General features: G+C 65.2%; 43 protein-coding genes and 2 pseudogenes (1 of these 45 running past the window's edge). 13 read left to right on the top strand and 32 right to left on the bottom strand.

The window, feature by feature from the left end:
• Positions 1 to 135: 135 nt before the first annotated feature.
• A complete protein-coding gene (locus AB0T83_RS12885) occupies positions 136 to 513 on the bottom strand; it encodes a hypothetical protein (RefSeq protein WP_366193545.1) in 378 nt (125 codons plus the stop codon).
• 515 nt (positions 514 to 1,028) lie between these two features.
• Between AB0T83_RS12885 and AB0T83_RS12880 the strand changes: the two genes are divergently transcribed.
• Both AB0T83_RS12880 and AB0T83_RS12875 read left to right on the top strand, forming a co-directional pair.
• On the top strand, positions 1,029 to 2,747 hold the full coding sequence (locus AB0T83_RS12880; RefSeq protein WP_366193544.1) for a winged helix-turn-helix domain-containing protein: 1,719 nt from the start codon (positions 1,029 to 1,031) through the stop codon (positions 2,745 to 2,747).
• Between the two features lie 64 nt (positions 2,748 to 2,811).
• Entirely contained in the window at positions 2,812 to 3,561 is a 750-nt protein-coding gene (locus AB0T83_RS12875) for an aspartate/glutamate racemase family protein (RefSeq protein WP_366193543.1), read from the top strand.
• On the opposite strand, the gene AB0T83_RS12870 is transcribed toward AB0T83_RS12875, so the two are convergent.
• From AB0T83_RS12870 to uraD, 11 genes are read right to left on the bottom strand one after another with little or no spacing between them, the layout of a single operon-like run.
• The gene (locus AB0T83_RS12870; RefSeq protein ID WP_366193542.1) at positions 3,558 to 4,301 is read right to left on the bottom strand and encodes an aspartate/glutamate racemase family protein; all 744 of its coding nucleotides are present in this window, start codon (positions 4,299 to 4,301) and stop codon (positions 3,558 to 3,560) included. The two genes, AB0T83_RS12875 and AB0T83_RS12870, sit on opposite strands and share 4 nt — an antisense overlap.
• 10 nt (positions 4,302 to 4,311) lie before the next feature.
• A complete protein-coding gene (locus tag AB0T83_RS12865; RefSeq protein ID WP_366193541.1) occupies positions 4,312 to 5,190 on the bottom strand; it encodes a polysaccharide deacetylase family protein in 879 nt (292 codons plus the stop codon).
• Positions 5,187 to 6,704 carry an amidohydrolase family protein gene (locus AB0T83_RS12860; RefSeq protein WP_366193540.1) on the bottom strand — a complete coding sequence of 506 codons (1,518 nt, stop codon included), beginning with the start codon at positions 6,702 to 6,704 and terminating at the stop codon, positions 5,187 to 5,189. Before AB0T83_RS12860 ends, AB0T83_RS12865 begins: the two co-directional genes overlap by 4 nt.
• Before the next feature lies 1 nt (position 6,705).
• On the bottom strand, positions 6,706 to 8,013 hold the full coding sequence (locus tag AB0T83_RS12855; RefSeq protein WP_366193539.1) for a TRAP transporter large permease: 1,308 nt from the start codon (positions 8,011 to 8,013) through the stop codon (positions 6,706 to 6,708).
• Entirely contained in the window at positions 8,010 to 8,615 is a 606-nt protein-coding gene (locus AB0T83_RS12850) for a TRAP transporter small permease subunit (protein WP_366193538.1), read from the bottom strand. The genes AB0T83_RS12855 and AB0T83_RS12850 overlap by 4 nt, the downstream gene beginning before the upstream one ends.
• Before the next feature lie 21 nt (positions 8,616 to 8,636).
• The gene (locus tag AB0T83_RS12845; RefSeq protein ID WP_366193537.1) at positions 8,637 to 9,674 is read right to left on the bottom strand and encodes a TRAP transporter substrate-binding protein; all 1,038 of its coding nucleotides are present in this window, start codon (positions 9,672 to 9,674) and stop codon (positions 8,637 to 8,639) included.
• Positions 9,675 to 9,707: 33 nt separating this feature from the next.
• Positions 9,708 to 10,448: an aspartate/glutamate racemase family protein gene (locus AB0T83_RS12840; protein WP_366193536.1), complete on the bottom strand. Its 741-nt coding sequence runs from the start codon at positions 10,446 to 10,448 to the stop codon at positions 9,708 to 9,710.
• Between the two features lie 3 nt (positions 10,449 to 10,451).
• Complete coding sequence (locus AB0T83_RS12835; protein WP_366193535.1) at positions 10,452 to 11,732, bottom strand: TRAP transporter large permease; 1,281 nt, start codon at positions 11,730 to 11,732, stop codon at positions 10,452 to 10,454.
• Positions 11,729 to 12,250: a TRAP transporter small permease gene (locus AB0T83_RS12830; protein ID WP_366193534.1), complete on the bottom strand. Its 522-nt coding sequence runs from the start codon at positions 12,248 to 12,250 to the stop codon at positions 11,729 to 11,731. The genes AB0T83_RS12835 and AB0T83_RS12830 overlap by 4 nt, the downstream gene beginning before the upstream one ends.
• Before the next feature lie 22 nt (positions 12,251 to 12,272).
• Positions 12,273 to 13,244, bottom strand: a complete 972-nt coding sequence (locus AB0T83_RS12825) for a TRAP transporter substrate-binding protein (protein ID WP_366193533.1) — start codon at positions 13,242 to 13,244, stop codon at positions 12,273 to 12,275.
• Complete coding sequence (gene uraD / locus AB0T83_RS12820) at positions 13,241 to 13,825, bottom strand: 2-oxo-4-hydroxy-4-carboxy-5-ureidoimidazoline decarboxylase (protein WP_366193532.1); 585 nt, start codon at positions 13,823 to 13,825, stop codon at positions 13,241 to 13,243. Before uraD ends, AB0T83_RS12825 begins: the two co-directional genes overlap by 4 nt.
• A 109-nt stretch (positions 13,826 to 13,934) precedes the next feature.
• On the opposite strand from uraD, the gene AB0T83_RS12815 reads away from it, so the two are divergent.
• Positions 13,935 to 14,882 (top strand): LysR family transcriptional regulator, encoded by a 948-nt coding sequence (locus AB0T83_RS12815; protein ID WP_366193531.1) that lies wholly within the window; start codon positions 13,935 to 13,937, stop codon positions 14,880 to 14,882.
• Positions 14,883 to 15,054: 172 nt separating this feature from the next.
• On the top strand, positions 15,055 to 15,951 hold the full coding sequence (locus AB0T83_RS12810; protein ID WP_366193530.1) for an ArdC family protein: 897 nt from the start codon (positions 15,055 to 15,057) through the stop codon (positions 15,949 to 15,951).
• Positions 15,952 to 16,004: 53 nt separating this feature from the next.
• Here AB0T83_RS12810 and AB0T83_RS12805 read toward each other — a convergent pair.
• From AB0T83_RS12805 to AB0T83_RS12780, 6 genes and pseudogenes are all read right to left on the bottom strand, one after another.
• Positions 16,005 to 16,436 (bottom strand): annotated as a pseudogene (locus AB0T83_RS12805) (ABC transporter substrate-binding protein); the annotation flags it as partial.
• Positions 16,437 to 16,764: 328 nt separating this feature from the next.
• Positions 16,765 to 17,097: an L-rhamnose mutarotase gene (locus AB0T83_RS12800; RefSeq protein ID WP_366193529.1), complete on the bottom strand. Its 333-nt coding sequence runs from the start codon at positions 17,095 to 17,097 to the stop codon at positions 16,765 to 16,767.
• Positions 17,098 to 17,114: 17 nt separating this feature from the next.
• Positions 17,115 to 17,948 (bottom strand): amidohydrolase family protein, encoded by an 834-nt coding sequence (locus AB0T83_RS12795; protein ID WP_366193528.1) that lies wholly within the window; start codon positions 17,946 to 17,948, stop codon positions 17,115 to 17,117.
• Positions 17,945 to 18,892: an aldo/keto reductase gene (locus AB0T83_RS12790; RefSeq protein ID WP_366193527.1), complete on the bottom strand. Its 948-nt coding sequence runs from the start codon at positions 18,890 to 18,892 to the stop codon at positions 17,945 to 17,947. The genes AB0T83_RS12795 and AB0T83_RS12790 overlap by 4 nt, the downstream gene beginning before the upstream one ends.
• 11 nt (positions 18,893 to 18,903) lie before the next feature.
• Entirely contained in the window at positions 18,904 to 20,103 is a 1,200-nt protein-coding gene (locus AB0T83_RS12785; protein WP_366193526.1) for a UxaA family hydrolase, read from the bottom strand.
• Positions 20,100 to 20,414 (bottom strand): UxaA family hydrolase, encoded by a 315-nt coding sequence (locus AB0T83_RS12780; protein WP_366193525.1) that lies wholly within the window; start codon positions 20,412 to 20,414, stop codon positions 20,100 to 20,102. The genes AB0T83_RS12785 and AB0T83_RS12780 overlap by 4 nt, the downstream gene beginning before the upstream one ends.
• A 138-nt stretch (positions 20,415 to 20,552) precedes the next feature.
• Between AB0T83_RS12780 and AB0T83_RS12775 the strand changes: the two genes are divergently transcribed.
• The 7 genes from AB0T83_RS12775 to AB0T83_RS12745 all read left to right on the top strand — a co-directional run bounded on the left by AB0T83_RS12775 (position 20,553) and on the right by AB0T83_RS12745 (position 26,771).
• Complete coding sequence (locus AB0T83_RS12775; protein ID WP_366193524.1) at positions 20,553 to 21,317, top strand: ATP-binding cassette domain-containing protein; 765 nt, start codon at positions 20,553 to 20,555, stop codon at positions 21,315 to 21,317.
• A 1-nt stretch (position 21,318) separates the two neighbouring features.
• Positions 21,319 to 22,308: an ABC transporter permease gene (locus AB0T83_RS12770; RefSeq protein WP_366193523.1), complete on the top strand. Its 990-nt coding sequence runs from the start codon at positions 21,319 to 21,321 to the stop codon at positions 22,306 to 22,308.
• A gap of 60 nt (positions 22,309 to 22,368) precedes the next feature.
• On the top strand, positions 22,369 to 23,280 hold the full coding sequence (locus AB0T83_RS12765; protein ID WP_366193522.1) for a sugar ABC transporter substrate-binding protein: 912 nt from the start codon (positions 22,369 to 22,371) through the stop codon (positions 23,278 to 23,280).
• A gap of 57 nt (positions 23,281 to 23,337) precedes the next feature.
• Positions 23,338 to 24,366, top strand: coding sequence for a zinc-binding alcohol dehydrogenase family protein (locus AB0T83_RS12760; RefSeq protein ID WP_366193521.1), 1,029 nt, complete (start codon positions 23,338 to 23,340; stop codon positions 24,364 to 24,366).
• Positions 24,366 to 25,142 carry an SDR family NAD(P)-dependent oxidoreductase gene (locus tag AB0T83_RS12755; protein WP_366193520.1) on the top strand — a complete coding sequence of 259 codons (777 nt, stop codon included), beginning with the start codon at positions 24,366 to 24,368 and terminating at the stop codon, positions 25,140 to 25,142. Before AB0T83_RS12760 ends, AB0T83_RS12755 begins: the two co-directional genes overlap by 1 nt.
• Positions 25,143 to 25,145: 3 nt before the next feature.
• Positions 25,146 to 25,811: an RraA family protein gene (locus AB0T83_RS12750; protein WP_366193519.1), complete on the top strand. Its 666-nt coding sequence runs from the start codon at positions 25,146 to 25,148 to the stop codon at positions 25,809 to 25,811.
• Positions 25,812 to 25,877: 66 nt separating this feature from the next.
• A complete protein-coding gene (locus AB0T83_RS12745) occupies positions 25,878 to 26,771 on the top strand; it encodes a GntR family transcriptional regulator (protein WP_366193518.1) in 894 nt (297 codons plus the stop codon).
• A gap of 12 nt (positions 26,772 to 26,783) precedes the next feature.
• Here AB0T83_RS12745 and AB0T83_RS12740 read toward each other — a convergent pair whose 3' ends face one another.
• The 5 genes from AB0T83_RS12740 to AB0T83_RS12720 form a co-directional block, all read right to left on the bottom strand.
• Complete coding sequence (locus tag AB0T83_RS12740) at positions 26,784 to 27,161, bottom strand: SUMF1/EgtB/PvdO family nonheme iron enzyme (RefSeq protein ID WP_366193517.1); 378 nt, start codon at positions 27,159 to 27,161, stop codon at positions 26,784 to 26,786.
• A gap of 360 nt (positions 27,162 to 27,521) precedes the next feature.
• Entirely contained in the window at positions 27,522 to 28,526 is a 1,005-nt protein-coding gene (locus AB0T83_RS12735; protein WP_366193516.1) for an ABC transporter permease, read from the bottom strand.
• Positions 28,527 to 28,532: 6 nt separating this feature from the next.
• Positions 28,533 to 29,537 carry an ABC transporter permease gene (locus tag AB0T83_RS12730; RefSeq protein WP_366193515.1) on the bottom strand — a complete coding sequence of 335 codons (1,005 nt, stop codon included), beginning with the start codon at positions 29,535 to 29,537 and terminating at the stop codon, positions 28,533 to 28,535.
• Positions 29,534 to 31,069 carry a sugar ABC transporter ATP-binding protein gene (locus tag AB0T83_RS12725; RefSeq protein WP_366193514.1) on the bottom strand — a complete coding sequence of 512 codons (1,536 nt, stop codon included), beginning with the start codon at positions 31,067 to 31,069 and terminating at the stop codon, positions 29,534 to 29,536. Before AB0T83_RS12725 ends, AB0T83_RS12730 begins: the two co-directional genes overlap by 4 nt.
• Positions 31,070 to 31,129: 60 nt before the next feature.
• The gene (locus tag AB0T83_RS12720; RefSeq protein WP_366193512.1) at positions 31,130 to 32,104 is read right to left on the bottom strand and encodes an ABC transporter substrate-binding protein; all 975 of its coding nucleotides are present in this window, start codon (positions 32,102 to 32,104) and stop codon (positions 31,130 to 31,132) included.
• 255 nt (positions 32,105 to 32,359) lie between these two features.
• On the opposite strand from AB0T83_RS12720, the gene AB0T83_RS12715 reads away from it, so the two are divergent.
• Positions 32,360 to 33,376, top strand: coding sequence for a LacI family DNA-binding transcriptional regulator (locus AB0T83_RS12715; protein WP_366193511.1), 1,017 nt, complete (start codon positions 32,360 to 32,362; stop codon positions 33,374 to 33,376).
• 206 nt (positions 33,377 to 33,582) lie between these two features.
• Positions 33,583 to 33,831, top strand: coding sequence for an integrase core domain-containing protein (locus AB0T83_RS12710; RefSeq protein WP_366193510.1), 249 nt, complete (start codon positions 33,583 to 33,585; stop codon positions 33,829 to 33,831).
• 222 nt (positions 33,832 to 34,053) lie between these two features.
• Here AB0T83_RS12710 and AB0T83_RS12705 read toward each other — a convergent pair.
• The 9 genes and pseudogenes from AB0T83_RS12705 to AB0T83_RS12665 form a co-directional block, all read right to left on the bottom strand.
• A pseudogene (locus AB0T83_RS12705) lies at positions 34,054 to 34,767 on the bottom strand (Tn3 family transposase); the annotation flags it as partial.
• A gap of 66 nt (positions 34,768 to 34,833) precedes the next feature.
• On the bottom strand, positions 34,834 to 35,484 hold the full coding sequence (otnC, locus tag AB0T83_RS12700; protein WP_366193508.1) for a 3-oxo-tetronate 4-phosphate decarboxylase: 651 nt from the start codon (positions 35,482 to 35,484) through the stop codon (positions 34,834 to 34,836).
• A complete protein-coding gene (gene otnK, locus AB0T83_RS12695) occupies positions 35,481 to 36,752 on the bottom strand; it encodes a 3-oxo-tetronate kinase (RefSeq protein ID WP_366193507.1) in 1,272 nt (423 codons plus the stop codon). The genes otnC and otnK overlap by 4 nt, the downstream gene beginning before the upstream one ends.
• Positions 36,749 to 37,462: an alpha/beta fold hydrolase gene (locus AB0T83_RS12690; protein WP_366193506.1), complete on the bottom strand. Its 714-nt coding sequence runs from the start codon at positions 37,460 to 37,462 to the stop codon at positions 36,749 to 36,751. Before AB0T83_RS12690 ends, otnK begins: the two co-directional genes overlap by 4 nt.
• Complete coding sequence (locus tag AB0T83_RS12685; protein ID WP_366193505.1) at positions 37,452 to 38,252, bottom strand: HpcH/HpaI aldolase family protein; 801 nt, start codon at positions 38,250 to 38,252, stop codon at positions 37,452 to 37,454. Before AB0T83_RS12685 ends, AB0T83_RS12690 begins: the two co-directional genes overlap by 11 nt.
• Positions 38,252 to 39,379, bottom strand: coding sequence for a cupin domain-containing protein (locus AB0T83_RS12680; RefSeq protein WP_366193504.1), 1,128 nt, complete (start codon positions 39,377 to 39,379; stop codon positions 38,252 to 38,254). The genes AB0T83_RS12685 and AB0T83_RS12680 overlap by 1 nt, the downstream gene beginning before the upstream one ends.
• Before the next feature lie 22 nt (positions 39,380 to 39,401).
• Entirely contained in the window at positions 39,402 to 40,457 is a 1,056-nt protein-coding gene (locus tag AB0T83_RS12675) for an ABC transporter ATP-binding protein (protein ID WP_366193502.1), read from the bottom strand.
• 12 nt (positions 40,458 to 40,469) lie between these two features.
• Entirely contained in the window at positions 40,470 to 41,285 is an 816-nt protein-coding gene (locus AB0T83_RS12670; RefSeq protein WP_366193501.1) for a carbohydrate ABC transporter permease, read from the bottom strand.
• Positions 41,282 to 41,317 carry the 3' portion of a carbohydrate ABC transporter permease gene (locus AB0T83_RS12665; RefSeq protein WP_366193500.1) on the bottom strand. The gene runs 849 nt beyond the window's last position, so 36 of the gene's 885 nt are visible here — the last part of the coding sequence; the start codon falls outside the window, past its right edge — the gene reads right to left on this strand; it ends in the stop codon at positions 41,282 to 41,284. The genes AB0T83_RS12670 and AB0T83_RS12665 overlap by 4 nt, the downstream gene beginning before the upstream one ends.

The following is a 41,317-nucleotide window of genomic DNA, read 5'->3' as shown; positions in this document are numbered from 1 at the left end:
TCACCCCGCTGCAACACGCCAAGGCGCGCGGCTTTGGCGAAATGGTGGACCGGCTGGAGCAGGACAACTGATCCGCAGGGATGGCGCTTCGGCCATCCCTGCGGACCGGGGAGGCTTGGCCCATTGCGTCGGCGCCTATTCAGCCGGCACGACGGCGGACAGTTTCTCGGCCGCGTCCTGCACCTCTACAAGCGCGCCGGTTCGCGTGATGCGAAAGGCAACATCGGGCCGGTTGGGGACCGTGAAGGTCACGACGTCCCCGTCCCTCAGCCCGAGGCGGAGCCGTGCGGGAAGGTCGTCGTCGGTCCCGTCGACAAATGTCGCCACCACGTCAAGATGCGCGTTCATGTCGATATAGTAGGCCACCAGATCGACGCCGCCCTGGTGGATCGACGCCGCCTGCGCGGCCTTTTCCAGCCGGATGGACTCCGCTGCCGCAGGCAAGGCGACGCAGCACGCAAGCGCCAGACCGGCGATTTTCGGAAGCTGGGTCTGAAGGATTTCGGGTGTCATGGTGTTTCTCCTGTCATAGCGTTTCGGAAATGGTCCGGGACGGCGGCAAGGCCGACACGGGCCGAGGCGCGTTCAACGCGATGTACAAACGCATGGGGCGGACGCACCGGAACGGCCGGATTGTCCTGACGGCACACCTGTGAGGAGGCCTGCGAAGGCAGGGAAACCTGTCTGCGATTTCGGCAACGGGCGCTTCCGCAGTATACTGCCTGGGAACCGCAACGGTCCGCGCCATCGCAATGATTGCCAGCGCCTTCATCAATGCCTCCTCACCGTTGGGTGCCGTCTTTCGACCCTGGGCAGGAAGGCAGGGCATCGTCCTGAAACCGGAGCCGAAAATTGTTGAAAATTCCTGATCCGGGCTTTCAATTCCACAAGGACATCCGCCTTTTCAGCGGGTTACGCAGGATTTGCCGCTTGGGCCGCCCGGTTGTGAAATTCCGGGGCGCCGCGCATGCTTGCAGGGCGGCGCAGGGTTCTCTCGGCGCGCGGGCTGAATATCGAAGCGTGCTCCGATGACATCGAAAACCGGAAATGTGGGTCTTGGCGATATGCGGTTCGATCCGGACCGCCGGGTGATTCTCGGGCGGGACGGGCAAACGGTTGCGCTGCGCCCGCAATCGCTGGACGTGTTGTCGGTTCTGGTGGCCCATGCGGGCGAACTGGTGTCGAAAGACGACCTCATCGCGGCGGTCTGGAAAGATCTCAACGTGACCGACGACAGCCTGGCGCAATGCATCTCGGATGTCCGGCGGGCGATTGGCGATGACCGCAGGGCCATCCTGCAGACCGTGCCGAAGAAAGGCTACCGGCTGGTCGCGAGCGCCGAAAGGACCGTGTCGGGCGCGCCTGCCCGGCCCTTGGGGCGTCTCATGATCGGCGCGCTGGCGGCCATCGCAATCCTGGTTCTGGGCATCTGGCAGTTCAGACCCGCACCGATCCAATCATCGCCGCTGTTCCAGACGCTGGTTGCGCCGCAGGTCACCCGCACCGAGCCGTCGATCGCCGTGCTGCCGTTCGAAAGCATCGAAGACAGCGCCCGCTGGACGCGGCTGGGCCGGGGACTGGCGGCGGATATTGCCAGTGAACTTGCGCTGAACGAATGGCTATACGTCACGGTTCCAGAGTCGCTGATGAACGTGGCCTTCGGGGCGATCCCCGACGGACCCACGCTGGATATCCAGTTTGCCCTGTGGGGAACGATCCAGGCGCAGGGCGATGAAATTCGCATCTCGGCCCATCTGACCGACACCGCAACCCGCGAGATCCGCTGGTCCGAAAGCTGGACAGCCCCCCAGGAAGACATCTTTGCCGTGCAGGACCGCATCGTCGCCCGGATTGGCGCCAGCCTTGCCAGCGCCTATTCCGGGGCGATTGCCCAGGCCGGTCTCAGGCAGGCGCGGCGCAAGCTCACCACCAACCTCGATGCCTACGAGCATTACCTGATCGGCTTCGAACAATTGCACCGGTTCAAGCTGGAGGAGCTTCCCGATACGATCGCGCATCTTGCAAAGGCCGTCGAATTTGATCCGGAGTTTTCCGGGGCGCTGGTGACACTCTCCGTGGCGCAGATCATCCAGTCGGATCACGCCGAGGGAGAGGAAGCCCGGCGTCTGTTCGATGCCAGCCAGGAGGCCGCCTATCGCGCCTATGCCATCGACCCGAACAATCCCAATGTGCTGTGGAACCTCGCGCGGGCCTATGCGCTGGACGGTCAGCTGGAGATCGCGGCGGCGACCTTGCGGCGTGCAGTCCGGACCGCGCCGAACAATGCCGACGTTCTGATCATCTCGGCGGGCTACAGCAGCCTTGCCGGGATCGCCGGGGACGAGGCCCTGTCCTGGGCCAGACGCGCACTCGACCTCAACCCGTTGGCACCGGCTTGGTGGTACACCGATCTGGGTACTGCCGCTTTTGGGGCGGGTGATTACCAACTGGCGCTGGACAGCATGAGGCGCGCACCCTCTGGAAGCAACTCGCGGTGGCTGATCACCGCGTTGGCCAATGTGTATCTGGGCAACCTGCCCGAGGCGCAACGCGCAGCCGCCAGGTTCCGGGAACTGGCCCCGCACCTGTCCATCGAGCAATTCCTGGGCGGGTCCGAGGCCGAACGCCCCGATTTTCGCGACAGCTTTGCCGCCGCGCGGACGCTGGGCCTGCCGATCACGCGGGATGACCTCCTTGTCGCCAACGGCTCTGCCAGCGCGGCGGCAGGAGACGGGCATGGACAATGACGGGATTCCAAACCCCGGCGGAACCCTTTAGGGTCGGGACAAAACTCCGGGAACCGAACCTGACATGCGCCTGCTCTTTCTCAATCCGAACACCAGTACATCCATGGCCGAAACAATGGCGGCCGAGGCGCGCCGGATCGCGGCGCCGGGAACGCAGATCGACGTGCATTCTGCCGGGTTCGGGTCCAGCTATATCTCGACGCGCAGCGAGGCGGCGGTGGCGGGGCACGCGCTGTTGTCCTCCATCGCGGCGCATTACGATGGCCATGACGCCATCATCGTCGGTGCCTTCATCATCCCGGCGGTCAGCCAGGCCGCCAAGGAATTTGCGCCAGTCCCGCTGATCGCCACCGGCGAAGCGGGCCTTGCAACCGCCCAGCTTCTGGGACCACGCTTTTCGATCCTGTCGATCGGGGCGCCCGCCCGCAAGATGACCTTCGAACTGGTCGAGGCGCTTGGCCAGTTGCCCCGGTTGGCCAGCATCCGGGACATGGGCGTGAGCGGCACGGACCTGGTCGATCGGCAGCAGGCCGCCGATGACACGGCGGTGGCCCTGGCCCTAGACGCCATCGAGACCGATCTTGCCGATGTTATCGTTCTGGGCGCCGGGTCGATGGAGGGCATGGCCGACCGCATCCGCGACCGGATCCCGGTGCCGGTGGTCTCGCCGGTGGCAAGTGCCGTGATCATGGCCGAAGGTCTGGTCCGCATGGGACACCGGAAACCCACGGCGGGGGCTTTTGCCGGTCCAGAGGGCATCGCGATGACCGGGCTGGATCCCGCCCTGTCGTCCTTTTTCAGCCGCCGGGATTAACCGCCGCGAAGCCGCGCAGTCAGGGCGGCCCCGACGCCACGGGCTGCATCCGACCGCACCGGACCGAAGGTCCCGGTCGCGGGCGTGCGCCAGCCACAGGTCAGGGCCGTTTCCAGCATGGAGATGGCATAGGGCACCGGCGGGACGACCGGCACCGGAAGATGCGGGGCAACCCTGGCGGCGATGCCCGAGAAGGCCGCGCCGCCCAGGATCAGAACATCCGCATCCTCGGTCTCGACCGCCTGCATCCCGGCGGCGATCACCGCCGCATCCGCGCCTTCGGGGTCGGCGGCAAGATCGGTGCCGCTGAGCGGCAGGCGCTGGATCGACACCACATCGGAGCGCGCGCCCAGATCGTGCAGGATCTCTTCGTTCATCCCGCGTGCGCGCGACCCGATGCCGATCAGCCCGATCCGCCGCCCGAACAGGCGCGCGGCGCTGAACCCCGCCTCGGGCAGCCCCACGACCGGCACCGGCAGCAGCTCTTTCACCGGTTCGGCTAGGCCCGGACAGAAGGCGCCCACGACGACCGCATCGACGTCGCCGGCCGCATCGGCCACCAGATCGAGCAGCGCATGGGCGGCCAGCGCGGCCTCGGCGCGGGTGGCGATATAAGAGACGCCGAAGGTGGCGTTGCCGCCAATGATCTCGGTCCCGGTACGGCAGGTGGTGCGCGCTTCTTCGACCATCAGGGCGGTCATTTCGGCGGACATGTTGGGATTGGCGATCAGGATGCGCATGCGGTGCCCTCTAGACGAATTTGTCGGGATCGGCATGAACTGCCGCTGCGATGTCTGCCGCAGGGGCCACCCAGACCCGGTCGCGCAGGCCGTGCAGATGGGTCAGCACCCGGCGCAATTGCCGGATCCGGAACGGCTGCCCGATGATGTTGCCGTGCAGCGCCAGGCCGAAGACCAGCGGCGCGGGGCCGGGCTGGTCCAGCATCTCGTCGATCTGGTCGATCGCCATATCGGCGAACTCCGCCGCGCTGGCCTGCCGCCCGATGATCGCGGTGCTGTCGTTGATTTCCTGCGAATAGGGCAGCGCCAGCAGCCGGCCGCTGCGGGTTGTCAGCCAGATCGGTTGGTCGTCACAGCAGAAATCCAGCAGGTAGCGATAGCCGTCCTCTTGCAGCAAGTCCGGGGTAATCCGCGTTTCCGCCAGCCAGGGCGACAGCCAGCCCTGGGGTCGCTGGCCGCTGGCCTCGGCGATGCGCGCCGTCACCTCTGCGATCACCACCGCTTCTTCCTCGGCACTGCAGTCCGCCAGGCTTTCGGAATTGCTGCGCCCATGCGCGGCGATCTCGTGCCCGTCGGCCACCATGCGGGCCACCAGATCGGGCGCCGCGTCACAGACCCGGGAGTTGAGCAGGATCGTCGCCGGGGTCGCGGTCTCGCGGAACAGATCCAGCAGCCGCCAGGCGCCGACCCGCGTGCCGTAGTCGCGCCACGAGGTGTTCAGGACATCCGGTTGCGGCATGCCCGGCACCAGATCTTCCACCAGCCCCTCGCCATAGCTGTATTGCTCGACATTCAGGGCCAGATAGACGGCCAGCCGCCGGCCGCCGGGCCAGGTTGCCGCGGGACGGCTGGAGATTGCGGTGTAGCTGTATCGGGGTGTGAAACTCATGGGTGTGTGCCCTTTTCAAGCCATCGGGTGAACCCCACATCGGTGCGGCTCGCGCGCAGGTACATGTCGCGGTAATGCGGCTCCAGCCGGGCGGCGGCGGCCCGCGCGGTTTCCAGGGCCGGGGCATGTTCGCGGGCCAGTTCCCGCGCCTGCGCGAAGAGCTCGGCCTCGTCGATGCCGCGGACCTTGCCGTCTTCCATGACCACGCGCCCGGCCACGATGGTGCGCCGAACCGAACCGCCATCCTCGCAATAGACAAGCTGGCGGGCGAGATCGTTCAGGGGTGTGAAATTGATCTGTGACAGGTCCAGCATGGCAATGTCAGCGGCGTATCCCGGCATGATCCGCCCGATCGTCTGCTGACGCCGCATCGCCCGTGCTCCGCCCAGGAAGGCACAATCCAGAATTTCCTGCGCGGTGGGCCAGCGCCGATAGTCGGGGTCGGTGATGTTATGGACCAGCCCCGCCGTCTTGATCGCGCCCCAAAGGTTGATGCCGTCGTCGGCCAGCGCCTCGTCGGTGCCCAGACAGATGGGGATATTCCGGTCGCTGAGCGCACGGAACGGCATGATGCCGCTGCCCAGCCGCAGGTTGCAGACAGGGTTGTGCGCGATGCAGGCACCGGCATCCGCGATCAGGTCCATGTCGGGTTCATCCAGCCAGATGCCGTGGATCAGGTTCACCCGCTCGTCCAGCATGCCAAGATCGTGGATGTAGCGCACGAGGGATTTGCCCAGAACCTCCTGCCCGAACACCCGCTGCACGCGGGTCTCCAGCATGTGCACATAGAAGGGCACATCCCATTCCCGGCTCAGTTGCGAAAGCGCGGCCATATAATCCTGCGTCACGCGGTGCGGCGCCGAGCAGGAGACGGCGGCCCCCAGCCTGCCATCCTTGGCCCCCGACCAGCGGGTCAGAAGGTGGCGGTAGAGGTCCAGAAGCTCGGCCCCGGTCTGGCGCGGGGCGGCCTCCATCCGGGCCTTTTCCCCGGCCGGGAGCAGATCGGCAAGGAAAGGATACTTGGCGTATTCCACCACATTCGGCTGATCCAGCGCCACCGTCGCCCGCATCCCCGAAGCGGCATAGGCGCCCATCAGCGCGTCGATGGCGTCGGGGTCCGGCCCCGGCACGAAGAACGCGTCATCCTGCACCGAGGTGATGCCCCGCTTGAGCATCTCGACCGCCCCCAGCAGCGTGCGCACCCGCACCAGTTCGGGCGGCGGCGGCACATCGCTCAGGGGCGGCACCTCGTAGAGCATGAAGATTTCCAGCGGCAGGCTGTCGAGCATGCCCTTCATCAGGTTGGCGGGCGAATGGAAATGCGCGTTGATCAGACCGGGCATGGCCAACTGTCCGGCGCCGTCGATCACGGGCACCCCCTCGGGCGCCACCAGATCGGGCCCGACTGCGGAAATCATGCCGCGTTCGATCAGGATGTCGGCACAATCCAGATCCCTGCGGGTTTCGTCGAAGGTCAGGACGCGGGCCCCACGGATGAACAGGTTACCGGTCATCTCAGTCCGCCATCAGCTTGGGCAGCCAGGTGATCAGCGGCGGCCAGGTTGTCATAAGTACGACCAGCCCGAGGATCGCCAAGAAGAAGGGCAGCACGCCACGGATCACGTCGGTCAGTTGCCCCGCCTTGCGGACCCCCTGCACCACGTAAAGGTTCATGCCCACGGGCGGCGTCAGCAGCGCCAGTTCGCACATGATCACCACGAACACCCCGAACCACAGCGGATCGAAGCCAAGGGCGATGACGATGGGAAACAGGATCGGCACCGTGGTGATCATCATCGCCAGCGCGTCCAGAAAGCACCCCAGGACCAGGTAGAACACCACGAGGCAGGCGATCAGCAGCATCGGCGGCACGTCCAGCCCGCCGACGAAGCCGGAAATCAGCGCCGGGATGCCCAGCAGACCAAGCGTGAAATTCAGGAAGAAGGCCGCGGTGAGAACCAGCAGGATCATCGCGGTAATGCGGACCGTCGCGAACAGGCTGGCGTGCAGCATCTTGCGGTTGAAGGTGCGGTTCATCATCGACAGCCCCAGCGCGGCAACCACACCGACCGCCGCCGCCTCGGTGGGCGTCGCCCAGCCGGCGTAGATCGAGGCGATGATGATGGTGAAGATGACCACCGGCGCCACCAGATCCTTCAGGCGCGCGATCCGGCCGCTGCGGTCGGGGTCGGGACGCGCGCCGCTGCCGGCCAATTCGGGCCAGATCAGCGCGGCCACTGCGATGGTCAGCATGAACATCAGCGCCAGCAGCAGCCCCGGCACCATGCCGGCGATGAACAGCGCGCCAATGGATGTTTCGGTGATCGCGCCATAAATGATCAGGTTGATCGACGGTGGGATCAGGATGCCCAGCGTCGCACCCGAAGCGATGGATCCGGCCACCCATTTCTCGTCATAGCCCTGCGCGCGAAAGGTCGGGAAGGCCACGGTGCCGATGGTCGCCGCCGTCGCGACCGACGAGCCGGAAATGGCGGCAAACATGGCCGAGGACGCGATATTGGTGTGCAGCAGCCCGCCGGGCAGCCAGCTCAGCCAATCAGCAAGCGACCGGTACATGCGCCGGGCCACATCGCTGTGGACCAGGATCTCGCCCATCAGGATATACAGCGGGATCGCGGTCAGGATGAAACTGTTCTGCTCGGCCCACATCATGTTGCCCAGCGGGGCGAACATCGACGGCCCGAAGCCCGCGAGAATGCCGATCAGGGCGGTCAGCATCATGACGCTGGCCACATGCAGACCGGTCAGAAGGAAGGCCAGCATGCAGGCAAATCCAACGGCGATTGTGACGATGTCGATCATTGGGAAGCCTCCCCGGTGCTGTCGGCCAGCGCCTCGTCGATTTCCTCGTCAAGGGACGGCGGTCGCAGCGCGGCCTCCAGCCCGGCAAGATCGCCCTGGCGCCAGAGCTGTACCGCGCGCAGCAGCACCAGACCGGAACACAGGGCAAACACCCCGAACCCCGCCAGCCACAGCGTTTGCGGGATCCACAGCGGTGTCTGCAGCGGCGAATTGGCGATCGACCCATAGGTCAGCGTCTCGCCCAGGGCCCGCCAGGCGTTCCACAGCAGGAACAGCGCGAGGCCGAACAGCACCGCCGCTGCTGCCAGATGCAGGATACAGCGGGCCCGCAGGGGAAGTCTCGACAGGGCGAAATCCACCCGCGTATGGGCCCGGTGCAGGGCCGCGTAGCCAAAGCCCAGGCTCGCGGTCAGGGCCAGCATGTAGCCGCCCAGTTCATCAACTCCCTGGAAGGAATGGTTGAACAGCTTGCGCGCCACGATCTCGGCCGCAGTAAGGAGCGCCTGAAGCACCAGAAGATAGCCCGCCGCCAGGGCTGCGCCGTCCACCAGACGGCCGGCAAGGCCATAGGACGGTTCGGTTTCGGGGACGGATCCGGTCATGTCAGACGCTCCTTGCTTGGCTTACTCGGGAATGGTCACGCCGCGCGCCGCGCCGACGGTCTCGTTCCAGACCGCCGTGCAGCCGGGATAGCTGGCTTCGCAGCGGGCCGCCCAATCGGGCAGGACCACTTCGACCGACGCCTGCTGGACCTTCGCGATATCGGCCTCGGACACATCGACCAGCGCCAGCGAGAATTTCTCGTGATCGGCGCAGGTGTCCTGCCCGGTGTTGCAGGCCAGCGCGTCGCCGTTCAGGGCGACAGCCGTGGCCCATTGCGACTCTTCGATGGCCTTGAAGGCGGTGGCAACGCCGTCCTGCTGCGCCGGGCTCAGCCCGTTCCACCAGTCCAGGCTGGCCACATAGCCCTGCACCGAGCCGGAGACCGACAGCGGCAGCTGGTGCGTGGTCACTTCAGGCCATTTGCCGGTATTGCCCGAGGTCGGCGAGGTCACGCCGCAGCTGGCCACCTTGCGTTGCAGGGCCGGGTAGACTTCCGGGAACGACAGGGTCACCGGCGTCGCGCCGAGGCTTTCCAGCAGCGCCGACATCGACGGCGTGAAGCTGCGCACCTTGAGACCGTTCAGATCATCCAGGCTGGTGATCTCTTCGTTGCAGTAGAACACCTGCGGGCCGAACGGCCAGAGCGCCAGAACCTTGGCGCCGAACTTGTCCTGCAGACGCGCGTCAAAGGCCTCGCGGTAGGCGTCCACCGCGACGCGCAGGCTGTCCATGTCGGTCGAAACGCCGATCAGGTCCAGCCCTTCGAGGAAGGCGTCATCGCGTGAGGCGGTGCCGATCTGGATGGTGGTCACGTCGAAGGTGCCCGCCCGGGCCAGGCGCAGGCCATCGGCGGTGCTCAGGCCAAGGGCCTTGTATTCGTTGACGCTCACATCGATGTCGAGCGCCTCGTCGGCGGCCAGCGCGTCAAGCCCGGCCATTTCGTTGGGGTACTGCTTGGCCGTGGGCAGGAACTGGCTGAGAAACCGCAATTGTTCGGCGGCAACCGGGGCGGCGGCAACCGCCAGCAGTGCGGACAGGATCAGGGGTTTGGGGTTCATCAGGGGATCTCCGGGTTGGATGGGTTGGGTGGATCAGCTGCGGGCGATCTGACGCCGAAGCGCGTCGGACAGCCCGGTCGAGGGTTTTTCGGGAGGCCGGCGAAAACTGCCCGCCGAGGCGCCTTTGGGGCAGAGCCGCGCCAGGGTTACCGCCTGAAGGACAGCCGTTTGCACCGGGTCCAGCAGTACCGCGGGCACCTCGTCGCGCAGCGTTGCGGCCATTCCGGCCAGCGGCGCGCCCGACAGGATCACCACATCGGCCCCGGCCGCGACGGCGCGCCCGCATTGCGCGATCAGGGGGGCGCGAAGGTCAGCGTCGATCCGGTCGATGGCCCCCAAGGGCACATCCGGGGTGAAGACCCCGGCATAGCGCGCGGTCAGTTGGGCCTGCCGCACCTGTTCGTCGTACCAGGGCGCAAGGTTCGGCGTGAAGGTGACAAAGGCAAAGCGCTGGCCCAGCATGCAGGCGCTGAGCATCGCGGCCTCGGTCATGCCGGTCACCGGCAGGTCGAACAGCTCGCGGGCGGCCAGCAGGCCGGGATCGCCAAAGGCGGCTATGGTCAGGGCATCGACGCCGGACTGATGGCGGGCGATGGTCTCCAGCACGCCTGCGCCGGCAATCTGCGCCTCGGCCCGCGACGAGATATAGGGAAAGCCGGTCTCGGCGGTGGTGGCGATCAGCTCGACATCCGGGGGCAGAACCTGCCGCGCGGTCTTGGACAGGCGCTCGGTCAGCGCCTGGGTGGTGTTGGGATTGATCAGCAGCAGCCGCATGGATCAGTAGCCCATCGCATGGGGCAGCGTCGTGACGATGCCGGGAAAGATCATGCACAGCAGCAGCAGAACATACATGGCCACGATGAACGGCCAGCTTTCGCGCACCAATGTGCCCATCTCGACCTTGGTGATGCCGCAAACCACGAAGAGGATAACGCCCACTGGCGGGGTCAGCATGCCGATCACCAGGTTCAGCACGAAGACGAAACCGAAGTGCAGCGGATCGATGCCGTATTGCAGGGCAATCGGGTGAAACAGCGGCACCAGCATGATGTAGGCGGCATTCGATTCCAGGAACATGCCGACCACCAGCAGCATCAGCGCGATCAGGCACATGAAGACAAACGGGCTGTCGGTCAGGCCCTGCAGCAGCGCGGCCAGTTTGAACGGCAGCATGTCGATGGTGAACAGGAAGGTGACGGTCGAGGCGAAGGCGATCATGGCGCCGACCACGGCGGTGGTTTTGGCAGCGGTCAGAAGCACCTCGGGCAGATCGCGGATCTTGAGTTGCTTGGTGACGAAGAACCCCAGCAGCAGCGCATAGCAGCAGCCGATGGCCGCGCCCTCGGTCGGGGTAAAGGCGCCGAAAACGATGCCGCCGATCACCCCCACCGGCATCATGAAGATGATCAGGTTCCGGCGCATCTGGTGCAGGATGTTGGACAGGGTAACCCGCTGCCCGGAAATCGGATAGTCGCGCCACCAGGAAATCAGCCAGCACAGGCCCATCAGGGTCAGGAACAGCAACAGGCCCGGCAGCACGCCCGCCATGAACATGCCGCCCACCGAAACGCTGGACCCGGCCATGAAGGCATAGACGATCATCGCGCCGGAGGGCGGGATGATCGGGCCAAGGTTGGCCGCCGCCGCCACGATCCCCGACGAGAAGCCAAGCCCGTATTGCTTCTTCAGCGAGGGCACGAGCGTCGAGGACAGCGCCGAGGCATCGGCCACCGCCGCGCCCGAGACCGAGGCCAGCCCCGCCCCGGCGATGATGGCGACCTGCGCCAGCCCGCCCCGGACCCGCCCGATGAAGGCGTTGGCCAGATCGACAAGGCGATCCATGATCCCGGCCTTCAGCATCAGCTCGCCGGTCACCATGAACAGCGGGATCGACATCAGCGGAAAGGAATTGACCGAGTTCATCAGGCGCGTCGACAGGATGCTCAGATCGAAGCCCGCCACCATCAGCCCCGCCAGGGCCGAGACGCCCAGCGAGAACGCCAGCGGCATGCCAAGCAGGGCGAGGCAGAGAAACAGCAGGATGACAAAAAGGCTCATGACGGCAGCTCCGGGTGCGTTTGCGGATCCGGTGGGGTGGCGATGGCATGGCCGACCGGCCAGATCGCCAGGACAATCAGGTGACAGGCGGTGTGCAGCGCGCCGAAGATCACCGGGAAGAAGAAGACGCTGGAGGTCATGTTCAGCGACCCGAGCCGCTCCGACCAGGTGGTCGCCGCGACGCGGATTGTGGCGACGAACACCACCAGAAGCATGGCCGCGGCCAGCAGTGCCATCACGCGCGCCAGCCCTTTGCGTACCCGTGGCGGCAGCCGTCTGGTGATCAGGTCGATGCCCACATGGGCACCGTCGCGAAGGCCCAGCGGGATCGCCAGGAACACCGTGGCGACGAAGGTCAGACGCGACACCTCGTCGGCCCAGTCGATGGAGTCGTTGAACACATAGCGCATGATCACCTGCGCCGAGACGATGCTGACCATCACCGCCATGCAAGCGATCACCACGAGGCGCGCACCTGTATCGATGCGCGCCAGGGCCGAGAGAGCGATCCGTTCCATGGCATTCCCTCTCGATTGCATTTTATTGGCCTGCGAGCAGTTCGGCCACGTCCGGCGACAGCGAAGCCTTGGCTTCGGCGGCGACAGGCGCGGTGGTTTCGCGCAGGGCTGCTGCGAATTCCGGTGAGACTTCGGTGTAGACCATGCCGTCGGCGATCAGCTTGTCGAGCGCTGCCGCGTCCTGTTCCGCCGCCAGCGTGCGCTGGAAGTCGATGGCCTTGTCCATTGCCGCCAGCACGGCTTCCTGATGCTCGGGGCTGAGGCTTTCAAACCGTTTCTTGTTGGCCACCACCGAGATGAAGTCGAAGAAGTGGTTGGTGTTGGACACATGCTTCTGCACTTCGGCATAGCCGGCCACATCGATGATCGAGAACGGGTTTTCCTGCCCGTCGATGACGCCCTGTTCCAGCGCGGAGTACAGCTCGTTCACGTCCATCGCGACAGGATTCGCCCCCAGCGCGCGGAAGGTGGCCAGGTGGGTCTCGTTGGGCTGCAGGCGGATCTTCAGGCCGTCGATGTCGGCAATCCCGGTGATCGGGCGCACGTTGTTGGTCAACTGGCGAAAGCCCAGCTCCATATAGCCCAGCGACAGCATGGATTCGTCGGCCAGCTTCTCGTCAAGCTTGTCGCCCAGCGGTCCGTCGACGACGGCAAAGGCTTCGGCCCGGTCCGCGAACTGGAACGGCATGGAAACCGCCGCCAGGTCCGGCACGGTGCGGCTTAGGTAGGCCGAGCCGACCCAGACGATCTCGACCGCGCCCAGTTTCACGGCCTGCACGTTTTCCGCCGCACCGCCCAGCTGGCGGGCGGGAAACAGATCAACTTCGATCTCGCCGTTGGACAGCGCTTCGACTTCATCCTTGAAGACCTGCATGGCCTGGCTCGACGAATGCTCGGTCGCGAAGTTGCCCGCGACGCGGATCTTTTCGGCATGGGCCGCGACCGCGCTCAGCGCGATGACGGACCCGGCAAGAAGGGGGAGGAAGGGTTTCATGTGTCGTTCTCCATGGTTTTCTCTGTGACTTGGGCAGGTTTCGGTGACAGGCTGACAGGTCCGTCGGGCGTCCCGATGGCCTTGGCGATGCGCGCGCGGATCACCTCGGCGATCTGCGTCAGGTTTTCGGCGTGTTCCGCAGGCGGTTCCGCCTGCAGTCGCCGTTCGAAAGTTTCGAACAGATTGTCCAGGTCCGGAACATTGACCAGGGCCACGATGCAGGGATGCCCGAAGCGTTGGGCATAGGATGCATTCAGGCCGTCAAGCCGGGCCAGATCATCGGCCGCCAGCCGATCAAGGCCCAGGCGGCCCTGCTCCGATGTCGAGGCGTCCGTCATGGTTCCGTCGCGCGCCTCGCGACCGGCAAGGCAGGGATGGCGGCGAAACAATGCGGCCTGCTGTTCGGGCGGCAGCGACAGGATCGTGCCGACAAGGGCCGCCTCCAGATCCGAAACCGTCGCGAACGGGCGCTGCCGCTGGGCAACAGATACCAGTTCCGGCGAGTTCTCGATCAGCGGTTCGAGAAGGCGCGCGGCCTCTTCGGCACTGGCGGCGTTGATCTGATCGAGGCTGAACATCATGCAAGGCATCCGCAGGTTTCGGGCTGTCTGCAGAAAGCATGGCGCAGTCCTTCGTTGCCATCTATGATATTTTCGGGCATGTAACGTTCTAATAATTAGGATGCTGATGATGGCGCTTCACCTGGTCCCCCGCGGAATGCTCTATGTCGAGGCCGTCGCCGAGGCCGGCTCGATCCAGGCGGCGTCCCGCGAAATCGGCATCGCGGCTTCGGCCATCGACCGCCAGATCGTGCTTCTGGAACAGCGTCTCGGCGTTCAGCTTTTCGAACGCCAGCGCAGCGGCATGTCGCTCAGTCCGGCGGGCGAACAGTTTCTGGCGCTGACCCGCCGCTGGCGATCTGACGAACGGCAGATCTGGTCCAGTATCAAGCAGATGCAGGGTCTTGAGCTTGGCCACGTCCGGCTGCTGGCGATGGACAGCATGGCCAACGGGGTGATCCCGCGACTGATCGGCAAGCTGTTCGAAAACTACCCCCGCGTGCAGCTTGATATCGAGTTCACGACACCGGACAGCGTCACCGATCACCTGACCAAGGGCGAGGTCGACATCGCCCTGGCCTTCAACATCAAGCCGCATCGCGATCTGCACATCATGTGGACGACGGATCTGCCGCTGGGTTGTCTCGCTGCCCCCGATCATCCGGTCGCCCAGAAGCCCGAAATCCGTCTTTCCGAGGCGATCCGGCACCCGGTGGCAATGCAAAGCCGCTCGCTGGCGATTCGCAGATTGCTGGAATCCAAGCATGGCTGGATCTTCTCCGAACTGCGCCCCCCGGTTGCGACAAACTCGCTTCAGCTGGTCAAGCATCTGGCGGTTTCGGGGTCGCATGTCGCCATCACATCGGAACTGGACGCCGCCCCCGAATTGATCGACGGGAGCCTTGTGTTCGTGCCGGTGATGGACCGCAATGTCATGGCCCAGACCGCAAGTGTCGTCATCAGCACCCGGCGCAGCCTGTCACAGATTGGCCGCAAGGTCGGGGAACTGGTCTGCGACGAGTTGGAACAGATGCTCGCGGACGTCCGGCGTACCGACACCCAACCGCCCCCTGCGTGACGGCACGGGACCCACGGCGGATTCTTCCGAAATCGGCGTTGGCGGAACGCATCAGGAATTCCGGTCGCATCGTCCTGTGCGAAGAAACCGATCAGGCCAGGGAGCAGGGCAATAGCCTCTCTCCGTTTTCCCCAAATCAGGATTTGACCCATGAGATTTGAAAGGACCCATCATGAAGGAAGATGTCTATGACCGCATAACCAACCGTATCGTCGAAAGCCTGGAGGCCGGTGTCAGGCCCTGGCTGAAACCCTGGAACGCCGCGCATGCCGCGGGCAAGATCACCCGGCCCTTGCGCCACAACGGCCAGCCCTATTCCGGGATCAACGTGTTCATGCTGTGGAGGAAGGCCGAAGCTGCCGGATATTCCGCGCCAATCTGGATGACCTTCCGCCAGGCCCGCGAGCTGGGCGGACATGTCCGCAAGGGCGAGAAAGGTGCCCTGGTCGTCTATGCCAACAAGATTACCAAAACCGAAGCGGACAACGAAACCGGCGAAGACTCGACACGCACGATCCCCTTCATGAAGGGGTACACCGTGTTCAGCGTCGAGCAGATCGACGCGCTGCCCGCGCATTGCTACGCCAAGGCCGCAGAGCCGGTGCTGGACCCGGGGGCGCACCTGGAGCCCGTGGAAGCCTTCCGTGCTGCGACTGGAGCGGATGTGTCCCATGGCGGCAATCAGGCGTTCTACATGCCCTCCCAGGACCGGGCACAGATGCCCCCGTTCGAGTTCTTCCGTGATCCGGAAAGCTACTATGCCACGCTACTGCACGAGACCGTGCATTGGACCAAGCACATGTCCCGCCTTGAGCGTGACTTTGGCCGCAAACGCTGGGGCAATGAGGGCTATGCCATGGAAGAGCTTGTCGCGGCGTTCCTCTCCGCCGATCTCGGGATCACCCCGGACATGGGTCGGATGTCCCGGCCTCCTTCCGCCCTGGTGGTGATGTTGCCGATCTGCCAGTCGCTTTCGACCATCATCGCGGCCTGTCCCCGTGCAAATTCCTTCACGTTGGTCGGATTGGCGAGGTCCATGATCTGCGCGGCCCCGCTGCCTGCCTGGTAGAGGTCAAGGATCGCGGACAACCCGCCGATGCTCGCCTCGGACGCGAATTCGCTTCAGCTTTCGTCCTCGCTGACATAGCGCCCGCCGTTCGACAGCATCAACGGGAAGATCAACATGATCTCCGGCGAAGAGGTGAACCCGTAGTTGCCAATTTCGGGGTCGTTCAGTTCCCTGACAAGAGACTGGAATTCATCGAACGTCAGCGTCGGATCGGGCACATCCACGCCCTGCGCCTCGAACACCTTGTGTTTGATGTAGAAGACGTAGGGAGCAATTCCGTAGCTCAGCCCGTAGACCTCTCCGTCCAGAAACAGCCCTTCATGCGCCGCCGGATAGAAATCAGCGACGTCGACGTCAGGCGAGCCCTCGATGTGCGGTGTGATGTCGAGCGGCAGATCGTTCTGCGAATTGTTCGCCAACTGGAGGTGGCGCAGCGAAACGGAGTCGGGCGCGGTGCCGGTTGCAAACTGCGTGGTCAGCTTGTCCCGGTACGAGCCTCAGGGTGCGGTCTCGACGGAGATTGGGATGTCCGAGTGCTTCTCGGTGACGAGCGCAGCCAGTTCATTCCAGATCTCGGCCTCGTCCGGGTTGGAGGTCCAGATGCCCCACCTCAGCTCTACTGCGCCGGCACTGCCGGCGGCGCTAGGTTCCATCGCGTACGCAGCGACAGACATGCCGATCGACCATCTGGGTGGGGGTCGAGATCGACGAGGCCAAGCTGGGCGACCCCGCCCCGGTCAGCGAGATGGGCTGCCCCCGCCTGCGCCGCCCGGACGGGGCCGTCGCGAACTGGTGAGCGGTGCCGGTGCGGGCTCACTCTAGGTAGAACACCTGCTCCATCCCGGCCCACCACTCGCCCTCGGCTCGGGTCTCCAGCGCGCGCTGCATCGGCCCGCAGACGGCCCACCATTCCTGGGTGACCTCGTCTTCGGCGATGGCGGCCATGTCCGCCTCGAAATCGGTGCCGACATAGTCCCAGTAGCCAAACATCAGGTTCTCGGGCTCGCGCAGGAAAATCGAGTAATTGGTGATGTTCGATGCCTTGAGCCGCCCCAGAACGCCGGGCCAGACGGCGGCGTGCAATTCCTTGTATCGCGGAATGTCGGCCGGGTTGATGCCGATGACGAAACCCATGCGCTGTGCCATGTGCAGTCCCTTGCCTGTCAGTTGATGCCGTAGAACCGGGCAGCCGTGCCGCCGCGAACCTCGGCCTGCTCGGGCGCGGGCAGATCCGCGATCAGCCAATCGGCCGTCTGCGCCCATGTGGCGTAGTCGCTGGCAAGTGTGACCACCGGCCAGTCGCTGCCGAACATCACCCGGCCCGCGCCGAAGGCGTCCAGCACATGCGCCGCGAAGGGGGCGAGGTCCCCGGTGGTCCAGCCCGGCCCCGCCTCGGTGACTACGCCCGACAGCTTGCACCAGACATTGTCCCGCGTGGCCAGCCTGCCGATCCCGTCCGCCCAGTCCGCATCCGGCGCAACGCCGCCGCCCATCACGGGCTTGGCGATGTGGTCGATCACGATGGGCAGGCCGGGATACCGACCCGCGAGCTTGTCGATCACCGGCAGGTGCCGGGGCTGGATCAGGGCATCGAACCGCAGGCCCGCCGCCTCCATGTGCGCGAGAGTGGGGGCAGCCGCGTCCTGCAATATCCAGTCTGTCGCCTCGATGTTCTGGAGCATCGGCCGCAGCCCCTTCAGCCCCGGATCGGCGCGCAGCCGGTCGATGGTCGCGACGGCATCCAGCGCGGTCAGGTCGACCCATCCCACCACCCCGGCGACAAATTCGTTCCGCGCGGCGAGGTCCAGCAGGAACTCGGTCTCTGCCACCGTGTCCGTCGCCTGCACCAGGATCGTCCGGTTGATCCCAGCCGCCGCCAGCAACGGCGCCAGGTCACCCGGGCCGAAGTCGCGAAAGATCAGCGCAACGCTTTCGTTCGGCCAAGGATAGTCGCCGCGCGACAGGGTCCAGAAATGCTGATGCGCGTCGATCCTCACGCCGCGCCCTCCAGGTCGGACCAGAGCGCACCGGGCAGCTCCTCGCCGAACTGCGCCACGTTGCGCTGCAGCGAACTGACCTTGCCGGTTCCGATCAGGGTCGAGACCACCAGCGGGTGCCGGTCGGGAAACTGCAAGGCGGCGCTGGCCAGCGGCGTGCCATGGGCGGCGCAGATCGCCTCCAGCCGCGCGGTGTGGGCGAGGATGTCCTGCGGAGCGGGCGCATAGTTGTAATGCGCGCCCTCCACCGGACCGGTGGCAAGGATGCCGGAGTTGAAAACGCCGCCGATGACGAAGCGCACGCCATGCGCCTCGGCCATCGGAAACAACCGCACGCTGGCCGAACGGTCCAGCAGCGTGTAGCGCCCGGCCAGAAGGATCAGGTCGACGGGACTCCGGCCGACGAGCTCTTCGCAGATTTCCACCGTGTTCACGCCAAGGCCCACCGCACCGACGGCGCCCGAGGATTTCAGCTCTTCCAGCGCCCGGACCCCGCTGTCCAGAAGCTGGCCGCGATGCTCGGCCGTATCGGTGCCCGCGCCCGGGTCGCCGATGTCGTGGACATAGAGGATGTCGATCCGGTTGAGGCCAAGCCGCTGATAGCTGTCCTCCACCGACCGCATGATCCCGTCATAGGTAAAGTCGAAGCGCTGGCGGAACGGCAACGCGCTGTGAAAGCCGTTGATCTCCGCCGGCGGGTCCGCGTCCGGGGTAAGGATGCGGCCCACCTTGGTCGACAGAAGCCAGCCCTCCCGTCCGCGCAGGAACCGGCCCAGCCGATGCTCGGCCATGCCGTGGCCATAGTGCGGCGCGGTGTCGAAATAGCGGATGCCGGCGTCCCAGGCGGCCTCCAGCACGGCTTCGGCTTCGGCCTCGCTGACCGGACGGTAGAGGCCGCCCAACCCGCCAGTGCCGAAGGACAGTCGGTGTTCGGGTCTCAGCATCGCGGCTCTCCTCAGACGTGGCAGCCCGGCTCGGGGCCGCTGGCTGTCTTGTAGGTCAAAACGAATTCGGTGTGGCCCAGCTCCTCGGACCGGGTCCGCCCCCCCTGTCCCAGCGCCACGATCTTGTCATGGATTTCGTCGCCCACCTCGTCCAGCGTCGCCTCGCCGCGCAGGATGCGCCCGGCGTTCACATCCATGTCGGCAGCCATGCGGTCGTAGGTCTCGGGGTTGGCGCAGACCTTGACCACAGGAGAGATCGCCGACCCCACCACGGAACCGCGCCCTGTTACGAAGATCACCGCATGGGCGCCGCAGGCGATCAACTCGATGATCTCGGCGGTGTCGTTGATGTTTGGAAAGCCGAATTTCGGCGCGCCCTCCGGCACCACGTCCAGCAGGTAGAGCCCGCCCCCCGGGGCCTGTTGCGCGGGTTTGATGATCCCGCAGATCGGGCTGGAGCCGGACTTGACATAGGCGCCCAGCGACTTTTCCTCGATGGTGGACAGCCCGCCCAGGGCATTGCCGTTCGAGAAAGACCCGTAACCCATCTGCGCATAGTAACGGGCGGCCTTCTCGACCGTGGCGACGATGTCGGGCCGCAGGGCGGGGTCGCTCACCCGGTCCGCCATGATGTGCTCGCAGCCGATCAACTCCCCGGTTTCCTCGAAGATGCAGGTCGCCCCCTCGGTGACGAAGCGATCGAAGGCGCGGCCTGCCGCCGGGTTGCCCGTCAGGCCGGACGTGGCGTCCGAGCCGCCACATATCGTCCCGATCACCAGCTCGGAAGCGTCCATCGCCACACGCGGCGCCTCCGGCAGTGCGTCCACCTGGTCCGCGACCCAGGTTCGGCCTGCCTCGATGGCGGCGGCAGTGCCGCCGGTGGACTGGATGGTGACGAGGTTCACTGGGCGACCCGAGGCGCGCACCGCCTCGGCCAGCTCCTGCTTGCGGAAATTCTCGCAGCCCAGCGACACGAGTTGCACCGCCCCGACATTCGGGTGGGTGCACAGGGCCTCCATCATCTCCTGGCCGTAGTCCGAGGGAAAGCAGCCGGAAAAGCCGATCACCTGCACGTCGCTTTCGTCGAAGGGCCGGGCGATCCTGGAGCAGACGTGGTGGGCGCATTCCACCAGGTAGGCGACCAGAACGACATTGCGGATGCCCTTGCGCCCGTCGGCGCGGGGCCAGCCGGTCAAGGTGGCGGCGGTCATGCGTTTGTCCCCTCAATATCCTCGATCACAGTGTAGCGGCTGGCCAGGTTGTGCAGGTGCACATGCTCGCCCGGGGCGATGTCGCGGGAGGCTCGGCCGATCGGCGCGCCGTATTTGGTGACATCCTCGCCTTCCGCGATCGCGGTCAGGGCCAGCTTGTGGCCAAGGCCCAGGTCCCTGGGCGCCACCAGCCGGGTGCCGCCGACCTTGATGGACTCGCCTTCGGTGATCGCGCGGATCGCAACCACCACGTTGTCCGCAGGGTGCAGGTGCAACAGCCCCCCTGCCACCATGCCGGTCTGGTCGCTCATGACCCTTTCCTCCAAATGTCCCCGGATACTGTGTTAAATGCATAAAAAACTATTGACAAGACGCTGATTGGTTCTTTATCGATTTAAGACAGTTATTGCCGGTGGAAGCCGGTTACCTTGCGGTTCGGGAGAGCAGGCATGACGACACATCCGGTTCTCGAGGCCCGCGGCATATCCAAACACTACGGCGGCATCGTCGCGCTCGACAACGTCGACCTGACCCTGCACGAGGGCGAGGTGCTGGCGGTGGTCGGCGACAACGGCGCCGGCAAGTCCACGCTGATCAAGGCCCTGACCGGCGCGATCCCCCGGACCAGCGGCACCATCCGTTTCGACGGGCAGGAGGCGCAGATCGACAGCCCCACCGACGCCAAGGCGGCCGGGATCGAGACGGTCTACCAGGACCTGGCACTGGTCAACGAGATCCCGATCACCCAAAACGTCTTTCTGGGGCGCGAGATTGTCCGCGACGACTGGCTGGGCCGGATCTTCGGCGTGCTGGATTTCAAGCGCATGGACCGCGAGATCCGCGATCTCTTTGCCAAGCTCGACATCCGCATCACCGACATCTACCGCGACGCCCAGGCCTTTTCCGGCGGCCAGCGGCAGGCGGTGGCTCTTTCCAAGACAGTGATGTTCGGCAAGCGGGTGGCCATTCTGGACGAGCCCACCGCCGCGCTCGGTGTGCGCGAAAGCCAGATGGCGATGGACCTTGTCCGCTCGCTCAAGGACCACGGCCTGTCGGTCATCATGATAACCCACAACATGCAGCACGTGCTGAACTACTGCGACAGGGTCATGGTCCTTCGGCTGGGCCGGCTGACGGCCGTGCGCCGCGTCGACGAAGTGGACGGCGACCGGCTGGTCGGCCTCATCACCGGCACCATCGAAGGGGACGCGTAGGATGGCTGACGCCCAGAACAGCTCGACCGCGGTGTCCAACCCGGGCTCCACCTCGCGCAGCCTCGACCGGCTGATGCACGAATTCATGCAGATCTGGCAGGTGCTGGCGGCGCTGGCGCTGATCTACCTCGTCTTCTTCGTCCTCTCCCCGCCCTTCCGCAGCCTCGACACGCTGTTGTCGATCTTCGGACAGGCCTCGATCCTCGCGGTGCTGGCCTGCGGGACGACCGTGGTGCTGATCTCGGGGGGGCTCGACCTGTCAGTGGGGTCGATCTTTGCGGTGGTCGGCGTCTGCGTCGGCATCCTCCTGGCCGAGATGGAACTGCCGGTCTGGCTGGCCGTCCTTGCCGGGCTGGGCATCGGCGCAGCGCTGGGGGCGCTGAACGGGATCGTGCAAGTGGCGACCGGCGTGCCCGCCTTCATCGTCACCTTGGGCGGGCTGACCGCTTACAAGGGGCTGGCCGAGATTCTCGCCAGCGGGCGGGACCTGTCGCGCTTTCCCGATGCATTTCAGGCGCTCGGCTCCGGCTACGTCGTGCCCATGGGCATCATGTTCACCGCCGCCCTGCTGACGGGCCTGTTCCTGACCCGCACCCGGCTCGGCATCCGGGCCTTCGCCATCGGCGGCAATCAGGAGGTCGCGCGGCTCGCTGGCGTGCCGGTCAAGCGCAGCCGCGTCTATTACTACATGCTCGGCGGTCTGCTGGCCGCGCTCGCGGCGATCATGGAAGTGGCCAAGCTGAACTTCGCAATGCCGGCCCGCGGGCAGAGTTACGAGCTTTTTGCCATCGCTGCGGTTGTCATCGGCGGCACCAGCCTCTTTGGCGGGCGCGGTGGCGTCGGCAAGACGCTGATCGGCATGCTCATCATGCAGACCATAACCGTGGGCCTGTCCTACCTCGGCGTCGGCACGTCCTACCAGCGCATCGCCATCGGCATCATCATCATCGCCGCCGTCTATTGGGACGTCTGGCGCAGATCCACGCGGTAGACCGCCGCGACGGAAGGCCCCCGCAAGACGGGGCGCAACCACCCAGGGAGGAGACCCGACATGACACTGACCAACCTCAAGAGCGCGCTGGCTGCCGGCGCGCTGACGCTGGCCTCCGGCACGGCCGTGATCGCGCAGGACCTGCGCATCGCCTACACCGGCTATTCCACCGACAACACGTTCTGGATCGGCGTCGCCGATGCCGCCGCCGCCGAGGCCGAGGCCCAGGGCGTCGAGTTCATCGACATGACCGCCTCGTCCCCCGATAGCGCGGCCCAGAGGGACGCGGTGGACCGCGCCATCGACATGGGAGTGGACGGTATCATCATCGGATCGGTCGACAACCGCGCCTTTGACGCCTCTCTCGATGCTGCCGCCGAAAAGGGCATCCCCGTGGTCGCCGTCGATACCGGCATCGACCACCCCCATGTCTCCAGTCTCGTGCAGACTGACAACCTCGCCGCCGCGGGGATCGCCGGCGACTACATCGTGGACCAGATCGAAGAGGGCAAGGTGCTGATCCTCGGTGGCTCCGCCGGCCACCAGACCGGCAATGCCCGCCGTGACGGGGTGCTGAACGCGGCCGAGGCCGCGGGCCATGAGGTCATCTTCCAGATCTGCGACTGGCAGGACGCCTGCGCCTTCGAGACCACCACCAACTTCCTGCAATCGGACCCGGGAATCACCGCCATCTTCTCGGCTTGGGATCCCGGCGCGCTGGCGGCCGTCTCCGCTGCCAAGGCCCTGGGCCGGCTGGATGACCTTGTGATCGTCGGCTTCGACGGCAACCCGGCCAACCTGGTGGCCATCGCCGAGGGCGAACAATCGGCCACCATCAAGCAGGACAACACCCGGATGGGCACCGAATCCGTCCAGAACCTGCTGGCCATCATCAACGGCGAAGAGGCGGAGGCCGTGGTGCCGATCGACGGCATCCTGATCACCGCCGACAATGTCGCCGACTACCAGTGACCTGACTCCGGCGGGCGCGCCAACCGCGCCCGCCTTAACGCCCCAGGGGACGCGCGCATGAAAAGCCTCGCCATCGACACGGTAGGCCACACAACTTTCCTCGACCGGCCCGCGCCGACTCCCGGCCCGGGAGAAGTGCTGGTCGACGTGCGCGTCGTCGGGCTCTGCGGCAGCGACCTCAGCACCTTCAACGGGGCCAACCCGCTGGTCGAGCTGCCCCGGGTGCCGGGCCACGAGATCGGCGGCGCGGTGCTGGAAACCGGCGCGGGCGTAGGTGGCGAGCTGCGTCCCGGCGCCCATGTCGTGGTCGTTCCCTATACCGCCTGCGGCACCTGCCCTGCCTGCCTGCGCGACCGCCCGAACGCCTGCCAGTTCAACCAGACCCTCGGCGTGCAGCGCGACGGCGGGCTGTGCGACAGGATCGTCGTGCCCGCCGACCGGCTGATCGTAAACGATCGCCTCGGTCTTCGGCAACTGGCCCTGGTCGAGCCTCTCTCCGTCGGCTTCCACGCCGTCGCCCGCGGCGAGGTCGAGGCCACCGATACCGTGCTCGTCCTCGGCGGCGGGATGATCGGCGTCGGCGCGGTGCTGGGCGCCCTCGCCCGCGGCGCCCGGGTCATCGTGAGCGAGATCTCGGCGGCCAAGTCGGAGATTCTGCGCCAACTGGGCGCCACGGCGGTCCTCAACCCGTTGCAGGGGGATCTGGAGGCCAAACTGGAGGAATTGACCGGGGGCCGCGGCGCAGATGTCATCATCGAGGCAGCCGGCGTCGCCCAGACCTTCCGCCAGGCGGTGGACCTCGCGCCCTTTACCGGACGGATCGTCTACATCGGCTATACCAAGTCCGAGGTCGCCTACGAGACCAAGTTCTTCAACCTCAAGGAACTGGACATCCGGGGCTCGCGTAACGCCACCCGGGCCGACTTCGACGCGGTCATAGCCTACCTCGAACACCACCAGGACCTCGCCGACCTGCTGGTCACAAAGGTCTTTCCCTGGAACCGGGCGACCGAGGCCTTCGACCATTGGACCGCCAACCGGGACGAGACCTTCAAGATCATGATCGACTTCGGAAAGGACGACTGATGGCCAGCGACATCCTGCGACAGACCTACGGCCTGGAAGGCCGGACCGCACTCGTCACCGGCGGCGGCTCGGGCATCGGCAAGGCGATCGCAAGCTGCCTCGCCCAGAGCGGCGCAAAGGTCGTCATCGCCGGCCGGCGCGCCGATGTGCTCGAGGCGGCGGCGGCCGAGATCGGCCATGGCTGCGCCGCCGCGCCGCTGGACGTGACCGACATCGCCGGCCTGCCCGCCGCCGAAGCCGCCATTGCCGAACGGTTCGGCCCGATCGACCTGCTGGTCAACAACGCCGGAAACACGCTGAAAAAGCCCTTTGAAGACAGCGACATGTCCGACTTCGACCAGGTTTTCGACGTCCACGTGCGTGGCGCTCTGGAACTGACTCGCTGCATTATCAAGCGGCTGCTGGCCGAGGAGCGGCCCGGCACCGTCACCTTCATCTCCTCGATGACCGCCTATATCGGCCAGCCGCTGGTGCATGGCTACACGATTTCCAAGACCGCGATCGACGGAGCCATCCGCGGGCTGTCGGCGGAATTCGCGGCGCGCGGCATCCGCGTCAACGGCGTGGCCCCCGGCTGGATCGACACCGAGATCTTCCGCAAGGCGACGGACAGCGACCCGGCCCGCAAGCAGAAGATCATGAGCCGCATCCCGATGCAGTCGCTCGGCACGACCGAGGACATCGGCTGGGCCTGCGCCTTCCTTGCCGCGCCGGCCGCGAAATACATCAACGGCCAGGTCATCCTCGTCGATGGCGGCGGTGCGACGGGGTTCTGACCAATGTCCGATCTGTTCGGGTGCATCAGGCGCGACCTTTTCACCGCCGTCATCGGCGATGCGCTGGATGCGATGGGCTACCGCCAGCAGTTCCTGCCGCCCGGCCTCCTGCCGTTGGACCCCGGCACCCGGATCGTCGGGCGGGCCATGCCGGTGCTCGAGGCCCCCTACCCCGAAGGCTCCGGCCCTGGTCCGCTGGCGGACAAGCCTTTCGGAGTCATGTTCCAGGCACTGGACGACCTCAAGCCCGGCGAGATCTACATTGCCTCGGGAGCCGCACTGAACTTCGCGCTCTGGGACGGGTTGATGTCCACAAGGGCACGGCACCTTGACGCTGCCGGGGCCATTCTCGACGGCTATGTGCGCGACACCGCCGAAATCCGCGCTCTTGGCTTCCCGGTGTTCTCCCGCGGGGCCTATGCCCAGGACCAGGGTGTCCGGGGCAAGGTGCTCGATTTCCGCACCCCCATCACCATCGGCGTTGTGCAGATAAACGACGGCGACATGATCGTCGCCGACGACGAAGGGGTCCTGGTCGTTCCCCGGGCGGCCGAGCACGAGGCCATCGCCGCGGCCTTTGAAAGGGCCTCCACCGAAAACAAGGTGGCCGAGGCGATCTGCGGCGGCATGAGCAGTCAGAAAGCCTTTGCCACCTTCGGCGTGATGTAGGCGCGGCTCTGGACTTGGCAGAGGCAGGGCTGCGATAGTACGCGCCACGATTGCAAGGGGCCAGCCATGTCGCGTGACAGCAGCACGTTCAAGGAAAGCTACAACCAGGCCCTCGATCTGGTGCGGGACATTGGCGTCTCAGGCGCGCTGCCCACCGAAAGCGCGCTGTCCGAGGCGCTCTCGGTCTCGCGGACCACGGTGCGTGCCATCCTCGCCGGGCTAAACGATGCGGGGATCATCGCATGGGAGGGGCGCAGCAAGACGGTCCTCAGGGTGCCGAAAAAGGCCGATTTCTTCGGCGAGGCCGAGACCGCCTCGGCGACGGCAAAGGTCTCGTCGCAGTTCATGGAATACGTCCTGAACAGCGACCTCGCCCCGGGCAGCGCGCTGTACGAATCCGATCTCAAAAAGAGGTTCCACACCAGTTCCTCGGTGATCCGCGAGTTCATGATAAAGTTCTCACGCTTCGGCCTCATCACCAAGGAGCGCAACCATTCGTGGGTGCTGCGCGGTTTCACGCTCGACTTCGCCGAAGAGCTGTTCGAGGTGCGCGAGATGTTCGAATTGCGCGCCTTCGAGGCGGCGCTCCAGGCGGGCCCGGGGTCGCCGGCCCAGGCCGAGCTGATCGCCCTCGCCCCGCAGCACGAGGCAATTCTTGAGCGGATCGACGACGATTATCTGGTCTTCCCCCGCCTGGACGAACGCTTTCACAGGACACTGGTCGAGGCCTACGACAACCGCTTCATGACCGATTTCTTCGAGGCCGTGGCGATGGTCTTTCACTACCACTACCGCTGGAACCGGGGGGACGAGAAGGAACGCAACTTCGACGCGATCCACGAACACCTGCGCATCATTCGCGCGCTCGAGGCGGGCGATACGCAAGCCGCCGCAGATGCGTTTCGCGCCCACCTCGACAACGCCCGGCGCACGATGGTCGCTTCGGCACTGTGGGAGTGACGCCCGCCGCGCTCAGGCTGCGTAGACAAGCCTGAACCCCTGGTGCGAGGTCGAACTGTCCCGACTGGTCCCGGTCCGCGCGGCGATCCTGTAGCGGTAGTACCAGCTGGGATGGCAGAGGAACGATCCGCCCTTGCACTGCTTGTAGCTCTCCTTGCCCCATGGGAAACGCATGTCGCCGAGACCGCCCCGCGCGGCATGTTCCCATTCGGCCTCGGTCGGCAACCGGCCCCCGGCCCAGCGGGCAATTACCTGTGCGTCGTTCCAGGCCACACGCACGACCGGATGGTCGACCGGGGGCGCCTCGTCGCCTACTGGCCCCAGCGGTCTCGACCAACTGGCCCGCTCGATGACCCGACACCACGGGGTCGCGGCCAAGACCGCCTTCATGCTGATGCACAAGCTGCGGGAGGCGATGACCGCCGAGGCCCGAGGCCTCAGGCTTGCGAGAAGCGCCGCGCCGGCGCTTGAGACCCTTGCGGTCCCCACGCTGCCGCTCAACACCCAAACCCAACCGGAAGTTACCAGGGCAAACCGGCTTTGGTGGCGGGGGAGGGCCACGGTCATCGGGCAGGGCCGCGCGCCGCTACGTCGATCTCGCAGCCGACGGCGTTCTCTCCCCATGGACAGCAATCGAATGGGTGACCTGCCCCCCTGAAGCCTCATGGACAGGGCGCGTTTGCATGTCGCTTGGAGACGACGGTGGCAAAAGGATGCTTGGGGGGGGCCTTGCAGCCCAATACCCGGAGCTCATCCCGACGGGCTTCGTTGTATATCCGTGGCGCGCGAGACGCGGGATTGCAGGAGAATGACGACAAACAGGAACAACCCGCGCACGACCATTTGCCAGTAGGCCGAGATGGAAATCACCCCGCGCCCGTTCTCGAAGTTCAGGATGTTGAATACCAGCCCCAGCAACAATGCGCCCGCAACGGTGGCCGGAACAGAGCCAAGCCCGCCCGTGAGCAGCGTGCCGCCGACGACCACCGAGGCGATGGCGGACAGTTCCCACCCGACACCTTCCAGGGGTTGGCCGGCACCAAAGCCCGAGGCCAGGATCACCCCCGCAAGCCCCGCGCAGCCCCCCGACAGGATATAGACGAACGCCTTGGCGCGGTTGACCGGCAGGCCCATCATCCGGGTTGCGTCCTCGCCGCCGCCGATGGCTTCGACGGTGCGTCCGAGGGACGTCTTTTCCAGCACGATCCAGAGGATCCCGGCGAGGATCGCCACGGCGAGGATCGACCATGGAAGGATACCGCCCACCGACCCCATGCCGAATTTGGTGAAGTTGGACCCCCAGTCGACAGAGATCGTCTGCCGTCCTGAGATCACAAGCGCGCCGCCCTTTGCGCCCAGCATCGTGGCAAGGGTGGCGATGAACGGCGGGATGCGCATCGCGATGACGAAGAAGGCGTTGAGCCCGCCGATGGCCATTCCGGCCAGGATGCCGCCGGGAAGCGCCACCTGGATGCCATAGGGCGACAGATAGGCCACGCAAACCGAGCTGAAGGCCACCACCGAACCCACCGACAGGTCGATCCCGCCGGTCATGATGACGAAGCACATGCCAAGCGCGATGGCGATGAACATCGAGTTGTAGTTGAGGAACGAACTGATGTTGTAGGCGCCGCCGAAATTGTCATAGCGCAGCAATCCGAAGGCAATGACGACGACAAGCGCAATCCACACGCCCATGCTCTGGCCATTGCCCTGAATATAACGGCGCAGGTCGAAGGTGGTCTGGTCAAGCATGTCCGGTCACTCCTTGCGGCCCTGCTGCACATAGACAGCCAGGACGATGATGCCGGCCTTGGCGATCAGCGCGACCTCGTCGGCCACGCCGTTGGCCAGCAGGGTGTATTTCACCAGCTGGATGATTACAGCACCAAGGATGGCGCCGAAGATCGGCGCCTTGCCGCCCATCAGAAGCGTGCCGCCCACCACCGCCGCGGCGATGGCGTCAAGCTCCATCAGCACGCCGATCCGGGCGGCGTCCGAGGCGGAATTGATGGCCACGACGATCAGCCCGGCCAGGCCCGACAGTCCGGCCGAGATGACGTAGACGCCGATCTTGACCCGCCGCACCGGCGTGCCGGTCAGGCGTGCCGCCTTTTCGTTGCCGCCCACGGCCAGGATACGGCGGCCGTACATGGTGCGGTTGACCATCAACCAGGCGACGAGGGCGATGGCCACGACCAGCCAGCCCTGAAACGGCAACCCAAGGATCTTGCCGGTTCCGAGATAGGAAAATCCGGGATGGGTGAAGGTCTGAAGGTTGCCATTGGTCAGCACCTGCGCAATGCCGCGGCCCGAGATGAAGAAGATCAGCGTGGCAATGATCGGCTGCACCCCGAGATAGGCCACAAGCACGCCGTTGAAGAGGCCGCACAGCAAAGCCACGAGGATCGGCACCACGATGGCAGCCGTCAGCCCCAGCGTCGGATTGGCCTGCGCGAAATCACTGAGGAAAATCAACGGTGCCAGCGCGCCGGCGACAGCCATCACCGCCCCGACCGACAGGTCGATCCCGGCAGTGGCGATCACCAGCGTCATCCCGACGGCAACGATGGCAATGGTGGCCACCTGCGAGATATTCACGAACAGGGTTTGCATTTGCAGAAAGTTGGGGGTGATCGCGACATTGATCAGAAGAAGCACCACCAGCGCGACAAGGCCGCCGTTTCTGGACAGGAACTTAAGGTAGATCCCAGACAGCGCGGCCCGCGCGCGCTGCGCCGGCGGGGGTTGGATGCGGTCAGTCATGAGATGGCCCCTGCGTCCGCCCCGTCATGCGACTGGGCAATCGCACCGATCAGGCTTTCTTCCGTGATGCCCGGATTCTGCAATTCGGCAACCGACACGCCGTCCTGCAAGACGACAATCCTGTTGGCGCCTTCCACAAGCTCTTCGAATTCCGAGGAGATCAGCAGCACGCCGACGCCTTTCTCGACATACTTCTGGATGATGGACTGGATTTCGAATTTAGCCCCCACGTCGACGCCACGGGTCGGCTCATCAAGGATCAGAAGGTCCGGTTCCAGCGCCAGCCAGCGCGCCAGCAGTACCTTTTGCTGGTTGCCGCCCGAAAGCTCGCGGATGGGCTGTTCGATGTTGGCCAGCTTGATCCCCAGCGCCTTGACGAAATGATTGACGATCTCTTCCTCGCGGGCGCGGTCGATCGCGCCATTGCGCAGCAACCTGGGCAACAGGGCCAGGGTCATGTTCTCGCGCACCGACATTTCGGGCACGATCCCCTCTGCCTTGCGGTCTTCGGTCAGAAAGCCGATGCCGCTGCGGATGGCCTCTGCCGGATCCCGGAAACCGGCCGGGTTCGCGTGGGTGGCCACGACGCCCCCATGCAGCCGGTCCATGGCGAAAATGGCCCGCGCGGTTTCTGTCCGGCCCGAGCCGAGCAGCCCGCCCAGACCCACGATCTCGCCCTTGTGCACCAAAACCGATACGTCGCGCAGGTTGCGGCCGGTGTTCAGGTTCGACGCCTCCAGCAACACGTCACCGCGTACATGCGTTCCGCCCGCCAGATCGGTCATCCCGGCGGCGGCAATCTCTTCGGGGTCACGGCCAAGCATGTCGGCGATCAATCCAAGCTTGGTCGTTTCGGCGATCTTGCGCACGGCCACGCGCTGCCCGTCGCGCATGATCGTGGCGCGGTCGCAGATGTGGAACAACTCGTCCAGGAAATGGCTGACATATATGACGGACACGCCCCGCGCTTTCAGCCCGCGGACAACGCCGAACAGAGTCTTGACCTCGCTGTCGTCAAGCGAAGACGTCGGCTCGTCCATGATGACCAGCCGCGAGTTGAGCGAGACCGCGCGTGCAATCGCGGTAAGTTGCTGAACGGCGGTGGAGTAGGATCCAAGCGGCCGGGTCACGTCGATGTCGATGCCGAATTCGGAAAGGATCTCGCGGGTCCGCCTGTGCGCGGTCTTCCAGTCGATCAGGCCAAGCCGGGTTCGCGGTTCATAGCCAATGATGACATTCTCGGTCACCGAGCGAAGCGGCACAAGGCTCAGTTCCTGGTAGATCGTGGCAATGCCGTTGTCCTGCGCCTCGCGCGGCGATTGCGCGGCCCAGGGCTTGCCTTCGAATTCCATCTCACCTGAATCCTTGCGATAGACGCCGGTCAGGATCTTGATCATCGTGGATTTCCCGGCACCGTTCTGGCCGATGACGGCGTGAACTTCGCCGGGGGCAATCTCAAGGTCTGCGGAGGTGAGTGCTGCGACGCCCGCAAAGGACTTGTTGATGCCCTGCATTCTCAGGAGCGGTTGCATCAGGGGCCTTTCGCCAAGGTGCGTGGGGGCCACCCGAAGGCAGCCCCCGGCCGGTCAGGTTCAATAGGCTTCGTCGATGTGATCGGCGGCATTCTCGGCGGTGAAGATGCGGTCTTCGACCTTCACCCATGCCGGGATCTCTTCGCCTGCAGCGTATTTCTGCATCACCTCGCAGGCCAGCGGGCCGAAGAACGGCGAGGATTCCACCGTCACGCCCATCTTGCCGTCGATGATCGCCTGAAGCGCGTCGCGGGTGCCGTCGATGGACACGACCATCACGTCCTCGCCCGGCTTGCGGCCGGCCAGTTCCAGCGCCTGGATCGCGCCGATGGCCATTTCGTCGTTGTGGGCGTAGACGATATTCACGTCCGGATGCGCCTGCAGCAGTGTTTCCATGACCTGACGGCCCATGTCGCGGGCGAAATCGCCGGTCTGGCTGGCAACGATCTCGAACCGCGCGTCCTTGACGATGGTGTCGTCGAAGCCGGACTTGCGATCCCGCGCGGGCGAGGACCCGGTGGTGCCTTCAAGCTCCACGATGATGCCCTTGTCGCCGTCGAAATTCTCGATCACCCATTCCGCCACGCGCTGGCCCTGGTCGATGAAATCCGAGCCAAGGAACGAGACGTAATGGTTGCCGGCCTGCGCCACGTTCTGGTCCACCGAGCGGTCGACAAGGAAGGTGGGAATACCCGCGGCCTGGGCCTTCATGACGGCAGGGATAAGCGGTTTCTCTTCGCGCGGCGGCAGGAAGAGCACGTCGATACCCTGCGCGATCATCGAATCCACATCGGCAACCTGCTTGGCGGCAGAGCCTGTAGCGTCGGTCGCGATCAGATCCCAGCCGCAGGTTTCAGCGGTTTCTTCGAACGACTTGGTCTGGGCAATGCGCCAGGGGTTGTTGGACTCGGTCTGGGCAAATCCGACCTTGTAGCGGTCTTTCTTTTCGAGGGGCGGCGGCTCGGCGATGGCGGACATGGTTGTCAGTCCAAGGCCCAGGGCAATCGCCGTCCCCATCAGGATTCTGCGTTTCATGTGTATTCCTCCCATTTGATTTTGGCTTCGGCCCTCCCTTGCCGCGGACGGTTCCGCTCCCGGCACCCTGCCGGTCAAAGCCTGATGTCACTCAAGACCAATAGCACCAGCCAGTCAATAAATAATCTTTAGTCATATTGTTGACCTTTGCCATTCGGCAGGCAACTATCAGCAATTATGACGAACAAACCTTTCTCTGGATCGGACGCTCAACGGCGGAACTCTGGCAAGGGGGCTGCCAGGGGCCGGGTGACCATGCAGGACATCGCGCGCGTCGCAGAGTGTTCGCAATCGACCGTGTCCTTCGTCCTGAATGCGAACACCTCGGTAAAAATCTCGGACAAGACACGGAAGCGGGTGCTGGAGATCGCTAGGGATCTGGGCTACCGGCCGTCCGCGATGCAGGCGCTGCAGGACCGTTCCGGGGGCAGGGACGCGATTGCCTTCGTGATCGACAAGATGACGACAAGTCCGGAAGGGGTGGTGATGCTTGACGGGGTGCGCCAGGTCGCGCGCGCACGGGGTGCCCTGGTGTTGACGGCCGAGACAGATGGCGACGCGACGCTTGAAGAGCGGACGTTGACCATGTTCCGAGATCTTGGGGTGCAGGCCATCATCTACGCCTGCATTTTTACACGCGAAATCAAGATCCCCGATGCCGTTCGCGAAGCCCGGATGCCGGTGATCCTGATCAACTGCTATACCGCAGGAGGGGAGTTCCCTGCGGTCGTTCCAGGAGAGATCGCCGGCGGCCATCGCGCGACCAACGCCCTGCTGGCGGCGGGGCACCGGCGCATTGCAACGATCACCGGGGAAAGCTTCATGGAGGCCGCACAGGACCGTTTGCAAGGCTACCGGAACGCACTGGCAACCGCAGATATTCCCTTTTCGCCCGAGCTGGTCATTGCGGGCGACTGGTCCCCCAGTGCCGGATACCGCGGCACGCAGGAACTGATGGAACTGGACGTGCCGCCAACGGCGATCTTCTGCCAGAACGACCGGATGGCCGTGGGGTGCTACGAAGCGCTCAAGGAAATGGGTCTGCGCATTCCCGAAGATATCTCGGTTGTCGGTTTCGACGACGAAGAAATTACGCGCCACATGTCGCCGCCGCTGACTTCATTGATTCTACCAAGCCGGGCCATGGGCCGGTGGGCGGTCGAGCAGATTATCCGCGAGGGTGGGGAAACTGACGAACGCCAGGGCGCATTGGTCAAGTTGGAGTGTGCCCTTGTTTCAAGGGATTCCGTCGCCCGCCCGGCGCGTGGATGAAGATTTCCGGGACAGCCACGCCGCATGGCAAAGGTCTGGATCAGGCGTGTCGACAAGGCGGATTGCCAAGAACCGCACGGCACAAGGGGACATGTTCCGCAGGATGCCGGGTGTGATTGCCTTCGCGAAAACCAGGAGACGACCGCTCGCTGAATTGCGGGCGGGCTGACCGGCGTGACGGACAGCGCAGGTATCAGGACGCATCCGTGCCCCTTTTGGCAACGCGGCGTCCTCTTCTCGGTCAGTTCAACCCCCGCGCTGTCTGCTTGGTTCGGAGGCTTCCGTTCAATTTAAGGATCCGGACGGAATATCCTAACGCCCACTGTTACCTGTCGCTGTCCGACGCTTGGGAAAAGAGCGATGAATGGCTTAGATACGACAACGAAGAGAGACCGCACAGCACCATCGGGAACATACCTCCGGCAAGAGCAAATGCACCCATGTTACAGATCTGAACGCGGGGTTTCAGGGTCTCGGAGGACGGTCAGAGACAACGGATTCCAGCATCGGGGCCCCTGATCGGCCCCTCTGAGCATTGCTGCCCGGGAAAATCACGCCGTCCGGGCGTCGGGTTTTGGGCATCCCGTGCGCATCCAGGACCCGGCCTGCCCCGCATCCCGCGCCTGACCTGCCCAGACCCATCTGGGGTCAATTGCGGATAGGGGCGGAATCTTGCGCTAAGGAATTATTGAGGTGATTTTGGGCCACCTGTACTCGCCGGTGATCAGAATGTGCGCCCAACCGAGCAGCGAGACGTGTGAGAGCAGGTCCGCTTGGTCGTAGATATCGACCCGTCTGCGTTTAGCGATGATCTGACCGGGTTGCTTTGTGTTCCGGTAGATGATGATCGCCGCGAGGAGATTGAGCCCTGCTAGTCGGTCGTCTTGGGCACGACTGGAACGGTCTCGGATTTCACCTTGGCGACCGATGCGTAGGGCGTTTTTCAAAGCGTGGTGCGCTTCACCTTTGTTCAACCCGATCTGGGCACAGTGATCACGGATCAGTTTCTCGCGTACTTTTCCGCCGACCAGGCCGCGCGAGTTCTTGGGCGCGGCGGCAGAGTCGAATAGGAAGAGCCGCTTTGACGGCAAGTCACGGATACGTTGCACAAACTGGTAGCCGAGCAAGGATGTCAGAGCGAATGTGTGATCGGTGAAGCCGCCGGTATCGGCATATTGCTCTTTGATTTTCCTGCCCGCATCCGTGGTGAGCAACCCGTACAGGATGAACGGTGCTTCATTCACAGTTGCCGGGATTTTCTGGGACGCGCAGGGGCCAAACTGATCAGACACGTGGGTGTAGGCTTTGATACCCGGATCGCTGCCGTATTTTGCGTTGATCGGATTCATCGCCGCGCCGTGCCGCGTGGTTGGGAAGAATTGGCCGTCGCTGGGCCGCGCGGATGGCATCGGGCAAGGCCCTGTCCGTCCAGAGAAACCCCAGGTTGGCTGAAAACTTCATGTGTCCCACTCCACGTCAAACCTGGTCACAAGGCCCCGGACCTGCGCGGCACTCAGGGCGCGCGGGGACAGCCCCCGGGTCATCATCGCCAACCGGGCAGTATCCTCAAGCTCTTCGATGGCGTTGCAGGCGGCCTCGGCATCCTTGCCGGCCACTACAGGCCCGTGATTGGCCAGCATCACTGCCGCGCGTTTGCCCGCGAGTCCGCGTACCGCCGCTCCCATGGCCGGATCGCCGGGCATGAAGTATGGCAGCAACTTGACCTGCCCCAGTTTCATGATCCCGTAGGGCGTGAGCGGCGGCAGGAGGCTGTCTTCGTCGGCATCGGGCATCATCGACAGCGCCACCGAATGGCACGAATGCAGATGCACCACCGCCCCCGCAGTGGAGCGCGTGTCGTAAAAGGCGCTGTGCAACGGCATCTCCTTGGTGGGGCTGTCGCCCCCGATCAGGCGGCCCTCGGGATCCAGCCGGCTGAGCCGCCCCGGATCGAGCCGCCCGAAGCTGGTGCCGGTGGGACTGACCAGCAACCCGCCATCCTCGGTCCGCGCCGAGATGTTGCCGGTGCTGCCGCCGGTCAGCCCGCGATCGAACAGAGATTTGGCCAACAGGCAGATATCCTCCCGCAGGCGGGCCTCCGCGCTCATGCCGTGCCCAGCGTATCTTGGGCCTGCGTGAAGAAGCCCTCTGCGCCGAAGTTGCCGGACTTCAGGGCCAGCGCAATCTGCTGGCCGCCGGACATGCACCAGGTCCAGGGCACGCCGGGGGCGATCTCGTGGCCGATGTCCAGCTGGTTGACGCCAAGCGCCTGCGTGACCGCGCCCGAGGTTTCACCGCCGGCCACGATGATGCGCCGTGCGCCTGCATCACGGGCCGCCACCGCGCAGGCCGCAAGCGTGTCCTCCACAAGGCGGCCGGCCTGTGCCACCCCCAGCCGTTCTTGCGCCTTGGCGACGCTGGCAGGCTCGGCGGTGGCATAGAGGATCGGCGCGCGGCCAAGATCCTGCTGCGCCAGCCAGTCCAGCGCCGGGCCGGGGCCGGTCTCGGCCAGTTCCTGCGGATCCAGACGACGCGACGGGTGACCCTGCGCCACATACCGCGCCACCTGTTTGCGGGTCATTGCTGAACAACTGCCCGACAGAACAATGGTTTCCGTTCCCAGCCGGGGCACCCGGGTGCCGGTGGCATCGGGCCCAAGCAGGCCCGCGTCCCTGTAAAGCGTGGGCAAGGGCATGGCGACCGCACTGCCCCCCGTCATCAGCGGGAAATCCCGGCAGGCCCCGGCGATGCTTTCCAGATCGGTCATGGCCACCGCATCAATCACCACATGTGCGACCCCCTGCGCCTTCAGGGCAGCAAGCTCGGCCGCGATGGCCCCCTGCCCCGCCGCCACGCAAAGCCGGTCAATCATTCCAACCGGTTGTACCACTTGCGGCCCAAGCAGGCGCAGCAGGTTGCTGTCGCGCATCGGGGTCAGCGGATGATCCTTCATCGGGCTTTCGGCCAGCGGGTGGCGCCCGACGAAAAGATTGCCCATGAACACCGTGCGGCCGTTCTCGGGGAAGGCCGGGCAATAAATTGTCTGCGCGGTGTCCAGATCGGCCATCAGCGCCTCGGCCACCGGGCCGATATTTCCTTCGGGGGTGCTGTCGAAGGTCGAGCAGTATTTCCAGAAGAACCGCGCCGCTCCCGCCGCCTGCAGCCATTTCAGCGCGGCGCGGGCGTCGGCCACGGCCTCGGCCACCGGGGCGGTGCGCGACTTCAGGGCGATCACTTCGAAGGCCGCGGTCTGCGCCGGCGGAGCGTCGGGTACACCGATCCTGAGCGACACCGGCAGGCCGCTGCGTGCCAGAAGACCGGCCAGATCGGTGGCCCCGGTGAAATCATCGGCAATGCAGCCAAGTACGGTGGTCATTCGGTCATTCCCTGATGGAGCGTGAAACCGTGTGCAACGGCGGCGCAGCAGGCGTCTGGATCCTCGACCAACGCATAATGGCCAAGCCCCTCCAGCGGCACAAACCGGCCCGCAGGCGTGGCCTGCGCCGCCGTTTCGGCCAGCGCGAGGGGCGCCCATGTGTCCCCGGTGCCGGTCAGGAAGCTGATGGGTGCCGTGGTGCGGGCCAGGGTCTTGAGCGCCCCCGGCCGGGTCAACGCCAGCTCTGTCTGCGCCTCGATCAGCCCGGAACAGACCTCGGCCATGTCGAGGATCATCGCCCGTGTGCGGTCCGGCGACGGACCGGTCAGCGCGGGCAGGCGCGCGGCCAGGGCTCGAGCGCCGCCGACCTCGCCCACCTCGCGGGCAAGGTCCAGCCGGCCCGCGCGCGCCTCCGGCCGGTCGGCCAGCGGGTTGAGCGCGAACAGCAGGAACGCACTTGACGGCAGTCTGTCGGCCAGATGCGCCGCGACGATGGCACCCAGCGAGAACCCGCAGACGACCGCCCCTGGCACGCAGGCGGTGGTGACCTCGTCGAGGTAGTCCTCGACGCGCGGATAGCGCAGGGCCACCGGGTGCCGGGCCGCCTCCGGCACCCCCAGCCGGTCAAGAAGCGGCTCGAACACGCGGCCGGAACACAGCGTGCCCGGCAGCAGAACCCAGGGCCGCCCCTCAGCCGGCTCAATAGCCATGCGCGGTACCGGGCGCGGCAAGCGCCTCGGAGGGATCGTCGTCGGCCAGCGCGGTCACCGCCGCCGCCATGCTGCGCGTCAGATGGCCGAAGTCGTTGCCGGGCGTGACCAGACCGCAGCCTTGGGCACGGCGGGCAAGGGCATCTTCGGCATCGGAACAGAAGATGCCGACCGGGATGTCGCGCTGCCGGGCGCTGGCCATGACCTTGGCAATCGCGCGCTCGGACTCGGGACGCGGAAAGCCCACGTGCCCGTCGACCGAGAACGCCAGATCGTTGGGGCCAAGATAGATCATGTCGATCCCGTCGACCGCGAGGATCTCGTCGATCCGTGCCACGGCTTCAACGGTTTCGATCATCGGAATGGCCATCACCGTCTCGTTGGCCCGCGCCACGTAGTCCTTGCCGCCATAGAGCAACCCGCGCGAAGGTCCGAAGCTGCGGTTGCCGAAGGGCGGATAGCGGCAGGCAGCCACCAGCGTCTCGGCCTGCTCGGGGGTAGAGATCATCGGGCAGATGATGCCATAGGCCCCGGCATCCAGAAGATGCATGATCTTGGCCGGATCGAGGTCCGGTACCCGCACCAGTGGCACAGCCGGGGTGGCCGAGATCGCCTGCAACATGTGCAATGCTTCCTGAAAGCCCATCATCCCGTGCTGCAGATCGACGGTGACCGAATGCACCCCGGAATGGCCCACCCCTTCGGCCGAATAGCTCGACCCGATGGACAGCCAGGCGTTGACCACGGTTTCACCCGCGGCCAGCCGTGATTTGACGGTGTTGCTGCGCATCACCCGGCTCGCTTGTAGTCGGGCAGCAGCGCCGCCTTGGCCACATAGCCGCCGGCGTCGAGCGCCTGACCCGCCGCGCGGGCCGCCTCGATCACCCCTTCGGCAAAGACCGGCCGCTTGCGATGGTCGCCCGACACCACCATCAGCACCTCGGCGGGCGCATCGCCTACCGCCGTGATCGCCCGGACCACCCCGGCGGGGATGGAATAGGTGTCGCGCTCGGCCAGGTCGACCGTCACATCGGCTTCGGCGTTGAAGGTCAGGCGGACCTGCCCCGCGCGGACGATCAGCACCATCTTGTCATCCAGAGTGAAGCGGCTGACGCCGATGCCGGCCCCTAGCCGCAGCCATTCCAGCGAGAACCCATGCGGATTGGTGATGGGTGCTGCATGGTCGCGGTTCTGGGTCAGACCGGATCCGATGACCGGTGCGATCTCGGCTCCACGTCCGGGCAGTGCTGCGTCGATGAAGGCGGGGCGGAAGTCACGGTCGGCCTCGGTCACCACGCGGCGGCGCATCTCTTCGGGAGAGACCTGGCGCAGTTGCGCCACCTCTTCATCGGGCATGGGCGCGATGCGGCCATCCTCGCCGGGTACCTCGTCGCCCCGCGTGGCATCGATCAGCGTGTTGTCGTTCGAGATATACAGCCCGTAATCCGCTGCCTCGCGAATGATGTCGGGATGGAAGATCACGCCGCCGGTGTTGTCGCCGCCAAGTGCCGTAAACAGCCAGCCGTCATCCGGCCCTGTGTTGGTGAAGCCCCGGAATATCCAGGTCGGAACCGACAGAATGTCGCCGGCCCGACCGACGAATTCATTCTCGCCGTTCGATCCCCAGCGGAAGGTCCATTCGCCCTGCTGGACGATGAAGACCTCGGCGGTGAAATGAACGTGCAAGTTGTTGGTGATGCCGTTGGGCATGGCGGCGGCGCCGATGTTGAACCCATGCGGTTCGGGCAGGTTCACTACTTGCTCGTCCGAGGAAGTCACGCCGGGGCCGATGATGGAATAGTTTTCCTTCAGGTGCGATCCCGGCTTCTTGCAGTCGATGAAGGCCACGGTGCAGGACACATAGTCGTCGCGCTTGACCCGGCGGGCGTCGGCTTCGGTTTGGGAGAGTCTGGTCATTGTAGGTTTCCTTTCCTCTGGGTCAGCCGTCGATGCGCTGGCCGGAAGTCTTGTCAAACAGGTGGATACGCACGCCGGGTTTCGGCGCGAGCGAACAGGGCGCATCGATCGGGGCTTCGAAATCCGCTGGCCCACGGGCGCAGATCGATGTGGTTCGGTCGCGCAGGGTGACCAGCGTTGAATCCCCGGTCAGTTCCAGCGCATAGAGCTTGCCCGAAACCGCCGCCGACCCGTCGGTGGTCAGTTGCAGATCCTCCGGGCGGACGCCCATCACCACGCCGTCGCGGTCAGCGGCCGTCACCGGCAGCGAAACACCCGGCGCCTCGAACCGCCCGCCGGTGATGCGGCCTTCGACCAGGTTCATCGAGGGAGAGCCGATGAACCCGGCGACGAACAGATCGGCCGGCTCCGAATAGATCTTCTTCGGAGTGTCGAGTTGGACGATCCGCCCTTCGCGCATCACCGCCACGCGGCTGGCCAGCGTCATCGCCTCCATCTGGTCGTGGGTCACATAGACGGTCGTCACCCCCAGTTCGTGATGCAGGTGCTTCAGCTCGGCGCGCATGGTGACGCGCAGCTTGGCGTCGAGGTTCGACAGCGGCTCGTCCATCAGGAAGATCTTCGGGGTGCGGACGATGGCCCGCGCCAGGGCGACGCGCTGACGCTGACCGCCCGACAACTCCGAGGGCCGGCGTTTCAAGAGCGCGTCCAACTCAACCTTCTGGGCGGTTTCAAGCACCCGCGCGTCGCGCGACTTGCGGTCCATGCCGCGCAGCTTCAGCGGATAGCCGATGTTCTCGGCCACCGTCATGTGCGGGTAAAGCCCGTAGTTCTGGAACACCATGGCGATGTCGCGATCCTTGGGCGGTTTGTCGTTCGCCCGTTCGCCCGCAATCATCAGGTCACCGGCGGTGATGTCTTCCAGTCCCGCGATCATCCGCATCGTCGTGGTTTTCCCACAGCCCGACGGCCCAAGCAGGACAAGGAACTCGCCCTCCTCGATGGTCAGGCTCTGTTTCGGGACGGCAAGGAATTCGCCATAGCGCTTTTCGACATCGACAAGCTGTACTTCGGCCATCTTCGGGCCCCCTTATTTGACCGCGCCGGCAGTCATGCCGCGCGTGAAATGTTTCTGGATAAGCAGCGCCATGATGAAGATCGGCACCGTGATCATGACCCCGGCCGCACTCATCAGCTCCCACAGGTCGCCGCGTTCGGTCCGGAAGCTGACCAGCCCCACTGGCAGGGTAACCGCATCGCGGCGTGTCAGGATCAGCGCGAAGAGAAACTCGTTCCAGGTCAGGATGAAACAGAAGATCGAGGAGGTCAGGATGCCCGGCGCCGCCATCGGCAGCACGATGTCCCGGATCACCCGCAGCCGCGAGGCGCCGTCGATCAGCGCGGCCTCTTCGCTGTCGGTGGGGATCGCATCGATGAACCCCTTGATCATCCAGATCACGAAGGGCGTCACGATCGCCAGGTTGACCACGATCAGCGCAATCCGCGTGTCCAGAAGCCCCAGTGTCCGGAACATCAGGAAGAAAGGCAGCACGATCACCACCGCCGGAATGAACTGGGTCGACAGGATCAGGAAGAACAGGAATTTCCGGCCCTTCACCCGGAACCGGGAGAAGGAATAGGCCGCAAGCGAGGCACAGGGCACCGCGATCAGCACCGTGACACTGGCTACGATGACCGAGTTCAGCACCATGTCGCCCAGGTTCCACGGGTCCGAGAAGACCGTGACGAAGTTGGACAGTGTCGGGCTGAAATCGAGCGACAGGGAATAGGCGTCCCGTGGGCGTTTGAACGCGGTCAGAAACATCCACAGGATCGGGAAGAGGACGATGCTTGAGATCAAGAGCAGCAGCGCGCGCTCGACCCACCAGAGAACTGATTTGCTCATGCTGTGGCCATCTTTCTTTCGCTGAGCAGCAT

Source organism: Meridianimarinicoccus marinus, assembly GCF_040689105.1.
In the GTDB taxonomy this organism is placed as follows: domain Bacteria; phylum Pseudomonadota; class Alphaproteobacteria; order Rhodobacterales; family Rhodobacteraceae; genus Meridianimarinicoccus; species Meridianimarinicoccus marinus.
This window is presented reverse-complemented; position numbering and strand designations above follow the sequence as displayed.

Bases quoted from the DNA above. Each gene is read 5' to 3' on its own strand.
- AB0T83_RS12885 (WP_366193545.1), bottom strand. From the start codon at position 513: ATGACACCCGAAATCCTTCAGACCCAGCTTCCGAAAATCGCCGGTCTG.
- AB0T83_RS12880 (WP_366193544.1), top strand. From the start codon at position 1,029: ATGACATCGAAAACCGGAAATGTGGGTCTTGGCGATATGCGGTTCGAT.
- AB0T83_RS12875 (WP_366193543.1), top strand. From the start codon at position 2,812: ATGCGCCTGCTCTTTCTCAATCCGAACACCAGTACATCCATGGCCGAA.
- AB0T83_RS12870 (WP_366193542.1), bottom strand. From the start codon at position 4,301: ATGCGCATCCTGATCGCCAATCCCAACATGTCCGCCGAAATGACCGCC.
- AB0T83_RS12865 (WP_366193541.1), bottom strand. From the start codon at position 5,190: ATGAGTTTCACACCCCGATACAGCTACACCGCAATCTCCAGCCGTCCC.
- AB0T83_RS12860 (WP_366193540.1), bottom strand. From the start codon at position 6,704: ATGACCGGTAACCTGTTCATCCGTGGGGCCCGCGTCCTGACCTTCGAC.
- AB0T83_RS12855 (WP_366193539.1), bottom strand. From the start codon at position 8,013: ATGATCGACATCGTCACAATCGCCGTTGGATTTGCCTGCATGCTGGCC.
- AB0T83_RS12850 (WP_366193538.1), bottom strand. From the start codon at position 8,615: ATGACCGGATCCGTCCCCGAAACCGAACCGTCCTATGGCCTTGCCGGC.
- AB0T83_RS12845 (WP_366193537.1), bottom strand. From the start codon at position 9,674: ATGAACCCCAAACCCCTGATCCTGTCCGCACTGCTGGCGGTTGCCGCC.
- AB0T83_RS12840 (WP_366193536.1), bottom strand. From the start codon at position 10,448: ATGCGGCTGCTGCTGATCAATCCCAACACCACCCAGGCGCTGACCGAG.
- AB0T83_RS12835 (WP_366193535.1), bottom strand. From the start codon at position 11,732: ATGAGCCTTTTTGTCATCCTGCTGTTTCTCTGCCTCGCCCTGCTTGGC.
- AB0T83_RS12830 (WP_366193534.1), bottom strand. From the start codon at position 12,250: ATGGAACGGATCGCTCTCTCGGCCCTGGCGCGCATCGATACAGGTGCG.
- AB0T83_RS12825 (WP_366193533.1), bottom strand. From the start codon at position 13,244: ATGAAACCCTTCCTCCCCCTTCTTGCCGGGTCCGTCATCGCGCTGAGC.
- uraD (WP_366193532.1), bottom strand. From the start codon at position 13,825: ATGATGTTCAGCCTCGATCAGATCAACGCCGCCAGTGCCGAAGAGGCC.
- AB0T83_RS12815 (WP_366193531.1), top strand. From the start codon at position 13,935: ATGGCGCTTCACCTGGTCCCCCGCGGAATGCTCTATGTCGAGGCCGTC.
- AB0T83_RS12810 (WP_366193530.1), top strand. From the start codon at position 15,055: ATGAAGGAAGATGTCTATGACCGCATAACCAACCGTATCGTCGAAAGC.
- AB0T83_RS12800 (WP_366193529.1), bottom strand. From the start codon at position 17,097: ATGGCACAGCGCATGGGTTTCGTCATCGGCATCAACCCGGCCGACATT.
- AB0T83_RS12790 (WP_366193527.1), bottom strand. From the start codon at position 18,892: ATGCTGAGACCCGAACACCGACTGTCCTTCGGCACTGGCGGGTTGGGC.
- AB0T83_RS12785 (WP_366193526.1), bottom strand. From the start codon at position 20,103: ATGACCGCCGCCACCTTGACCGGCTGGCCCCGCGCCGACGGGCGCAAG.
- AB0T83_RS12780 (WP_366193525.1), bottom strand. From the start codon at position 20,414: ATGAGCGACCAGACCGGCATGGTGGCAGGGGGGCTGTTGCACCTGCAC.
- AB0T83_RS12775 (WP_366193524.1), top strand. From the start codon at position 20,553: ATGACGACACATCCGGTTCTCGAGGCCCGCGGCATATCCAAACACTAC.
- AB0T83_RS12770 (WP_366193523.1), top strand. From the start codon at position 21,319: ATGGCTGACGCCCAGAACAGCTCGACCGCGGTGTCCAACCCGGGCTCC.
- AB0T83_RS12765 (WP_366193522.1), top strand. From the start codon at position 22,369: ATGACACTGACCAACCTCAAGAGCGCGCTGGCTGCCGGCGCGCTGACG.
- AB0T83_RS12760 (WP_366193521.1), top strand. From the start codon at position 23,338: ATGAAAAGCCTCGCCATCGACACGGTAGGCCACACAACTTTCCTCGAC.
- AB0T83_RS12755 (WP_366193520.1), top strand. From the start codon at position 24,366: ATGGCCAGCGACATCCTGCGACAGACCTACGGCCTGGAAGGCCGGACC.
- AB0T83_RS12750 (WP_366193519.1), top strand. From the start codon at position 25,146: ATGTCCGATCTGTTCGGGTGCATCAGGCGCGACCTTTTCACCGCCGTC.
- AB0T83_RS12745 (WP_366193518.1), top strand. From the start codon at position 25,878: ATGTCGCGTGACAGCAGCACGTTCAAGGAAAGCTACAACCAGGCCCTC.
- AB0T83_RS12740 (WP_366193517.1), bottom strand. From the start codon at position 27,161: ATGAAGGCGGTCTTGGCCGCGACCCCGTGGTGTCGGGTCATCGAGCGG.
- AB0T83_RS12735 (WP_366193516.1), bottom strand. From the start codon at position 28,526: ATGCTTGACCAGACCACCTTCGACCTGCGCCGTTATATTCAGGGCAAT.
- AB0T83_RS12730 (WP_366193515.1), bottom strand. From the start codon at position 29,537: ATGACTGACCGCATCCAACCCCCGCCGGCGCAGCGCGCGCGGGCCGCG.
- AB0T83_RS12725 (WP_366193514.1), bottom strand. From the start codon at position 31,069: ATGCAACCGCTCCTGAGAATGCAGGGCATCAACAAGTCCTTTGCGGGC.
- AB0T83_RS12720 (WP_366193512.1), bottom strand. From the start codon at position 32,104: ATGAAACGCAGAATCCTGATGGGGACGGCGATTGCCCTGGGCCTTGGA.
- AB0T83_RS12715 (WP_366193511.1), top strand. From the start codon at position 32,360: ATGCAGGACATCGCGCGCGTCGCAGAGTGTTCGCAATCGACCGTGTCC.
- otnC (WP_366193508.1), bottom strand. From the start codon at position 35,484: ATGAGCGCGGAGGCCCGCCTGCGGGAGGATATCTGCCTGTTGGCCAAA.
- otnK (WP_366193507.1), bottom strand. From the start codon at position 36,752: ATGACCACCGTACTTGGCTGCATTGCCGATGATTTCACCGGGGCCACC.
- AB0T83_RS12690 (WP_366193506.1), bottom strand. From the start codon at position 37,462: ATGGCTATTGAGCCGGCTGAGGGGCGGCCCTGGGTTCTGCTGCCGGGC.
- AB0T83_RS12685 (WP_366193505.1), bottom strand. From the start codon at position 38,252: ATGCGCAGCAACACCGTCAAATCACGGCTGGCCGCGGGTGAAACCGTG.
- AB0T83_RS12680 (WP_366193504.1), bottom strand. From the start codon at position 39,379: ATGACCAGACTCTCCCAAACCGAAGCCGACGCCCGCCGGGTCAAGCGC.
- AB0T83_RS12675 (WP_366193502.1), bottom strand. From the start codon at position 40,457: ATGGCCGAAGTACAGCTTGTCGATGTCGAAAAGCGCTATGGCGAATTC.
- AB0T83_RS12670 (WP_366193501.1), bottom strand. From the start codon at position 41,285: ATGAGCAAATCAGTTCTCTGGTGGGTCGAGCGCGCGCTGCTGCTCTTG.